Annotated in this window: 60 protein-coding genes (1 of these 60 running past the window's edge); 18 read left to right on the forward strand and 42 right to left on the reverse strand. The window is 68.3% G+C overall.

The window, feature by feature from the left end; translation table 11 throughout:
• The coding region (locus EBL85_RS17575) for a calcium-binding protein (protein WP_369964113.1) at positions 1-1,425 on the forward strand (1,425 nt) is incomplete at its 5' end.
• 7 nt (positions 1,426-1,432) lie between these two features.
• Here the strand turns inward: EBL85_RS17575 and EBL85_RS02745 are convergent.
• The 4 genes from EBL85_RS02745 to pepN all read right to left on the reverse strand — a co-directional run bounded on the left by EBL85_RS02745 (position 1,433) and on the right by pepN (position 6,340).
• Positions 1,433-2,050, reverse strand: coding sequence for a LysE family transporter (locus EBL85_RS02745; protein ID WP_123140644.1), 618 nt, complete (start codon positions 2,048-2,050; stop codon positions 1,433-1,435).
• A gap of 13 nt (positions 2,051-2,063) precedes the next feature.
• Positions 2,064-3,167 (reverse strand): LPS export ABC transporter permease LptF, encoded by a 1,104-nt coding sequence (lptF, locus tag EBL85_RS02750; RefSeq protein WP_123140643.1) that lies wholly within the window; start codon positions 3,165-3,167, stop codon positions 2,064-2,066.
• A gap of 88 nt (positions 3,168-3,255) precedes the next feature.
• Positions 3,256-3,594: a zinc ribbon domain-containing protein YjdM gene (locus EBL85_RS02755; RefSeq protein WP_005223319.1), complete on the reverse strand. Its 339-nt coding sequence runs from the start codon at positions 3,592-3,594 to the stop codon at positions 3,256-3,258.
• A 106-nt stretch (positions 3,595-3,700) separates the two neighbouring features.
• Positions 3,701-6,340: an aminopeptidase N gene (pepN, locus tag EBL85_RS02760; protein WP_123142116.1), complete on the reverse strand. Its 2,640-nt coding sequence runs from the start codon at positions 6,338-6,340 to the stop codon at positions 3,701-3,703.
• Between the two features lie 147 nt (positions 6,341-6,487).
• On the opposite strand from pepN, the gene grxC reads away from it, so the two are divergent.
• The 3 genes from grxC to EBL85_RS02775 are packed head-to-tail and all read left to right on the forward strand — an operon-like array spanning position 6,488 to position 7,597.
• A complete protein-coding gene (gene grxC / locus EBL85_RS02765; protein WP_123140641.1) occupies positions 6,488-6,742 on the forward strand; it encodes a glutaredoxin 3 in 255 nt (84 codons plus the stop codon).
• Entirely contained in the window at positions 6,739-7,152 is a 414-nt protein-coding gene (locus EBL85_RS02770) for an RNA-binding S4 domain-containing protein (protein WP_123140640.1), read from the forward strand. Before grxC ends, EBL85_RS02770 begins: the two co-directional genes overlap by 4 nt.
• 7 nt (positions 7,153-7,159) lie before the next feature.
• Complete coding sequence (locus tag EBL85_RS02775) at positions 7,160-7,597, forward strand: hypothetical protein (RefSeq protein ID WP_123142117.1); 438 nt, start codon at positions 7,160-7,162, stop codon at positions 7,595-7,597.
• A gap of 12 nt (positions 7,598-7,609) precedes the next feature.
• Here EBL85_RS02775 and EBL85_RS02780 read toward each other — a convergent pair whose 3' ends face one another.
• The 14 genes from EBL85_RS02780 to dsrA all read right to left on the reverse strand — a co-directional run bounded on the left by EBL85_RS02780 (position 7,610) and on the right by dsrA (position 20,418).
• Positions 7,610-7,924, reverse strand: a complete 315-nt coding sequence (locus tag EBL85_RS02780) for an iron-sulfur cluster assembly accessory protein (protein ID WP_123140638.1) — start codon at positions 7,922-7,924, stop codon at positions 7,610-7,612.
• A 57-nt stretch (positions 7,925-7,981) separates the two neighbouring features.
• Positions 7,982-9,358, reverse strand: a complete 1,377-nt coding sequence (locus EBL85_RS02785) for a cobyrinate a,c-diamide synthase (RefSeq protein ID WP_123140637.1) — start codon at positions 9,356-9,358, stop codon at positions 7,982-7,984.
• 59 nt (positions 9,359-9,417) lie between these two features.
• Positions 9,418-10,665: an NrfD/PsrC family molybdoenzyme membrane anchor subunit gene (gene nrfD, locus EBL85_RS02790; RefSeq protein WP_123142118.1), complete on the reverse strand. Its 1,248-nt coding sequence runs from the start codon at positions 10,663-10,665 to the stop codon at positions 9,418-9,420.
• 21 nt (positions 10,666-10,686) lie between these two features.
• On the reverse strand, positions 10,687-11,460 hold the full coding sequence (gene dsrO, locus EBL85_RS02795) for a sulfate reduction electron transfer complex DsrMKJOP subunit DsrO (RefSeq protein WP_005223303.1): 774 nt from the start codon (positions 11,458-11,460) through the stop codon (positions 10,687-10,689).
• Positions 11,457-11,924, reverse strand: coding sequence for a hypothetical protein (locus EBL85_RS02800; protein WP_005223301.1), 468 nt, complete (start codon positions 11,922-11,924; stop codon positions 11,457-11,459). Before EBL85_RS02800 ends, dsrO begins: the two co-directional genes overlap by 4 nt.
• A gap of 19 nt (positions 11,925-11,943) precedes the next feature.
• The gene (locus EBL85_RS02805; protein WP_123142119.1) at positions 11,944-13,908 is read right to left on the reverse strand and encodes an NAD(P)-binding protein; all 1,965 of its coding nucleotides are present in this window, start codon (positions 13,906-13,908) and stop codon (positions 11,944-11,946) included.
• Positions 13,909-13,991: 83 nt separating this feature from the next.
• Positions 13,992-15,521, reverse strand: a complete 1,530-nt coding sequence (gene dsrK / locus EBL85_RS02810) for a sulfate reduction electron transfer complex DsrMKJOP subunit DsrK (protein ID WP_123140635.1) — start codon at positions 15,519-15,521, stop codon at positions 13,992-13,994.
• A 3-nt stretch (positions 15,522-15,524) separates the two neighbouring features.
• Positions 15,525-16,286: a respiratory nitrate reductase subunit gamma gene (locus EBL85_RS02815; RefSeq protein WP_123140634.1), complete on the reverse strand. Its 762-nt coding sequence runs from the start codon at positions 16,284-16,286 to the stop codon at positions 15,525-15,527.
• 110 nt (positions 16,287-16,396) lie between these two features.
• Positions 16,397-16,735: a TusE/DsrC/DsvC family sulfur relay protein gene (locus EBL85_RS02820; RefSeq protein WP_005223295.1), complete on the reverse strand. Its 339-nt coding sequence runs from the start codon at positions 16,733-16,735 to the stop codon at positions 16,397-16,399.
• Between the two features lie 33 nt (positions 16,736-16,768).
• Positions 16,769-17,077 (reverse strand): sulfurtransferase complex subunit TusB, encoded by a 309-nt coding sequence (gene tusB, locus EBL85_RS02825; RefSeq protein WP_005223294.1) that lies wholly within the window; start codon positions 17,075-17,077, stop codon positions 16,769-16,771.
• Positions 17,078-17,170: 93 nt separating this feature from the next.
• Complete coding sequence (gene tusC, locus EBL85_RS02830; protein WP_123140633.1) at positions 17,171-17,581, reverse strand: sulfurtransferase complex subunit TusC; 411 nt, start codon at positions 17,579-17,581, stop codon at positions 17,171-17,173.
• A 12-nt stretch (positions 17,582-17,593) separates the two neighbouring features.
• Positions 17,594-17,986, reverse strand: coding sequence for a sulfurtransferase complex subunit TusD (tusD, locus tag EBL85_RS02835; RefSeq protein WP_062277694.1), 393 nt, complete (start codon positions 17,984-17,986; stop codon positions 17,594-17,596).
• A 36-nt stretch (positions 17,987-18,022) separates the two neighbouring features.
• The gene (dsrB, locus tag EBL85_RS02840; protein ID WP_005223288.1) at positions 18,023-19,093 is read right to left on the reverse strand and encodes a dissimilatory-type sulfite reductase subunit beta; all 1,071 of its coding nucleotides are present in this window, start codon (positions 19,091-19,093) and stop codon (positions 18,023-18,025) included.
• A 71-nt stretch (positions 19,094-19,164) separates the two neighbouring features.
• Positions 19,165-20,418 (reverse strand): dissimilatory-type sulfite reductase subunit alpha, encoded by a 1,254-nt coding sequence (gene dsrA / locus EBL85_RS02845; protein WP_123140632.1) that lies wholly within the window; start codon positions 20,416-20,418, stop codon positions 19,165-19,167.
• Positions 20,419-20,783: 365 nt separating this feature from the next.
• On the opposite strand from dsrA, the gene EBL85_RS02850 reads away from it, so the two are divergent.
• From EBL85_RS02850 to EBL85_RS02870, 5 genes are all read left to right on the forward strand, one after another.
• Positions 20,784-21,677 carry a TauD/TfdA family dioxygenase gene (locus EBL85_RS02850; RefSeq protein WP_123142120.1) on the forward strand — a complete coding sequence of 298 codons (894 nt, stop codon included), beginning with the start codon at positions 20,784-20,786 and terminating at the stop codon, positions 21,675-21,677.
• A 157-nt stretch (positions 21,678-21,834) separates the two neighbouring features.
• Positions 21,835-22,026 (forward strand): hypothetical protein, encoded by a 192-nt coding sequence (locus EBL85_RS02855; protein WP_062277686.1) that lies wholly within the window; start codon positions 21,835-21,837, stop codon positions 22,024-22,026.
• A gap of 15 nt (positions 22,027-22,041) precedes the next feature.
• Positions 22,042-22,764: a hypothetical protein gene (locus EBL85_RS02860; RefSeq protein WP_062277683.1), complete on the forward strand. Its 723-nt coding sequence runs from the start codon at positions 22,042-22,044 to the stop codon at positions 22,762-22,764.
• Positions 22,765-22,768: 4 nt separating this feature from the next.
• On the forward strand, positions 22,769-23,452 hold the full coding sequence (cas6, locus tag EBL85_RS02865; protein ID WP_123140630.1) for a type I-MYXAN CRISPR-associated protein Cas6/Cmx6: 684 nt from the start codon (positions 22,769-22,771) through the stop codon (positions 23,450-23,452).
• A gap of 87 nt (positions 23,453-23,539) precedes the next feature.
• Positions 23,540-23,878, forward strand: coding sequence for a TusE/DsrC/DsvC family sulfur relay protein (locus EBL85_RS02870; protein WP_005223277.1), 339 nt, complete (start codon positions 23,540-23,542; stop codon positions 23,876-23,878).
• Positions 23,879-23,899: 21 nt separating this feature from the next.
• Here the strand turns inward: EBL85_RS02870 and EBL85_RS02875 are convergent, their stop codons facing one another.
• The 14 genes from EBL85_RS02875 to bfr (EBL85_RS02940) form a co-directional block, all read right to left on the reverse strand.
• Positions 23,900-24,442 carry a carboxypeptidase-like regulatory domain-containing protein gene (locus EBL85_RS02875; RefSeq protein WP_123142121.1) on the reverse strand — a complete coding sequence of 181 codons (543 nt, stop codon included), beginning with the start codon at positions 24,440-24,442 and terminating at the stop codon, positions 23,900-23,902.
• Positions 24,429-25,217, reverse strand: a complete 789-nt coding sequence (locus EBL85_RS02880; RefSeq protein ID WP_369957844.1) for a DUF4198 domain-containing protein — start codon at positions 25,215-25,217, stop codon at positions 24,429-24,431. Before EBL85_RS02880 ends, EBL85_RS02875 begins: the two co-directional genes overlap by 14 nt.
• 128 nt (positions 25,218-25,345) lie before the next feature.
• The gene (locus EBL85_RS02885) at positions 25,346-26,776 is read right to left on the reverse strand and encodes a BCD family MFS transporter (RefSeq protein ID WP_123142122.1); all 1,431 of its coding nucleotides are present in this window, start codon (positions 26,774-26,776) and stop codon (positions 25,346-25,348) included.
• A gap of 512 nt (positions 26,777-27,288) precedes the next feature.
• The gene (gene pufA, locus EBL85_RS02890; RefSeq protein WP_082806268.1) at positions 27,289-27,444 is read right to left on the reverse strand and encodes a light-harvesting antenna LH1, alpha subunit; all 156 of its coding nucleotides are present in this window, start codon (positions 27,442-27,444) and stop codon (positions 27,289-27,291) included.
• Between the two features lie 52 nt (positions 27,445-27,496).
• On the reverse strand, positions 27,497-27,622 hold the full coding sequence (gene pufB / locus EBL85_RS02895; protein WP_062277669.1) for a light-harvesting antenna LH1, beta subunit: 126 nt from the start codon (positions 27,620-27,622) through the stop codon (positions 27,497-27,499).
• 100 nt (positions 27,623-27,722) lie between these two features.
• Positions 27,723-27,938, reverse strand: coding sequence for a light-harvesting antenna LH1, alpha subunit (gene pufA, locus EBL85_RS02900; RefSeq protein WP_062277663.1), 216 nt, complete (start codon positions 27,936-27,938; stop codon positions 27,723-27,725).
• 24 nt (positions 27,939-27,962) lie between these two features.
• A complete protein-coding gene (gene pufB, locus EBL85_RS02905; protein ID WP_062277660.1) occupies positions 27,963-28,106 on the reverse strand; it encodes a light-harvesting antenna LH1, beta subunit in 144 nt (47 codons plus the stop codon).
• A gap of 544 nt (positions 28,107-28,650) precedes the next feature.
• A complete protein-coding gene (gene pufA / locus EBL85_RS02910; RefSeq protein ID WP_082806268.1) occupies positions 28,651-28,806 on the reverse strand; it encodes a light-harvesting antenna LH1, alpha subunit in 156 nt (51 codons plus the stop codon).
• Positions 28,807-28,855: 49 nt separating this feature from the next.
• Positions 28,856-28,981, reverse strand: a complete 126-nt coding sequence (pufB, locus tag EBL85_RS02915; protein WP_062277666.1) for a light-harvesting antenna LH1, beta subunit — start codon at positions 28,979-28,981, stop codon at positions 28,856-28,858.
• A 103-nt stretch (positions 28,982-29,084) separates the two neighbouring features.
• A complete protein-coding gene (gene pufA, locus EBL85_RS02920) occupies positions 29,085-29,300 on the reverse strand; it encodes a light-harvesting antenna LH1, alpha subunit (RefSeq protein WP_062277663.1) in 216 nt (71 codons plus the stop codon).
• A 24-nt stretch (positions 29,301-29,324) separates the two neighbouring features.
• A complete protein-coding gene (gene pufB / locus EBL85_RS02925) occupies positions 29,325-29,468 on the reverse strand; it encodes a light-harvesting antenna LH1, beta subunit (RefSeq protein ID WP_062277660.1) in 144 nt (47 codons plus the stop codon).
• Positions 29,469-29,768: 300 nt separating this feature from the next.
• Positions 29,769-30,182: a hypothetical protein gene (locus tag EBL85_RS02930; protein ID WP_123140625.1), complete on the reverse strand. Its 414-nt coding sequence runs from the start codon at positions 30,180-30,182 to the stop codon at positions 29,769-29,771.
• 357 nt (positions 30,183-30,539) lie between these two features.
• Positions 30,540-31,031, reverse strand: a complete 492-nt coding sequence (bfr, locus tag EBL85_RS02935) for a bacterioferritin (RefSeq protein ID WP_062277655.1) — start codon at positions 31,029-31,031, stop codon at positions 30,540-30,542.
• A 27-nt stretch (positions 31,032-31,058) separates the two neighbouring features.
• Positions 31,059-31,523: a bacterioferritin gene (gene bfr, locus EBL85_RS02940; protein WP_123140624.1), complete on the reverse strand. Its 465-nt coding sequence runs from the start codon at positions 31,521-31,523 to the stop codon at positions 31,059-31,061.
• Positions 31,524-31,677: 154 nt separating this feature from the next.
• Here bfr (EBL85_RS02940) and EBL85_RS02945 point away from each other — a divergent pair, with 154 nt between their 5' ends.
• The 6 genes from EBL85_RS02945 to EBL85_RS02970 all read left to right on the forward strand — a co-directional run bounded on the left by EBL85_RS02945 (position 31,678) and on the right by EBL85_RS02970 (position 39,473).
• Positions 31,678-31,884, forward strand: coding sequence for a (2Fe-2S)-binding protein (locus EBL85_RS02945; protein WP_123140623.1), 207 nt, complete (start codon positions 31,678-31,680; stop codon positions 31,882-31,884).
• A 241-nt stretch (positions 31,885-32,125) separates the two neighbouring features.
• Positions 32,126-33,583: an ATP-binding protein gene (locus EBL85_RS02950; protein WP_123140622.1), complete on the forward strand. Its 1,458-nt coding sequence runs from the start codon at positions 32,126-32,128 to the stop codon at positions 33,581-33,583.
• Positions 33,580-34,290, forward strand: a complete 711-nt coding sequence (locus EBL85_RS02955; protein ID WP_123142123.1) for a response regulator — start codon at positions 33,580-33,582, stop codon at positions 34,288-34,290. Before EBL85_RS02950 ends, EBL85_RS02955 begins: the two co-directional genes overlap by 4 nt.
• Before the next feature lie 404 nt (positions 34,291-34,694).
• Positions 34,695-36,266, forward strand: coding sequence for a glycosyltransferase family 39 protein (locus tag EBL85_RS02960; RefSeq protein ID WP_132229802.1), 1,572 nt, complete (start codon positions 34,695-34,697; stop codon positions 36,264-36,266).
• Positions 36,263-38,893 carry a glycosyltransferase gene (locus tag EBL85_RS02965; RefSeq protein ID WP_123140619.1) on the forward strand — a complete coding sequence of 877 codons (2,631 nt, stop codon included), beginning with the start codon at positions 36,263-36,265 and terminating at the stop codon, positions 38,891-38,893. The genes EBL85_RS02960 and EBL85_RS02965 overlap by 4 nt, the downstream gene beginning before the upstream one ends.
• 175 nt (positions 38,894-39,068) lie before the next feature.
• Positions 39,069-39,473, forward strand: coding sequence for a septal ring lytic transglycosylase RlpA family protein (locus EBL85_RS02970; protein ID WP_123140618.1), 405 nt, complete (start codon positions 39,069-39,071; stop codon positions 39,471-39,473).
• A 271-nt stretch (positions 39,474-39,744) separates the two neighbouring features.
• Here EBL85_RS02970 and EBL85_RS02975 read toward each other — a convergent pair whose 3' ends face one another.
• The 5 genes from EBL85_RS02975 to efp all read right to left on the reverse strand — a co-directional run bounded on the left by EBL85_RS02975 (position 39,745) and on the right by efp (position 47,292).
• Positions 39,745-40,776: an ABC transporter permease gene (locus tag EBL85_RS02975; protein ID WP_123142155.1), complete on the reverse strand. Its 1,032-nt coding sequence runs from the start codon at positions 40,774-40,776 to the stop codon at positions 39,745-39,747.
• A gap of 5 nt (positions 40,777-40,781) precedes the next feature.
• Positions 40,782-41,669 (reverse strand): ABC transporter ATP-binding protein, encoded by an 888-nt coding sequence (locus tag EBL85_RS02980; protein WP_123142125.1) that lies wholly within the window; start codon positions 41,667-41,669, stop codon positions 40,782-40,784.
• Between the two features lie 37 nt (positions 41,670-41,706).
• Positions 41,707-45,645, reverse strand: coding sequence for an ATP-dependent RNA helicase HrpA (gene hrpA, locus EBL85_RS02985; protein WP_123142126.1), 3,939 nt, complete (start codon positions 45,643-45,645; stop codon positions 41,707-41,709).
• 82 nt (positions 45,646-45,727) lie between these two features.
• A complete protein-coding gene (gene epmA / locus EBL85_RS02990) occupies positions 45,728-46,723 on the reverse strand; it encodes an EF-P lysine aminoacylase EpmA (protein WP_123142127.1) in 996 nt (331 codons plus the stop codon).
• Entirely contained in the window at positions 46,720-47,292 is a 573-nt protein-coding gene (efp, locus tag EBL85_RS02995; RefSeq protein ID WP_025275289.1) for an elongation factor P, read from the reverse strand. Before efp ends, epmA begins: the two co-directional genes overlap by 4 nt.
• Between efp and epmB the strand changes: the two genes are divergently transcribed.
• Both epmB and EBL85_RS03005 read left to right on the forward strand, forming a co-directional pair.
• Complete coding sequence (gene epmB, locus EBL85_RS03000; RefSeq protein ID WP_190288029.1) at positions 47,291-48,349, forward strand: EF-P beta-lysylation protein EpmB; 1,059 nt, start codon at positions 47,291-47,293, stop codon at positions 48,347-48,349. The two genes, efp and epmB, sit on opposite strands and share 2 nt — an antisense overlap.
• 104 nt (positions 48,350-48,453) lie before the next feature.
• On the forward strand, positions 48,454-50,547 hold the full coding sequence (locus EBL85_RS03005; protein WP_123140613.1) for an EAL domain-containing protein: 2,094 nt from the start codon (positions 48,454-48,456) through the stop codon (positions 50,545-50,547).
• Here the strand turns inward: EBL85_RS03005 and EBL85_RS03010 are convergent.
• A complete protein-coding gene (locus EBL85_RS03010; RefSeq protein WP_123142128.1) occupies positions 50,515-51,258 on the reverse strand; it encodes a lytic transglycosylase domain-containing protein in 744 nt (247 codons plus the stop codon). The genes EBL85_RS03005 and EBL85_RS03010 overlap by 33 nt on opposite strands.
• 284 nt (positions 51,259-51,542) lie before the next feature.
• On the opposite strand from EBL85_RS03010, the gene EBL85_RS03015 reads away from it, so the two are divergent.
• Entirely contained in the window at positions 51,543-52,298 is a 756-nt protein-coding gene (locus EBL85_RS03015; protein WP_132229792.1) for a hypothetical protein, read from the forward strand.
• 5 nt (positions 52,299-52,303) lie between these two features.
• On the opposite strand, the gene EBL85_RS03020 is transcribed toward EBL85_RS03015, so the two are convergent.
• The 4 genes from EBL85_RS03020 to EBL85_RS03035 form a co-directional block, all read right to left on the reverse strand.
• Entirely contained in the window at positions 52,304-53,200 is an 897-nt protein-coding gene (locus EBL85_RS03020) for a 5'-nucleotidase (protein ID WP_123140610.1), read from the reverse strand.
• A 24-nt stretch (positions 53,201-53,224) separates the two neighbouring features.
• A complete protein-coding gene (locus EBL85_RS03025; RefSeq protein ID WP_123140609.1) occupies positions 53,225-53,755 on the reverse strand; it encodes a hypothetical protein in 531 nt (176 codons plus the stop codon).
• 154 nt (positions 53,756-53,909) lie between these two features.
• Complete coding sequence (locus tag EBL85_RS03030; RefSeq protein WP_123140608.1) at positions 53,910-54,539, reverse strand: ParA family protein; 630 nt, start codon at positions 54,537-54,539, stop codon at positions 53,910-53,912.
• Positions 54,540-54,625: 86 nt separating this feature from the next.
• On the reverse strand, positions 54,626-55,139 hold the 3' portion of the coding sequence (locus tag EBL85_RS03035; RefSeq protein WP_123142130.1) for a hypothetical protein. It continues 251 nt past the right edge of the window; 514 of the gene's 765 nt are visible here — the last part of the coding sequence; its start codon lies beyond the right edge, outside the window; its stop codon occupies positions 54,626-54,628.

The following is a 55,139-nucleotide window of genomic DNA, read 5'->3' on the forward strand; positions in this document are numbered from 1 at the left end:
ATCTTCAACCCCACCACGGACTTCACCGACACCACCCTCGACGGCGCCCCGGTGACCACCGGCACCACCACCGACAGTCGCACCGGCGAGTCTGTCGCGGTGGTGGTCAGCGACCCGAGCGCCCCGGGCGAGCGCACCGACGTCGACCCGAGCAGCCCGGAGGTCGACATCCCGGTCGGGGGCGTGAAGGTGAGCAAGCCCGAGTCGCTCGGGCTGATCGCCACCAGCCGGGTGAGCACCGAGCGCAGCGCGCTCGAGACCCTCACCGGCGGCGACGACGCCGCAGCCGACCCCGAGGAGGCGGCCGGACGTGCGGCGCTGATCGATTCGCTGGAGGCCCGCGCCGCCGGCGGCGGCGTCGAGGTGGTGCAGGTCACCCCGGTGTGGCCGAGCGAGGGGGGCACGGGGGATGCCCCGCTGCGCCTGACCATCGACCTCGGCGACGGCAGTGGCAGCGACGCCCGCCCGACCCTGGTGGTGGTCGACACCAGCGCGCTCTACGATGCCGCGGGCGCCCCCCTGGGGCCGGTCGAGATCGTCGTCGCCGGCGCCGGCACCCTGGTGGTGCGCGGGCCCGGCAGCTTCCGCGGCGACGACGGCGACGCGGGCCCGGACGTCGACATCGTCCAGGGCGACGGCAGCGCCCAGGTGCTCTTCTTCGGCCCCGACGACGACATCATCCGCGGCGGTGGCGGCGACGACACCCTCGGCTCGGCCGGCGGGCGCGACCGCCTCTTCGGCGATGGCGGCGACGACCGGCTCGACGGCGGACTCGGCGCCGATATCCTCGTCGGCGGCAGCGGCAACGACCAGCTTGCTGGCGGCTTTGGCGCCGACACCGCCGAGGTCGCCGCCACCATGGCCGAGCTGACGCTGACGCGCGCGGCCGACGGCTCGGCCACCCTGCTCGGCCCCACCGGCACCGATACCCTCGGCGCCGATGTCGAGCTGCTGGTCAGCACCGCCGATGGCGCCATCACCCTGGTGCAGACCTTCTCGGCGGCGCGCCAGTTCACCGACGGCAACGCCTTCGACGCGAGCTTCTATCTCGCCGAGAACCCGGACGTCGCCGCCGCCGTCGCCGCCGGCACCTTCGCCACCGCCCTGGACCACTTCCAGCAATGGGGCATCGCCGAGGGGCGCGCACCGCACGCGCTCTGGGACGGCGAGGACTACCTCGCCGACAACCCCGACGTCGCCGCCGCCGTCGCCGCCGGCACCTTCGCCTCGGCCGTCGAGCACTACTGGTCCTACGGCGCCGACGAGAACCGCGCCCCCGGCCCCTGGTTCGACACCGCCGCCTATCTCGCGGACAACCCCGACGTCGCCGCCGCCGGGCTCGACGCCACCTCGCACTTCGTCCTCTGGGGCGCGGCCGAGGGACGACTCGGCACCGTTGCCGACACCGCGCTGCTGCTCGCCTGAGCCTGGTTCAACCGAGCAGGACCGCGCCGCCCAGCGCCATCAGCGCCAGCGCCGAGAGCAGGCGGATACGGCGCTGGGCAGACGCCGACAGCAGACGCCCGAGCCACACCACCAGCGCGACCAGCAGGCACCACCACAGCATCGAGCCAAGCAACACCCCGACGACCAGGGCCCAGGCCCCACTACTGGCAATGGTCGCCCCCGACTGACCGAAGGCGGCCAGGGCGACGACGAAGGCGAAGAGGGTCATCGGGTTGGTGAGGGTCAGGGCCAGGGCCGAGAGCAACGCCGAGCCGTGCCGCGGGGGCGCTGGAACCGCCGACGGCACGACTGCGACATCGACCAGCTGACGCATGCCCAGCAGTATCAACAGGAGGCCACCGGTCAGGCGCAGCCCGGCGGCATGAGCGGTGAGCAGCTCGGCAAGGGCGGTGGCGCCGAGGGCCACCAGCGCACCGTAGCAGGCATCGGCCAGGGCCGCACCCAGACCGGTCGCCAAGCCATTGCGCGCGCCGTGGGCCAGGGTACGGCTCATGCACAGCAGCCCCACCGGACCAGGGGGAGCAGCGATCGCCACGCCCAGCATCAGACCCGCGATCAACGGCTGCCAGGGCAGGAGCTCCATCGCCCTGGGCGGACTAATCCGCGCGCCGCCAGCGTCCGAGCACCCGGCGCGCCCACAGGCTGTCGGGGAGCAGTGCGAGATAGACGACGACTAGGATCAACAGCTGATACCACTGGCTGCTCAGCCATAGCGGAGTGATGCCCTCCTCGAGCCAACCCTCGGCGAGACGCTGCAGGTTGAAGAAGCAGAAATAGGCGAGGAAGGCGAGCGCCAGACGTCCGGTCGAACTCTGACGCGGCGAGACCGCCACCAGCGGGATCGCCAGCACCGCCAGGGTGAAGATCGCCAGCGGCGCGGCCAGACGGTGTTCGAACTCGACCCGATCGGCCAGGTCGGCGGCGACGCGCAGCTCCGAGGTCGGGACCGTCGAGCGCTTGCCGCGCGCGCGCGCGGCGCGCTCCTTGGCGCGGATACGGATCTCGTAGGCATCGAAGTCGCCGATCATGAAGGCGGCCTCTCCGGGGTTGCCGTCGAAGCGATGACCGCTGGTGAGGGTGACCAGATGGTCGCCGCTGCCCTCCTCGAGCCGGTGCACCCCGCCTTCGCTGACCACCATGCGGTTGGTGCCACCGCGCCGATCGAGCAGGAAGACGTCGCCGAGCGAGCGATGGCGGTCGATCGCGCCGATATAGACCACCACATCGCCCTCTTCCTCGACATAGAAGCGTCCCGGCTGCAGCCCGGCGATCTGCGCCGCCTGCTCCTTCTGCTGCATGCGGATGTCCTGGATGCCGGTGGCCGCCCAGGGTTGGAGCACCAGGGCGAACCAGGCGGTGAGCGCGGCGACCGGGACGGCGAGCAGCAGCAGCGCGCGATAGGTGCGCGAGGGACCGAGCCCGCAGGCGTGCATGGCGATCAGCTCGCTGTCGCGCGCCAGGCGGCTGAGGGTGACCAGCGCGGCGAGGAAGAAGGCCGGCGGCAACAGGCTGGAGGCATCGCGCACCAGCTGATAACCAAGGAAGCGGAACACCAGGGTCACGCTCAGCGCGCCGACGTTGACCTCCTCGAAGGTGCGCAGCAACAACATGCTGGCGACGATCAGCGCGAGCGTCAGCACGATGGCCAGGAAGACCTTGGTCACCTCCCGCAGCACATAGCGATCGACGATTCCGAGCATGGCGTTTCCGTTACCCGAGCGGTGTCATTCTGACACGCGCGGGCCGATCGCCGCCATCGGCGACCGACCCCGGTGATCGAGGAGGCGCTCAGGCCTTGCGCAGATAGCAGGCCTTGAGCATCAGGTTGCCGAGATCGGTCTTGCAGTCGACCTCGTGGTCGCCGTCGACCAGACGGATGTTCTTGATCTTGGTACCGACCTTCAACGGCGAGGAGCTGCCCTTGACCTTGAGGTCCTTGATCACCACCACGGTATCGCCGTCGGCGAGCAGGTTGCCGTTGGCGTCGCGCACCCCGGCCTCGGCCTGCTCCTCCGTCTCCTCCTCATGCATCGACCACTCGTGGGCGCAATCGGGGCAGATGTAGAGCATGCCGTCGGAATAGGTGTTCTCGCTCTCACACCGAGGGCAACGCGGGTAATCGGACATGGTGAATTCCTGAGTGGATCGATGGGAAGCCGAGCACGGTAGTGGGTCGGCGCGGCTTTGACAAGGGGATGACAGGACCCGCCGCGGGTGGCGGGCCCTGGCGCGCTCAGTCCTCGAGCGCCTTGGCCGCGACCTCGTAGACGTCGCGCGAGAGCGCCTCGGCGGCGAGCACGCGCTCGATCTCGGCGCGCATCAGCGCCTGGCGAGCGGCATCGAAGCGCCGCCAGCGCACCAGCGCGCGCATCAGCCGCGAGGCGACCTGGGGGTTGAGCGGATCAAGCTCGAGCACGCGATCGGCGAGGAAGCGATAACCGCTGCCGTCGGCGGCGTGGAAGCACACCGGGTTGGCGTTGCAGAAGGCGCCGATCAGGCTGCGCACACGATTGGGATTGCGCAGCGAGAAGTCGGGGTCGCGCATCAGCCGCTCGACCCGCGCCAGGGTATCGGGCCGTGGGCTGGTGGCCTGGACGCTGAACCACTTGTCGAGCACCAGCGGCTCGCCCGACCAGCGGGTGTGGAAACTGCTCAGCGCCTCCAGCCCGGCCTCGCCGCCATGGTCGACCAGCAGGCGCAGCGCGCTGATGCAGTCGGTCATGTTGCGTGCGGCCTCGAACTGGGCGATGCAGCGCGCCAGCCCCTCGGCGTCGCCGGCGGCGAGCAGATAGCCCAGGGCGCGGTTCTTCAGCGCCCGCGCACCGATCGCCTCGGGGGTGAGGCGATAGGGGCCGGTGTCGTCATGGGCGGCGTGGACCGCCAGCAACCGATCGCGCAACCGCGCGCCGATGGCCCGCTCCAGGGTACAACGGGCGCGATGGATACCGTCGACGTCGACCACCGCCAGCTGATCGCCGAGATAGGACTCGGCGGGCAGGGTCAGCACCTCGGCGAGCAGCGCCGGATCGCCGGTGCGATCGTCGAGCGCCTGGGCGAAAGCGGCGAAGAAGGACTCGGGGATCACCGCGGCGGCATCCTCCACCAGTCGCAGCAACAGACGCTGCATCAGCGTCTGGGCCGCATCCCAGCGGTTGAAGCCGTCGCCGTCATGGGCCATCAGGAACATCAACTCGGCATCGCTGTAGTCGAAGCGCAGCCGCACCGGGGCGCTGAATCCACGCAGCAGCGAGGGCACCGGCGGCTCGGGGACATCGACGAAGGTGAAGCACTGCTCGGCCTCGCGCAGCTCCAGCACCCGGGTGCCGGCGGGCGCCGCCCCGTCCTCGCCGTCGAGGCGCAGCGCCAGCTCGCGCCCCTCGGCATCGAGCAGCGCCAGGGCCAGCGGCAGGTGCAGCGGCGCCTTCTCCGGCTGCCCCGGGGTCGACGGGGTGTGTTGACGCACCCGCAGCCGATAGGTCGCCGATCCGGCGTCGTGATGACCCTCGACCTCGAGCTCCGGGGTGCCGGCCTGGCTGTACCAGCGACGGAACTGACCGAGATCGCAGCCACTGGCGTCCTCCATGCAGCGCACGAAGTCGTCGGTGGTCACCGCCTGACCGTCATGGCGCTCGAAATAGAGGTCGGTGGCGCGACGGAAACGCTCGGGACCGAGCAGTGCGGCCTGCATCCGCACCAGCTCGGCGCCCTTCTCGTAGACGGTGACGGTGTAGAAGTTGTTGATCTCGATATAGGACTCGGGGCGCACCGGATGAGCCATGGGGCTGGCGTCCTCGGCGAACTGGTGAGCGCGCAGCAGACGCACGTCGGCGATGCGCTTGACCCCGCGCGAGCCCATGTCGGCGGAGAACTCCTGGTCGCGATAGACGGTGAAGCCCTCCTTGAGACTGAGCTGGAACCAGTCGCGACAGGTGATGCGGTTGCCGGTCCAGTTGTGGAAGTACTCGTGGGCGATCACCCCCTCGATACCCTGGAAGTCCTGATCGGTGGCGGTGTCGGGGCGGGCGAGCACGTACTTGTCGTTGAAGACGTTGAGCCCCTTGTTCTCCATCGCGCCCATGTTGAAGTGGCTGACGGCGACGATCATGAAGATGTCGAGGTCGTACTCGCGCCCGTAGCGCTCCTCGTCCCAGCGCATCGACTGCTTGAGCGAGCGCATTGCGTGGTCGCACTTGTCGAGGTTGTGCGGCTCGACATAGATGCGCAGCGCCACCTCGCGCCCGGAGGCGGTGGTGAAGCGGTCCTCGACCGCGCGCAGGTCGCCGGCGATGAGCGCGAACAGATAGCAGGGCTTGGGGAAGGGATCGACCCAGCGCGCCAGCTGGCGACCGTCGTCGAGGGTGCGTTGTTCGGCGGGGTTGCCGTTGGCGAGCAGCACCGGATAGCGCTCGGTGTCGGCGATCAGCGTGGTGGTGAAGCGCGCCATCACGTCCGGGCGATCGAGAAAATAGGTGATGCGGCGGAAGCCCTCGGCCTCGCACTGGGTGCAGAGCATGTCGCCGGACTGGTAGAGCCCCTCGAGCGCGGTGTTCTGGCTCGGGCTGATCGTCACCCGGGTGGTGAGGGTGAAGCGGTCGGGGACGCGGTGGATGGTCAGCGACTCGGGCTCGATCCGATACTCGGCCGGGGTCAGCGGCTGATCGTCGAGGGCCACCGACTCGAGTTCGAGCTGTTCGCCGTCGAGCCGCAGATCACCGTCGCCGCGGGTGGCGGCGGGATTGCGACGCAGCGCCAGACGCGCCTCGACCAGGGTCCGGTCGGCATCGAGTTCGAAACGCAGATCGACGGTATCGATCAGGAACTCGGGTGGACGGTAATCCTTGAGATGGACAGGGTGCGGGTTGTTACGATACATGATGATCCTGATGACGAGTCGACGAGACGACGGCGGGAGACCGCGCGCCTTGCTTCTGCTTGAAGCTTTCCGGCGGACCGGCGCGATTTCAACCGCCCGCGGCCTTCATCGACATGTTACTACCCGAGCCATCGACAGAGCGAAACCATGCCCCGAGTCACCCTCTACACCACCCAGACCTGTCCCTACTGCATCCGTGCCCGCCGGCTGCTCGAGCGCAAGGGCGTCGTCTACGAGGAGATCGACATCAACGACGACCCGGCACAGCGCGCGGTGATGATCGAGCGCAGCGGTCGCCACACGGTGCCGCAGATCTTCATCGGCGAGCGTCATATCGGCGGCTATGACGACATGGCCGAACTCGACGTCTGCGGCGACCTCGACCCGCTGCTCGCGGCATGAGCGCCGGCGACGCCCGGGCGCTCGACAGCCTGCGACTCGACAAGTGGCTGTGGGCGGCGCGCTTTTTCAAGACCCGCCAGCTTGCCGTCGAGGCGATCAACGGCGGCAAGGTCCATGTCGAGGGCCAGCGCGCCAAGCCCGGACGCACCATCCGTCCCGGCAACCGGCTGGAAATCCACAAGGGCGCCCTGACCTGGGAGATCGAGGTCGTGGCGATCGATCGTCAACGTCGTGGCGCGACCGAGGCCGCCACCCTCTATGTCGAGGACGAGGCCAGCCGGCTGCGCCGTCAGGCGCTGGTGCACGAACGGCGCGAGCGCGGCGAGATTCACGACCGGCGCGGACGCCCCACCAAGCGCGACCGACGGCAGATCCACCGCTTCACCGACCCGTCCCACGGGCAGGAGTGAACAACGCTTGGACGAGGAGCCCGGCGAGGTGCGAGAGGCGGCGCGCGAGTGCGCCTTCGCGCTGGCGCTGCTGAACGCGCACGACTGCAGTCATGCCGAGCGCTACTGCATCGGCGAGCGCAGCGGCGTGCGCTGTGGTGCCGAGTCGCCCTGGCGGCGCTGTCGCGCGTTGCGGCTGCTGCTGCGCGAGCGCGCGCGCTTCGCGCTCGCCACCCCGGGCACCCGCGAGCGGCTGTCACACGCCCAGAGCCTGCGGCTGCAGCTCGGCGGGCTGCGCGGCATCGCCACCGCGCTGGCACCCGACGCCTCGACCCGGGCGATCGGTGACGTCCATGCCCTGCTGGTCGAGGCACGCGCACGCTACGGCAGCCTCGAGGCACTGCCCTTCGAGCACATCGTCCGCCGGATCAGCGCCTATCGCGGTCGTCGCCGCGAGCAGCGCTGAGGCGGCGCGCGCTCAACCCTCGGCGGGTGGCTGATAGTGCGGATCCCTGGGGTTGAGGAAGATGAAGTGGAACTGGCCCGGTTCCAGCTCGACATAGTCCATGGTCGCCTCATCGAGCAACGGCACGTGCTCGGGCGCCATGCAGACCTCGATCCCCTCGGTCTGGAAGCGGATATCCTCCTCGCCGACCTCGTCGAAACCCATGCGGTAGTCGATCCCGCCATCGGGCCCTTGGTGCGCGGCGAGCCGCAGCGCCAGCCCCTCGGTCCCGCCCTGTCTGGCCGCCTCGAGCACCTGTCGGGCGGCCGCCGTGGTGAGTCTGAACATCTCATCCCCTTGGTCTTCAGTCGTGTTCCCTGACACCGCGCCGCAGCACCTCACGGGCTAGGGCCCGCCGAGACTGCGGGCGACCTGTCGCAGGAAGCGCCCGGTCCAGCCGCTGCCGCCGACGTCGCGCAGATGACTGTAGCAGGCGAGCAGCCGTTGCTGTACCACGCCGTCGTGCCGACCGTCGATGCCGCTGCCGCGCACCACCTCGAAGCCATAGCGCCACCCCGGGTCGGGCGCGATCAACGCCGAGTGATGGAACTCGTGCGCGGCCAGCTCGCGACCCGCCCCGCCACCGGGCCAGGGATGATCCCCGGTCTCGCGCAGCCGCACCAGCCCCCGCCCCTGCGGGCGCGGGTGCATCATCACCTCGGCGGCGAGCGCGCCGACCATGGCGCGGCGCTCGCCGCGCCAATGCAGCCCGGCGCAGAGATACATCAGCCCGCCGCACTCGGCATAGACGGGTCGGCCTGCGGCGACGAACTCGGCGATCTGGGCGCGCAGCGTACGATTGGCCTCCAGCTCGGCCATCCGCAGCTCGGGGAAGCCGCCGCCGATGAACAGCGCATCGACCGCCGGCAGCTCGGCATCGACCAGTGGACTGAAAGGGACCAGCTCGGCACCGGCGCGGGCGAGCGCGCGCAGGTCGTCGGGGTAGTAGAACCCGAACACCGCATCGCGGGCGATGCCGATACGCAGCCCGGCGCCGTGCGGCGCCACCGCCGGCTCGGGCGGCGGCGCGGGCGGCACCGGGGCCGACTCGGCGAGCGCCAGCAACTGATCGAGATCGAGCTGCTCGGCGACCCGGCGCGCCAGAGTGTCGATGGTCGACTCGGCGCTCGCCGTCTCGATGCTCGGCATCAGCCCGAGATGGCGCTCGTCGATGGCGAGCGCGGCGTCGCGCTCGATCACCCCGAGCACCGGCAGGTCGGTGTAGTGCTCGACGGCGCGCACCAGCCCGGCGGCGTGACGCGCCGAGCCGACCCGGTTGAGCACCACCCCGGCGAGCCGCAGCCCGGGGTCGAAGGTCTGGTAGCCGAGCAGCAGGGGCGCGATGCCGCGCCCCATGCCCTGACAGTTGACCACCAGCACCACCGGCGCGGCGAGCGCCCGGGCGAGCGCGGCGTTGCTGTTGGCACCGTCGAGCGCGGTGTCGTCGAACAGCCCCATGTTGCCCTCGATCAGCGCCACATCGGCCCCGGCGCACTCGCGCCCGAAGGCCGCGAGGATCTCGGCGCGATCCATGGTGTTGAAGTCGAGGTTGAGACAGAGGCGCCCGGCGGCTTGGCTCAGCCACAGCGGGTCGATGTAGTCGGGTCCCTTCTTGAACGGCTGTACCGCCAGGCCACGCCCGCGCAAGGCGCGACACAGACCGATGGCGAGCGTGGTCTTGCCCGAGGACTTCTGCGGCGCGGAGAGATAGAGGTGGGCCATTCGGGATCGCGGATCAAGGTCCGCGTCGCCGACTCGGCAGCGACGCGGACGCGGGTGGGTCAGGCGGCCTTGGCGACCGGCTGCTCGATGGTCTCCTCGTCGATCGGCAACACCTCGTCGGCGAGCGACTCGGGGAGGAACTGCAGCACCCGCACCCCGACGGCGGTGATCAGCAGCGCCAGCCCCACCCCGCCGAACCCGAGCAGCAGCTCCGGCAGGGTCGGGTGATAGGGCGCCGGCTGGCCACCGACACCGTCGAGAAAACCGGACTCGAGGATGGTCTTGCCGGGGAAGAGCTGCAACGGATAGGCCTGGCTGGCGATGATCACCACCGCGAGCGCGGCCAGACCGCCGAGGATCACCAGCACGCAGGCGGCGGCGACCCAGGGTGCCTCGGCGCCGCGTACCGGGTGGTAGAGGATGCCGAGCGGCACCAAGGAGCCGAGCAGGATCCAGCCGACCCAGAAGAGGAAGGTGTAGACCCCGCCGCCGAACAGCAGCCAGCCCTCGAACCCCTGGTCCTTGGACCCATAGGCGCTGGTGAGGTGATAGACCAGGGTGAAATAGAGCACGGCGAGCACGAACACCGCCAGCAGGTTCTTCAGTCGGCGCAGCATCCGCGCGCCGATCGGACGCCGGTCCTCGGCGAAGCCGAACATCAGCACGAGCACGAACAGCGCCAGCCCGTAGGCGAAGGACATGGCCACGAACATCGGCCCGAGGATCGCCGCGTCATAGGCCTGACGCGCCACCAGAAAACCGAAGATGGAGCCGGTGCCGGTGGTCAGCGCCAGACGCCAGACCAGCGCGAAGATCCCGACCGGACGGATGAAGGGGTCGCCCTTGCGGTCGGCCATGCTCCACAGATAGGCGATCACGATCGCCATGAAGCCGGTGTAGAGGAAGATGTTCCAGGCGAAGATCGACTTGAAGTTGTAGGTGGTGAGCGCGACCACCAGGCGTTCCGGGCGTCCCAGGTCGAGCACCAGCACCATCAGTCCGCCGGCGAGCAGGGCCATCGCCAGCAGCCCCGAGAGCCGTCCCAGGGGTTTGTAGATCGGCTTGCGGAAGACGCTGCCGATCGAGGCGATGTTGAGCGCCCCGGACGAGGCGATGATGAGGAACACCGCGAACACGTGCGGCGTGCCCCAGACCACCGCGTTGTTCATCCCGGTGACCCAGTGTCCCTCGTGCTCCATGTAGGCGAAGGCGAGCAGCCCGGCCCCCACCATCAGGGCGAGCACGCCGAGGATACCCCAGTAGCGCGCCGGGGCGAGACGCCATTCGCGATAGACGATTCGCTTCATGCTCAGACTCTCCCGCCGGGATCAGACGCCGGCATAGCGCACCCCGGTATTGAGCGCCAGGTCCTCGCGGATCTGGCGGGTCGGCTCGCTGGCGAGGAACCGACTGATGGCGCTGTCCGGGTCGGCCAGGTCGCCGAACAGGATGGCGCCGTGTCCGGTCTCGGCGCAGGCCTCGGCACAGGCCGTCGAGGGGATGCCGAAGTCGCGCCGGTGGACGCAGAGATTGCAGCTCTCGACACAGCCCTTGCCACGCGGCACGTGACTGAGCTGATCGCTCAGCGCCTCGTGGATGAAGCTGCGCGCCTTGTAGGGGCAGGCCATCATGCAGTAGCGACAACCGATGCAGGTGTGACGGTCGACCATGACGATGCCATCGGCGCGCTTGAAGGAGGCGCCGGTGGGACAGACGTCGACACAGGGCGGATGCTCGCAGTGCTGGCACATCAGCGGCAGATTGGTCTCGCGCCCGGTCTGGTCGTCGCGCAGCCGGACCTTGCGGACCCACACCGCGCGCTGCGCCGCCCAATCGGCGGGCGTCGCCCCCTCGGGCGGGCGCTGCAGGTCGAGCCCGTTCTCATGGGCGCAGGCATCGACACAGGCCGTACAGCCCGCGGCACACTTGGCCGTGTCGATCGCCAGCCCCCAGCGCACCCGGCCGTCGGCCGGGTTGTCACGCGGGGTGGTCTCGAGCGCGCGCACCACCACCGCCGGCGCGGCCAGCGCCGCCCCGGCGCCGGCCGCCGCCCCGAGCAGCCGACGCCGCTCCCGATCGATCTCCGCTCGTTGTTCGCTCATGGTTGTCCCGCTCCCTGACCGTGGTGCGCCTCGCCCACGGCGCGCCGCGCGGCCTCGGCCATGGGCCCGGCCATGGGGCCACGCGGTACCGCCGCATGGCAATCGAAGCAGTTGAGATCGACCGCGGCATAGGCATGACAGGCGCCGCAGAACTGGTCGGCGCGGTTGATCGGCACGGCCTGTCCCCGGACATCGTGACCGATGTGGCACTCGACACAGCCGGCGAGGCTGTACTTGCTGGTGCGGATACCGCTGTGCACGGTGCGATCGCGCTGGTGCTTGATGAACTCCATGTGCTGGCGACGCATCAGCTCGGTGGGCTCGACACAGGCACCGAGCCCGGCGGCCTCGGAGCCGGGCACCACATAGTTGCGGGCGCTGGCCGAGGGCGCCACCGCGAGGACGGCGAGCATCCACAGCAGGGCCACGGCGAGCGTCCGGGTGGTTGATACAGCATTGACCATCGGCGCCTCTCCCTCGGGACTATTCGCCCAGTCCCATCTTGATGTAGCCGGTCGGACAGACGTCGGCGCAGATGTGACAGCCGATACAGCGACTGTAATCGGTGTCGACATAGCGTCCGGTGGTGCGCGCGGCCTTGTCGACCCGGAACACCGCGTCCTGCGGACAGAAGATGACGCAGTTGTCGCACTCGAAGCACATCCCGCAGCTCATGCAGCGCTTGGCCTCGTCGATCGCCTGCGCCTCGCTCAACCCGGCAACCCGCTCGGCGAAGTGAGCGAGCACCTGCTCGGCGCTCGGCACCTGCTCCTGACGGAGGTTGCGGGCATGGTGGTTGAAGTGACCGAGATAGAGCTCCTCATGGGGGATGACCTCGGCCCCGGAGCGGTCCTCGTAGTTGTGCACCGCATAGTCCGCCGCCGAGGTGCCGCGCAGGTCGCCGGCCTCGCCGACGACGAAGGGCTGCGGCGCGCGCTCAACCTCGGCGAGCTTGTCGAGCAGGTTGAAGTGATGGACGTCGACCTTGGGGCGGCGCCGCTGCTCGACCTGACCGAGATAGGCGTCGATCGACTCGACCGCGACCCAGGCCTGACCGATGGCGGTGGTGAGCAGGTGGGGACGGATGATGTCGCCGGCGACGAAGTGTCCCGGACGGCCCGGCACCTGATGGAACTTGTCGGCGTCGATCAGCCCGCGACCGTTGTCGAGGGTCTCGAGGCCGGAGAGATCACCGCCCTGGCCGATCGCCGAGACGATCAGATCGGCCTCGAGCACCCGCTCGGTGCCCTCGACCGCCACCGGCCGCCCCTCCTCCATGCGGCAGTCGGCGACCCGCAGCCCGGTGGCGCGCCCTTCGGCGTTCTTGAGCACCTCGAGCGGCATCACCCCATCGAGGATGGTCACGCCCTCGCGGGTGGCATCGGTGACCTCATGCTCGGCGGCGGTCATCTGCTCGCGCGAGAACAGCGAGGTCAGGGTCACCTCGGCGCCCTCGGCGGCGGCCGCGCCGGCGGTGTCGTGGGCGAGATAGCCGTCGTGGATCACCGTCTCGGGGAGGTCGCGCTTGGCGTGATCGGGCAGGTGGCCGAGACGACGCGCCACCGAGACCACGTCGATCGAGGTGTCGCCGCCACCGACGCAGACCACCTTGGCGGCGGTGACCTTCATCCGCCCCTCGTTGAAGGCCTTGAGGAAGGCGACGCCGGAGACACAGTTGGGCGTGCCCTCCCACCCCGGTACCGGCAGCCCCCGCCCGCTCTGACAGCCGAGCGCCCAGAGCACGGCGTCGTAGTCGCGCTCGAGTTCGGCGACGGCGAGATCGCGCCCGACCCGGGTATTGAGCCGCACCTCGACCTGGCCGAGGTCGAGGATGCGCTGGATCTCGGCATCGAGCCGGTCGCGCGGCACCCGATAGCCGGGGATGCCGAAGCGGAACATGCCGCCGAGCGCGCTGTTGGCCTCGAAGATGGTGCAGGCGTGCCCCCGGCGCCGCAGCTGATAGGCGGCGGCCAGCCCCGCCGGACCACCGCCGACGATCGCCACCCGCTTGCCGGTGTCCGGCGGCGGCGGGGCGAAGCGGTAGCCGTTGTCGATGGCCGAGTCGCCGATGAACTGCTCGACGGCGTTGATGCCGACGAAGTCTTCCAGCGCGTTGCGGTTGCAACCGTCCTGACAGGGTGCGGGACAGACCCGGCCCATCATCGCCGGGAAGGGGTTGGCATCGGTCGAGCGGCGAAAGGCGTACTCGCGCCAGTCCATGTCCGCCGGCGGTTGCTCGAGCCCGCGCACGATCTGCAGCCAGCCGCGGATGTCCTCGCCCGAGGGGCAACTGCCCTGACAGGGCGGGGTCTTGTGGACATAGGTCGGACACTTGTGGGAGCTGTCCTCCATGAAGATCTTGTCGGTCAGATCCTCCCAGACGTTGGCCCCGTCCTCGAAGCGGCGCCAGGAAGGCTTGGTCTTCATCTCGTCGCTGGAAGTCGCCATAGGGTTCTCTCTCTAGTGACCGAATTGCCCCCGGATGACCGACCCGGGTGTCTTGTCGCGCGCGTCCCGTCGCCGGCCCGGGATCAGGCCGCCGCGGGCGCGTCCTCCTCGTCGTCGTCCTCGCCGCCCTCCAGCACGATCGCGTTGGAGACCAACTGGTGGAGACTGACGATCTGATCCATCTCCATGCCGTAGTAGGGCAGCACCTTGGTGAACTGGCTCTTGCAGATGGCGCAGATCGCCGCCATGTGCGTCACCCCCTTCTCCTGCATCACGTTGTTGAGCGCATCGAGCCGGGGCTTGGCCCCCTTCACCCGCAGCTCGATGAGGTCGTCGGTGAGCAGCCCGCCGCCACCGCCGCAACAGAAGGTGCGGTCGCGGATGGTGTCCTCGTCCATGTCGTAGAAGTGATTGCAGGTGGCGCGGATGATCGCGCGCGGGATCTCGAACTGGCCGCCGGGGACCTCGCCCATGCGCGAGGCGCGGGCGACGTTGCAGCTGTCGTGGAAGGTGATGACCTTGTCGTCGTTCTCGGACTTGTCGAAGGTCAGCCGCCCCTGCTCGATCAGGTCGTGGGTGAACTCGCAGATGTGCTGCGGCACCGGATAGCGCGGGTCGAGGAAGTCCCAGGGCCCGGCGAGGGTGTTGAGGAAGCTGTAGGCCACCCGCCAGGCGTGGCCACACTCGCCGAAGACGATGCGCTTGACCTTGAGCGCGATGGCCGCCTCGCGAATGCGCTGGGCGACCCGGCGCATGTTGTCGTAGGAGCCGATGAACATGCCGAAGTTGGCCGCTTCGGAGGCGTGCGAACTCAGCGTCCAGGACACCCCGGCGGCATGGAAGACCTTGCCGTAGCCGATCAGCCCGTCGACGTGCGGCTCGGCGAAGAAGTCGGCCGAGGGGGTGACCAGCAGGATCTCGGCGCCCTCCTCGTCGATCGGGTAGCGCACCTTGACGCCGGTCTCGTCGAAGACGTCCTCCTCGAGACCCTCGAGGGTATCGACCAGCGCCGGGCCGGGCAGGCCGAGGTTGTTGCCGATCTTGTAGACCTTGCCGATGATCTCGTTGCAGTACTTCTGCCCCACCCCGATGCTGTCCATGATCTCGCGCGCGGCCATCGAGATCTCGGCGGTATCGATGCCATAGGGACAGAACACCGAGCAGCGCCGACACTGCGAGCACTGGTGGAAATAGCTGTACCAGTCGTCGAGCACCTCCTTGGTGAAGTCCTCGGCGCCGACGAGCTTGGGGAAGAACCGACCGCCGAGGGTGAAGTAGCGCCGATAGACCTTGCGCATCAGGTCCTGGCGGCCCACCGGCATGTTCTTCGGGTCCTGGGTGCCGAGGAAGTAGTGACACTTGTCGGTACAGGCCCCGCACTTGACGCAGGAGTCGAGATAGACGCGCAGCGAGCGATACTTGCCGAGCAGCTCGCCCATCTTGTCGATCGCCCGCGTCTGCCAGTCCTCGACCAGCTCGCCGGGGAAGCCGAGCGGCGCCTGGAACTCGGCCTTGGAGACGAAGGGGGCGCTGTGAGCCATGGCCTCCGGGGTAACCGCGGGCACCTCGGTGTAGGGGGTCAGCTCGGGGACGTCGAATGTTGCCTTGGCCATGGCTCAACCTCGCGGATCGGACGACGCGGCGGGCGCCTGCTGCTCGAGTTCTCGCGCCCAGGGCGCGAGGTGGCGACGCTCGCGCGGATCGTCGACCTGGTTGCGCGTCGGGCTGAAGAACAGACCCGGGGCATGGAGCAGCTTGCTGTAGGGGAAGACGATCATCAGCAGCGCCACCAGCAGCAGATGCAGCAGCAGCAGCGGATCGGCCGGCAGCGGCTGGGGATCGAGGGCGTAGAGACCGAGGAAGAAGCTCTTGATGGCCACCACGTCGGTGTGGAAGACGAACTTCATCAGCAGCCCGCTCGCGCCGATCAGCACCAGCAGGGCGAGCATCAGATGATCGGAGGTCGAGGAGATATAGCGCACCCGATCGACCAGGAAGCGACGCGCCCACAACCCGATCAGCCCGATGACCATGGCGATCCCGCCATAGATGCCGAAGGGCTGGACCAGGGCGATCGGCGCCCACACCGGCTCGATGAAATAACGCAGGTGACGCAGGGTGACCAGGAACAGTCCGAAGTGGAAGATCCAGCCGAAGATCCAGGTCCATTTGTTGCCGCGAAACAGGCTCTCGAACAGCACCACCTCGCGGGTCATGCGTAGCGCCACGCCGCTGCGGCTGGTCGGCGCCGGGGTGGTGGGGATCTTCAGCGGGGCCGGGGTGCGGGCATAGCGCACCACCTTGACGACCAGGCCGGAGACCAGCACGAAGGCGGCGACATAGAACAGGACGGCGTAGAAATGGGTCAGGAACGCCATACTTCCGCTCCCTTTAGGGTGATCTCTCTGCGGTTGCCGGAGAGACGTCGCCGGTCGCCCGACGCCGTCCGTCGACGCCGGGGCGGGCGCACCCGCCCCGGACATCGGACTCAGACGCAGCCGGTCGGCTTGGGCAGCCCGGCGAAGCGGCAGGCCTGCTTGGCCGGCCCGTAGGGGAAGAGGCTGTAGAGATACTTGCTGTTGCCCTTCTCCTTGCCGAGCTTCTTACCCACGGCCTTGGTCAGCACGCGCACCGCGGGAGCGATCTGGTACTCCTCGTAGTACTCGCGCAGGAAGTTGATGATGTCCCAGTGTTCCTCGCTCAACTCCAGGTTGTCCTGCTTGGCCATCACGTCGGCCACCGCGGGCACCCAGTCGTTGAGGTCGGCCAGGTAGCCCTCCTCGTCCACGGCCAGTTGTTTGCCGTCAACTTCGATGGTGTCGGACATGGTGATGTCTCCTTCTTCGGTGCGTGAATTGAGTTACAACCAGGCCTGGACCTTGTCGTGCTCCGCGGCGAGATCCACGAAGCCGGCGTAGTCCACGACGCCGATTCCCTCGATGATGCGATCCTCGGACAATCCGCGCGCCTTGAGGTCGGGCCCGAGCACGTAGAGCCTGAGTCTGCCGAGTGCCTCGCGAACCCGTGACTCCGCGCCGGTCCCGGCGAGGGCCGCGTAGACGCCGTCCTCGAACAGCAGGACGGCCGCGCCATCGCTGGCGAATTGCACACAGGATTCTAGCGAATTGCGCTCGAACGGTGACTTGTTGACGGTATGCAGGATGCTCATGCGTCCCCCTTGCCGGAGACGCCCGCAACGGCCGCCCCCGCGATACATGGATACGACGACGGGGCCGGTCTCCCCCCGGCGACCGGTGCCGACTCAGAAGCTGAAGACCACATCGGCCTCGTCCATCAGCGCCCGCGCCCGGGTGCGGTCGACCACCTCGACGATGTTGTCGACCTCCTCCTCGGTCTCCGGATCCTCCCAGGCGATCTCGACCAGATCCTCGCGGGTGAGACCGCGCGCGGCGAGCGACTCACCGTCGACATAGATCCGCCCGACCTCGTAGTCGCCGAGGGTGCGGAAGGTGGGCGAGAAGTTCTTCATGCCGATCTCGCGGGGATCCTGGCCCTTGACCAGTTGATAGACCCCGTCGTCGAGGAACATCACCCCGACGTCCTGATCGAAGGCGGCGCCGATCAGCACCACCTCGAGCGCCTCCCAGGCGTAGATGGTGCCGTAGGGGGCCTTGCGGTTGAGATAGAGGAATTGTTTCACGGTTTCAGACATCGTCTCCTCCCCCTAGTCGCCGAAGACCACCAGCCGGTCGGCGGCGATCGCCGCCTCGACCAGCTGCCCGAGACCCGAGATGCGGAACCTGGGGTGGATGTTGGTGGCATCCTTGCCGTTGCGCTTGGCCTCGCCCTCGTCGACGATGCCGCGACGCTGCGCCGCGGCCACGCACACCACCAGATCGAGGTCGTGCTGCTCGGCGAGCTCGGCCCAGCGGTTGACGATATGGCGGTCGTCCTGCGGCGGGGTGGTCAAGCGCGTCGCGTTGTTGACACCGTCGTGATAGAAGAACACGCGGAAGATCTCGTGCCCCTTCTCCAATGCCGCCCGGGCGAAGTGATAGGCCGAGTCGGCGGCCTGGTGCTGATAGGGTCCTTCGTTGATCTGTAGAGCGAACTTCATGACGTCCTCGCTCGGAGTGGATGGGGCCGCACGGCCTCAGAAACGGATGTAGGAGGAGCTGTTGAAGCTCGCCCGCGAGCCGCGCCAGGTATCGATGTGATACTTGGTGAAGGGTAGCTCGACCTCCTCGAAGAAGCGCGGCCAGCCGATGCGCTCGATCCACTCGTTGATCCGCTCCCAGTCGCGCGCGCCCTCCTTGTAGGCCTTGAGGATACGCTTGACGATGGCCGTGGCCTCGGGCCAGCGCGGCGGGTTGTTGGGGATGCCGGCGGCGACCAGTTTCTGGAAGCTCGGCTTGCTGCGCGCGTTGGAGTGGCTGCCGCCGACCCAGATGGCGAGCTTGGTGTGCTCGGCGTCGTTGATCTGCATCGGCGGACAGGGCGGATAGCAGGCGCCGCAGCAGATGCACTTGCGCTCGTCGACCTCCAGCGAGGGCTTGCCGTTGACCATCGCCGGGCGGATCGCCGCCACCGGACAGCGGGCCACCACCGAGGGGCGCTCGCAGACGTTGGCCACCAGGTCGTGATTGATCTTCGGCGGCTTGGTGTGCTGGACGTTGATCGCGATATCGCCCTGACCGCCGCAGTTGATCTGGCAGCAGGAGGTGGTGATGTGCACCCGGTTGGGCATGTTGGTGTTGCGGAACTCCTCGACCAGCTCGTCCATCATCGCCTTGACCACGCCCGAGGCGTCGGTGCCGGGGATGTCGCAGTGCAGCCAGCCCTGGGTGTGGGAGATCATGGTCACCGAGTTCTGGGTGCCGCCGACGATGAAGCCGGCGTCCTCCAGGGCCTCGATCAGCGGCGTGACCTTGGACTCGTCGGTGACCAGGTACTCGATGTTCGAGCGCAGGGTGAAGTGCACGTGCCCCTCGGCGAAGGTGTCGCCGATGTCGCACAGCTTGCGCAGGGTGAAGACGTCGAGGATGCGCTGGGTGCCGGCCTTGACCGTCCACACCCGATCACCGTTGTAGGCCACGTGCAGCAGCACGCCGGGACGCGGGTGCTCGTGGTACTTCCACTGCCCGAAGTTCTTGCGCATCACCGGATGCATGTACTGCCAGGGATCCGGGCATCCGGATTCGATCGGCTCGCGCATGTCGGCCATTGCCTTGTCCTCCAGTTGTCTCAGTCAGCCATCGCTCGTGCGCGACCCGGCACGGGCCGCGACCTCGCCGCTCAGCCCGCCGCCTCGGCCTGACGCTCGAACCAGGCCTCGGCGGCCTGATCCCAGCCGTCCATGCGCACATAGGAGCTCTGACGCGGATGGTTGAGCATGTTGGGATCGGGCTCGATACCGATGCCCTCGAGGAAGTTGGCCAGACCGATGCGCTCGATCATCTCGCCGCAGCGCTCGTGCTCGAGCCCGTTCTCGGCCCAGAAGTCGATGATGGTCTCGGCCAGCTCGACCAGCGACGCGTAGTCCTCCTCGGTGTCGAGCTTCTTGAAGGGCACGATCACGGTGCCCATCAGGTCACCGATCTTGAGGGTACGCTTGCCGCCGACGAGGATGGTCACGCCGCGATCGTCGCCGGGGTGCAGCGCCTTGGGCATGACGTTGAGACAGTGCATGCAGCGCACGCAGTCGCGGTTGTCGACGGCGAGGGTATCGTCGTCGTTGAGCGAGAGCGCCTGGGTCGGACAGCGGGTGATGACGTTGTCGATGTAGTACTGCCGGCCCTTCTCTGCGACATAACGGCGGACCTCGTCCTGGTCGACCTTCATGTCGTCGCGCCAGGTACCGATCACCGCGAAGTCGGAGCGCTCGATGGCGTTCTGACAGTCGTTGGCGCAGCCCGAGATCTTGAACTTGAACTTGTAGGGCAAGGCCGGACGATGCACGTCGTCGGTGAAGTTGTTGACCAGCAGCCGGTGCGCCTTGAGCTCGTTGGTGCAGGACATCTCGCAGCGCGCCGCGCCGATGCAGGACATCGCGGTGCGCACGCAGGGACCGGCGCCGCCGAGGTCCCAGCCGTAGTCGTTGATCTCGTCGAAGAAGTGCTGGGTGTTCTCGGTGCTCGAGCCGATGAACATGATGTTGCCGGTCTGACCGTGGAAGGTGACCAGCCCCGAGCCCCACTTCTCCCAGCTGTCGGCGAGCTGGCGCAGCATCGCGGTGGAGTAATGGTTGCCCGCCGGCGGCTGTACCCGCAGGGTATGGAATTCCTTGGAGCTGGGGAACGCCTTGCCGACCTCGGAGAAGCGCGGAATGATGCCGCCGCCATAGCCGTAGACCGAGACGGTGCCGCCCTTCCAGTACCCCTTGCGGGTCTCGTAGGAGTGCTCGAGCTGACCGAGCAGGTCATTGGCCATGGCGTTGATGCGGTTTTCCGGGTGCTGATCGCGCAACCGCTTGATCCCGGAGATGAAGCTCGGCCAGGGCCCGCTCTCGAGCTGATCGAGCATCGGGGTGGAGTGCTTATCGATGGACATTGCGCTGTCTCTCCTACGCTGTGAACCAGGAAAGTGGCGTGCGTGCGAGATCGAACCGGTCCCCCTCAAGGCCGCTGCGAGCGGCGGCTCGATGCATCGCGTCGCGTCTGTGGCGAGGATGGGCCCTCGGAACCGAGACCCTGTCGATCTCGGGAACTCCATCGTCTGAGCATCACTGTACCGGGCGCTCGCGTGGCCGCACACTCCACGATCGGGGTGGATGCGGGGCCTCCGTCTATCCCTTTCGGGATAGGTCCCCACCGTTCGTCCCAACGCACTCGACACGACGGCTGCATGCAATCCCCACAGCTGTTAGGCTCGGATAAAGATTGAATAATATAAGAACTTACTGATAAAAAACCCTCATGTCCAATCCCTTCTCGCTGACGGATGAGTCGACCTACCAGCGCTGGCGCGCGGTGAGGCTCGCGCGCCCGGCGCCGAGCGCGGCACGCCTGCGGGTACGGGTACAGCAGCCGGCGGCGCCCAGCCGCGCCGAACTCGCGGCCATCGGCGCACGGATCGCCAGCGACGGCATGGCGCTGGTCAGCTGCGCACCCGAGCAGCTCGGGGCCGAATCGCTGCTGGCGCTCGGGCGCGCGCTCGGGCTGCGCCGCACCGAGGCCAACCACTTCGCCGACGCCAGGGCGGTGAGCCGGATCACCCCGACCGACGGCCCGGGGGATGGACGCGGCGACTACATTCCTTATACCGAGCGGGCACTGAACTGGCACACCGACGGTTATTACAACCCGCCCGGGCAGCAGGTACGGGCCTGGATGCTGTTCTGCCTCCACCCCGCACGGGAGGGTGGCGAGAACCAGCTGCTCGATCCCGAGATCGCCTATATCCGGCTGCGCGACGCCTCGCCAGACCATATCGCCGCGCTGATGCACCCCGAGGCGCTCGCCATCCCCGCCCACGTGATCGACGGGCGGGTACAGCGCGCCGAGAGCCGGGGACCGGTGTTCTCGATCCAGCAAGGTCGGCTGCACATGCGTTACTCGGCACGTCGCCGCAACGTGTGCTGGCGCGACACCCCGGAGACCGCCGCCGCCCGCGCCGCGCTCGACGAGTTGTTTTCGCGCGAGACTGTCTTCACATTCACCCACAGACTGGCCGCTGGCGAGGGACTGATCAGCAACAATGTGCTGCACAACAGAATGGCCTTCGCACCCGCCGCTCAAGAAGGGCGGGCACGTGAATTGTTGCGGATCCGTTACACCGACCGGGTCAACCCCGATTTGTGGACGGTATAATCGTATCGCCCTCGCCTGTCGTCGCGGGTACGAGACACGGTCACGCCCCGGTCGATCCCGCAAGCGGGGTCCGCCGCCCCCGCAACGACCGGTACGCCAGGCACAGTCTCCAGCAGACGCCCCACACCACGATTAGAAGGAACGGTTGCGTCAACCCATGCTCAAGCTCAGTGACATCCTCATCGCCAACCAGGACCTAGAATCGTTCGACGAACTCCTGCCCCTGGTCCAGACCGTCGCACGCACCGGAGAACGCTTCTTCCGCATGGACGTCCGCCCCCCCTACCCCGACACCCCGGATGATTGGGAAGACCGCCTCGAAGCCGCCTTCAACGGCCTCATCCGTTAGCCGCAGGCCAGCCCCATGAAGCATCTCGATCTATTCGCCGAGCACCTGATCGACACCGCCGCCGACTCAGTGATCGGTCATGGCGCCGAACAAACGGCGTTGCAGGCGCATCTGCAGGCGCTCACCGAACGGCTTGCCGAGCTCGAACAGAGCAACGCGCCATGCGACGTGCTGGCCGACGCGCAACTCCAGATGGCCCGCGCCCTGGTCGGTCTGGGTCGCAGCGACGAGGCCTGGTCGCTCGCCCGCACAGTCTTCGACACCTTCATCGAGCACGACCAGTTCGAACTCGCCGCCGATGCCTGCGACATCCTCTTCCAGTGCAACCGTCCCGAATCACTCACCGCCCTCGGCCAGGGCATCTGGCTGGCGGTCACCTGCCCGATCGACCCCGAACTCACCACCGAACTGCTCACCCATGTCATCGAGGAGACCCCGGATGACGCCGATGGCGCCGCGGTCGCCGCAACCACCGCGCTGTTCCTCGCCGACGTACGCGCCGCCGGACACCAGCGCGAGGACCTGATGTTCTTCGCCACCCAGATGCTCGGCACCGTGGCCCGACGCCACAGCGGCGTCGACAGCCCGGAGCAGCTCGATCAGTGGATGGAGCGGCTGGAACTCAAGGAACCGGAGAAGTTCCTGGTGCGACTGCGCAACGTCGTCGACGTGCTGGTCCAGGACGACTGGTGGTTCGACCGCCAGGCGCTGCAGGACCGCCTACCCTTCGGACGCTGACACCATGTACTGGCAAGAACCCGAGCAGGAAGACGACTTCAGGGTCCCGGCAGACGTTGTCGAACTGGTCTTCGCGATCGACTGCCGGGCGCTCCCGGTCGATCATGCCGATGCCCTGCATCGCGCACTGATCGTCGCCCAGCCCTGGCTGGCGGAGACCGCCGGACTCGGCATCCACAGCATCCACGGCGCCGGCTCGCAGAACGGCTGGGAGCGCCCGCCGCACGGCACCGACACCTGCCTGCAGCTCTCGCGCCGCACCAAGCTGCGGCTGCGCGTCCCGCAACACCTGTCCGACTCGCTGCTGGCGACACTGCCGGGCAGCCGCATCGAGGTCGCCGGTCATCCGCTCACCATCGGGCAGGGACGCATCCGATCGCTCGACCCCAACCCCACGCAGCTCGCCCGCCATGTCGTCTGCAGCGCCGAGGAGGACGAGAACGCCTTCCTCGAACGCGCCGCCGAGACGCTCGCCCGGATCGAGGTCGGGATGCGCAAGGCGCTGTGCGGTCGCGCCCTCACGCTCGCCACCGCCGACGGCCCCCTTCACACCCGCAGCCTGCTGCTGGCAAATCTGCCGGCCGACGAGTCGATCCGGCTCCAGCAGCACGGGCTCGGATCGCACCGCCATCTCGGTTGCGGGCTGTTCATCGCACACAAGGGCATCGACCCGGTCCGTCCGGGCTGAACACTCGACCGCGCAGAAACACCAGATATCCGAACCGGCGCACCCGGCGCCGGTGATCATCGAGCCAGCAGTAGGGAGGAGTATGCAATGGCCATCGAGGTCAACGGCAAGACCATCGCCACCACCGCCAATGGCTATCTGGAGAACGCGGCCGACTGGAGCGAGGCCGTCGCCGAGGCGCTCGCCGCCGAGGAGTCGGTCGAGCTGAGCGAACGCCACTGGGACGTGATCCGCTACCTGCGCGAGGAATACTTCGACAACGGCCAGAACCAGCCGATGGAGCGCGCGGTGCTCAAGGCGATGGCACAACGCTGGGGCAGCAAGCCGACGAGCAAGGACCTCTATCAGCTCTTCCCGCTCGCCCCGACCAAGCAGGGCACCCGCATCGCCGGGCTCCCCGAGGTCAGGCGCAAGGGGGGTTATTGAACCCGCAGCGACAGGCCGACGTCAGCCGCGCCGCGCGCGCCACCACAACGCCAACCCGGTGAGCCCGAGGATGTAACCGAGCCCGCCGAGCAGATCGCGCAGCCGGACGCGCGCCTGCTCGGCGGCCAGCTCCTCGCGCAGCGGACGCAGCTGACGCGCCACCGCCTGCTCGATCGCGGCGAGCAACACCGGGTCGGCCACCGGCGTCGGCGCGACCGTCTGGATCGCGGCTTGAAGGGGCTGAGCGGGCACGAACTCGGCAGCATCGATCCGCCACTCGGCGCGATGACCGTCGGCGGTCCGGGCCACCAGCCGATAATCGGCCGCTCGCGCCACCGTCTGCGCAAAGCGCCCTTCGGCATCACTCACCAACGCCAGCGACACCTCTCCCCCCGACAGCTCGATCGGCACGCCGACGGCGGGAGCCCCGCCGGAGAAGTAGACCGAGCCACTGATCCGCATCCCCTCGACGCCTGCGAACAGATTGAGCCGATGCGCCCAGGCCGGCTGCCAGCACAGCATCAGCAGTGCCAGCAGCAGCACCCGCGGCTCACTCGGGCGCACGCGCCCGCACCCAGATCAGGGCACCGAGCTCGACCGGCACCGCCTCGCCCTCGGGGTTGGTCATCGGCTGCTCGCCGGGGAGCAGCGCGGCGAAGCCCCACCACCCCGGGAAGGGCATGACATAGCTGAACACCCCGTCGCCGTCGGCCCGCACCACCTGGGTGAGGAAGGCCGGCGCCGGGGCCTCGATGCTGCCGTCGTTGCGCCACTCCACCTCGACCTCGGCGAAGGGCACCGGCTCGCCGGCGCGGCGCACCACGCCCTGGAACAGGTTACCGGTCCAGAGCCCGTAGGGACGGGTCAAGGGCTCGATCTCGACCGGCAAACCGAGCAGCCGCTCCCAGCCGTCCTGGGCGTCGAAGGCATCGACCACCACCTTGGTGTAGTGGACGATCATCACCCCCTCGGCCGGTTCCCAATAAGGGGCGGGCTCGACCATGAAGAGATGATCGCCCGGCCCCTTCACCCGATAGTCGGCGCGATAGCCACGCACCCCATCGGGGTGCTCGACCACCTCGAGCCGATCGCCGAGATCCTCGCGCCCCTGCGGACCGAGCACCTCGAAACGCACCGGTGGCGCCATGTCCATCCGCGGCCCGCCGGCCATCGGGTGGGTGAACTCGAGTTCGAGCGAGAGTTCGGGGCCGGTCGCGGCATCGAGGATCTCGTGCGAGGGGATCAGGGTCTGGAAATGGGCCTGTGCCACCAGCCAGGGACAGAGCAACAGCGAGGCGCCGAGCAGACGCGTCTGGGTCTTGAGCATGCATCCATTCATGTGCGATCTCCGGTTCTCGGACAAGGAAGGGGCGCAACCGTACAGCGTCACCCCCTTTCAGAAAACGCGACGCGGAGCGTCGAGGTGGACGACCGCGCCGGGGCAGCGACCGTCCACCCCGCACCCGGTCAGGGCATGTGCTCGAAACCGATCTTGCCATCGGCGGCGCGCTTGGCGTCGGTGGGCTTGAGCAGCAGCGGCACCAGTACGACCAGGGTCACCACCAGGAGGACGATCTCCAGCGCATAGACCATGTCATAGCCGACCGCCGGCCCCATCAACTCGGCCCCGAAGACACCGTGTGCGGCCATCGCGGCGAAGATGTCCTGCAGGCTGCCGCCGAGCGCGACGGCGATACCGGTGGCCGTGGCCTGCACCGCGCCCCAGGCGCCCAGCGCCAGACCACTGTGTCCGCCTTCGGACATCGCCATCGCGGCCACCAGGGTCCCGATCAGGAACAGCCCCGAGCCGAAACCGATCATCCCGGCGCCGGTCCGATAGAGCCAGGGCAGGTCGAGCGCCGAGGAGGTGATCACCGCGGCGAAGGCAAACACCCCGAACAACGCGCCGATGGTCGCGATCCGATAGGGCACGGTACCACGCCCGAGCAGCCGCGCCGCGAGACCAAAGGCCAGCAGGGTGCCGGCGGAGAGGATCGCGGTCAGCATGGTGGTCTGCGATACGCTCAGCCCCAGCACCTTGCCGCCATAGGGCTCGAGGAGGATGTCCTGCATGGTGAAGGCGGCGGTGCCGAGACCGACGGCCACCAGCAGGCGACTGGCCCGACCGCCGGAGACGAATTGCTTCCACGAGTCGGCAAAGGGCGGGCGTTCGATCTTCGCCGCGGCGCGCTCCGGATCAACCGCCTCCTGCTTCCACAGTGCGATCACGTTGAGCACCAGGGTCGCAACCGCCGCCCCCTGGATCAACTGGATCAGCAACTGCTGCGAGAAGTTGGTCAGCAACTGACCGAACAGCAGCGCGCTACCGCCCATCCCCAGCAGCAGGGTCACATAAAGCAGCGCCACCACGCGCGGGCGCTTGTCCTCGGGCGCGAGGTCGGTGGCCAGCGCGAGCCCGGCGGTCTGCACCGTGTGCAGGCCCGCACCCACCAACAGGAAGGCCAGGGCACCGCCGATCTGACCCATGACATTGAGACTGTTCTCGGCGTCGGCGAGTAGCAGCAGTGCGAACGGCATGATCGCGAAACCACCGAACTGCAGCATGGTCCCCATCCACATATAGGGGATACGGCGTAGCCCGAAGGCGGAGTGATGATAGTCCGAGCGGTATCCGATCAGCGCGCGCAGCGGTGCGAACACCAGCGGGAGGGCCACCATGGTCGCCACCAGCCAGGTCGAGACGCCGAGTTCGACGACCATCACCCGGTTGAGGGTACCGGTGAGCAGGACCATCGCCATGCCCACGGACACCTGGAACAACGACAGGCGCAGCAGGCGGCGCAGCGGAAGATCCGCCGTCGCCACATCGGCGAAGGGCAGGATCTTGGGCAGCAACTCGCGGAACGCGGCTGCCAAAGGATCATCAGGGCGACTCATGCCAGAATCAGCTCCAAACAGGGGTTGATACAGAGAAACGCGCGGCTCGGCGCAGAAGCGTCATCGCCTCTCCCCCGCTCACCACGCGAAGATGCGACCCGTGCGCGAGACGTGGCATCGCGCCGCTGGGGTCGACACGGTGGAGGCGATGGTACGCTCCTGGCAAGCACGAAGGAAGCCGACGATTGCGTCGGCCAGCATGCACCGATGCCTCTTCCGACCGGCCATGAACGCTTGCCAGGCATACGATCGAACCAAGAGGCAGGGGCAAATTCGACGCGCGAGGAAGCCATGCCTGCGTGCGACCGGGACGCGGTGGCGACGACAACATAGCGGCGGTCAAGGAAACGGACGGGAAGGAACACCGATGTGGCGTGGCTCAGTGCGCACCGGGATGGACATCGGTTATCGCTGCGACAGGTATGGGACCACCTGCGCAAACGCCCGGACATGCGGAGCACATCCGGGCGTCATGGCAACCACCGTGGGCGGTCGCCATCAGGAACTGGTGCTTACCAGCCCAGGCCGATCGAGAACACGACCGCGTGCACGGCCAGTGCGACGACCAGCACGGAGAACAGGATCGGCATCAGCCAAGTGGCAGGATTGACGACCATCCAGATCTTCCAATCGTCTTCCGGGTTCTTCGGCTTTGCGATGTCGCTCATTGTTTTGACCTCGTTGGACTAGGTTAAAGTGCGTTGAACCGGGGCGGTTCGATTACCACCAGGGGTTCGCGGCGATGACGAACAGGTGCGCAAGTGCCGCCAGACCGACGAATGCGGTGTAGGTCACCTTGAACTGCTCGTGAAACTCTTTTGCCTGCTGCTCAGTCAATCCAGACATTGGAATACCCTCTAGCTTAAGGGGTTATAAACATTGCCGCACTCATCGATGTGCGCGACAAACCAGACGGACGCGACCGGATCGGTCGCGACGCCATAAATCACTCTGCCGGAGCAGCCTCTTCGGCCGCGACCGCCTCGACGGCCTCAGGAGCCGGAGCGGACCAGCCCTGATCGGGGAGCGAGAAGGCGTAGACGTGAACAGCCAGTGCCACCACCAGGACGGCAACCAGCGTCGGGATCAGCCAGGTAGCCGGATTCACCACCAGCCAAAAGCGGTAGTCCTGCTCCAGCGGTTTGTAGCCCATGATCTGCATATTCTTATCCTCGACGACGACCGATTACCACCAGGGGTTGGCAGCGATGACGAACAGGTGCGCAAGTGCCGCCAGACCGACGAATGCGGTGTAGGTCACCTTGAACTGCTCGTGGAATTCCTTCGCCTGCTGCTCGGTCAGACCCGACAGACTTTTCTGATCAGCCATGTTGGCCTCCTAATGAAATCGCGCCGTTACAAACGACTTGAATCTTTTCGCGACCCTCTGGCCGCGAAACCAGTGGTTCATGCGCTGCGCGGGACTCCGGTGGATCCAGGGGTCAGCGCAGATCTTGGGTGTCATCTTAGCTTTACATAGGTGAATGTCAAGACTAATAGACAACAGATCGCCGCAGGTTCCTGACAGCCTTTCCGAACAGGCCGCTTCTGAGGCGAAAAGCCGATAAAAAACGGCAAATTGCAGCGAAAGGAGAAAATGCCGGATCGCAGAAGGCCGCGGCCAGAACGCGCGCGCAGCGGCGATCGGCTGAAGAGCGACCGGTCAGCGATGGAGGAAAGGTTGGGAGGGCAAGGTGTCGAGAGACGTCTCTTCGTCCGAGCCAGGACTCCGCGTGGCTCGGACTCAGTGCTCTACAGTGGCGTTGCACCACTGGGCGACGGCAGACGAGGACAACCTCGTCTGCCGTGTACCGTGCTGTACGAGACAGCCGGTGAGACAGTCGGTTGCGCCGGGCGCAACCGCCGTCAGGCTGTTACCAGCCCAGACCGATCGAGAACACGACCGCGTGCACGGCCAGTGCGACGACCAGCACGGAGAACAGGATGGGCATCAGCCAGGTGGCAGGATTGACAACCATCCAGATCTTCCAATCGTCTTCCGGGTTCTTCGGCTTTGCGATGTCGCTCATTGTTTTGACCTCGTTGAATTAGGTTAGGGTGCGTTGAACCGAGGTTCGATTAGAACCAGGGGTTCGCAGCGATGATGAACAGGTGAACGACCGCCGCCAGGCCGACGAAAGCGGTGTAGGTCACCTTGAACTGCTCGTGGAATTCTTTTGCCTGCTGTTCAGTCAGTCCAGTCATGGAACTACCCTCTCTATGGGGTTTAAAACATTACCGCACTCAACTCATGAGATGCGCGCGGCAAACCAGACGGACGCGATCGACATGATCGCGACGCCATCAATCACTCAGCCGGAGCAGCCTCTTCAGCTGCGACCGCCTCGACGGCCTCAGGAGCCGGAGCGGACCAGCCCTGATCGGGGAGCGAGAAGGCGTAGACGTGAACAGCCAGTGCCACCACCAGGACGGCAACCAGCGTCGGGATCAGCCAGGTAGCCGGATTCACCACCAGCCAAAAGCGGTAGTCCTGCTCCAGCGGCTTGTAGCCCATGATCTGCATGTTCTTATCCTCGACGACGACCGATTACCACCAGGGGTTGGCAGCGATGACGAACAGGTGCGCCAGCGCAGCCAGACCGACGAATGCGGTGTAGGTCACCTTGAACTGCTCGTGGAATTCCTTCGCCTGCTGCTCGGTCAGACCCGACAGACTCTTCTGATCAGCCATTATTAGCCTCCTGTAGAAATCAACGAATACCGTATGCGGCACTCGCAACCTTAGGGATCGGACGAGATCGACCTCGACGATGCATCGCGAGCGATGCGGGGCCGGTCATGTCCTCGTCCTGGACTCTAGGACCCTGCGTGGATCCCGTGTGTCATCTTAGCTTGACATGACCGGATGTCAAGAAGGTTTTACATGACGAGAACAGACTTTTTGCTGCCCCAAAAAAACCAATAAAAACAGACTTCTGACAAAAAACCACTGCGATCGCAAAAGGGCATCGTCGAGGACCGAAACACGACTTTATGCAAGTAAATCCTTGATGTAGCCGATTCCGAAGGCCGCGATGGTGATCACCGCAACGGCGATCACCGCAACCTTGCCCATGTAGACGAGCATCGAGATGGCCGGACGCAGCGCGGAGCTGTAATCCTGCTCCGCGGCCGGCTGCGCGCCCTCGCTCTGACCAGCCTCCGGCGCCGGGGCGCTGCTGCGCGGCTCGGTCTCCTCGACCTGATAGGGGGCGATGGTGACGACGCGGAAGAAGCGCGACTCGGCCTCATCGCTCGACTTATCGATGACGACGAACTCTCCGTCCGCACCCAGCCGCTCGACGGCCGCAAACTCGGTCGCGAACGCCTTGAAACTCTCCGCCTCACCCTCGTGCTCCCAGGACGGGGAGCGCAGGGGCCAGGTTCTCTTTGCCGCATACTTCACGCGCGTTTCCTCTCGACAAGATGGATTGACAACGACGCCCCCGCACCCTGGTGTTCTGGATCCGTCCACTGTGGCGCGGGGCCGGGCGCATCCACTGCACCGACCGGCACGAGCGGACACGCATCGCAGGGCAAGACCGCCTGACGGCGGCCGGCGTCGATCCGGACCGACCAATTGCCCACAAGATTCGAGGGATTGTATTGACGCGACCCGCGCTTGTCATTGACGCGGCACGCCCCTGGCCGACCCGGGAGCGCGAGAAGTCGAGAGCAGAGCAGAAAGGATCGGGTGCGCCCTGAGGCGCACTCCTGAAGCAAGACCGGCACACCCGCTCCCGCGCGGGAGCGGGAGAAGGACTCAGGCGCCCGGAGCCGAGTCGGCGTGGACCTGGGTCTGGAGATAGTTCTCCAGACCCAGGGTATCGATCAGCCCGAGCTGCTGCTCGAGCCAGTAGGCGTGATCCTCCTCGGTATCAGCAAGGATCGAGAGCAGCACCTGGCGCGTCTGGTAATCGCGCTCTTGCTCGCAACAGGCGATGGCCTCCTTGAGCGCGGCGACCACCGCGTACTCGAGCTGCAGATCGTTGGCGAGCATCTCGGGCACGTCGCGCCCCACCCGCAGACCATCACGCTGACTCATGTCCGGGATGGCATCGAGGAACAGCATCCGCTGGATCAGCAACGCCGCGTGACCACGTTCGTCCTCGCTCTCGTGAAGGATGCGCGCCTGCAGCCGCGCATACCCCCAGTCCTCGTACATGTGGCCGTGGATGAAGTACTGATCGATCGCCGCCAGCTCGTTGGCGAGCAGCCGCTGCAGGTGCTCGATCACCTTGGGATTGCCTTGCATGGGAAATACCTCGCCTGGATCCGTGGTTCAGACCTGGGTCTCGAGATAACGCTCGAGTCCGAGTTCATCGATCAGGGCGTGCTGGGTCTCGAGCCAGTCGATCTGCTCCTCCACCTCGCCGTTGAGGGACTCACACAGCGCCCGACTGACATAGTCGCCGAGCTGCTCGGCACGGGCCGCGCACTCCCCCAGCGCGGTGCGATAGCGCTGGCCGAGTTCCAGCTCTGCGGCGAGCTGCTCGGGCACGTCCTCGCCGACATGCAGCTTGCCGAGATCCTGCAGGTTGGGCAGCCCCTCGAGAAAGAGCACCCGTTCGATCAGACGGTCGGCCTGACGCATCGCCAGGATCGAGTAGTCATAGAGTCGCTTCTCGATCCCGGGGAATCCCCAGTGACCGAGCATGCGGGCGTGGAGGAAGGACTGGTTGATCGCGGTCAACGCCTCCTTGATGACCGCATTGAGCTGACGGTTCATCGCTGGATCGATCTTCATGCCTGGACAGCCTCCTTGGATTAAGACACGGCGGTGCCGGGACACCCGCCTCGCCCTGAATTGAGCCTACGAACAGAGGGGTTGCAGGAATCGCGAATAATTCCTATTTTTCTTCTCAACCACAATTCTCCTCGATCACGGGTCCGATTCCACCATGTACGTCTGCGTCTGCAATGCCGTCACCGACCGCCAGATCCGCGATGCCGCCACCAACGGCATCTCCTCGCTCTCGGAACTGCGCCGAGCCCTGGCCGTCCCGGGCCCGTGCGGACGTTGCGCGCGCTGCGCCCACGAGTTGCTGCGCGCCACGCGTCTCGACGCACCCGACGGCGCAGCCGCGTCACCCTGTGCCTGCGAATGAGCCTGAGGAGAGAGGTATGACCAAACAGCGCCGATTTCACCCCGCTCACCCCTCCCGGCTACTGAGCCTGGTGCTCGCGCTGGTCCGCTCCCGTCCCCGCAGCCGCCTGCAACAACGCCGCTGGCTGCTGCGACGCCACCTCAAAGAGCACCATCTCCTCCAGCCCGTCGCCCCGACGGAGTCCTCGCCACACTGAACCTGCGTCCATATTTCTTGCACCCTGGGGCGCGATCATGACGGCATGAGGCTCTCGATCCGCGCCAAACTCTTCCTCACCCTGCTGCTCGCCTGCGTGCTGGTACTGGTCGGCACCCAGGCGTTCATGCACTGGTCGCTCGAGCGCGGTCTGGTCGAGCTGGTCGACGCGCGCGAGCAGGCGCGGCTCGAGCAGGTCGGCGAACGTCTGATCGACAGCTATCGTGAGCACGGCGACTGGCAGGTACTGCGCGACGAGCCCTGGCTGTGGTTCAACGCCATCAGCGGCCGCGGCACGGCACCTGCCGGGCGCCGTCCTCCCATGCACGGCGGCCTCGGCAGCGGTGCCTGGCCGCCACCGCACGCGCTCGAGCGGCTGCGTCATCACGACCGCCCGACCCCACTGGAGCTGCGCCTGATGCTGCTCGACGCCGAGGGCAGCATCGTCTATGGCCGCAGCGAACTGCTCGCCGAGGCCCGCCGCCAGCCACTGCGCCTCGATGGCGAGATCATCGGGACGCTCGCCATCCTCCCCGGGCGCCCGGTGACCGAGGTCGCCGAGCTGCGCTTTCGCGCCCGTCAGGGCGATCGGCTGTGGCTGATCGCGGTGGCGATGCTCGCCCTCTCGGCCGCCCTCGCCTATCCGCTCTCGCGACGTCTGGTGCGCCCGGTGCGCGAGCTGCAGGAGACGGCCCGCCGACTCGCCGCGGGGGATTTCGCCGCACGCGCCGAGCCCCGAGGTGACGACGAACTCGCCCGGCTCGGGCGCGACGTCAACGCCCTGGCCGCCGCGCTCGAGAGCAACGAACAGGCGCGTCGGCGCTGGGTGGCCGACATCTCGCACGAACTGCGCACCCCGATCGCGCTGCTGCGCGCCCAGCTCGAGGCGGTCCAGGACGGGGTCAGACCAATCGATGCCGACACCGTCGATCAACTCCACGCCGACGCGCTGCGACTCGGCCGATTGGTCGACGATCTCTACGAACTCACCACCACCGATCTCGGCGCGCTCGGCTACCGCTTCGAGCCGACCGATCCGGTTGCGCTGCTGCGCGCCGACTGCGAGGCCTTCGCCGAGCGCTACGAACATGCCGGGCTGAGCCTCGCGCTCGTCGCCACGCCGCCGGGCGAGACCATCCTGATGGCCGATGCCCAGCGTCTCTCTCAGCTCTTTCGCAACCTGCTCGCCAACAGCCTGCAGTACACTGACCCCGGTGGACGGCTGGAGATCCGGATCGCACGCACCGCCGCCGGGCTGACCCTCGACCTCCAGGACACCGCCCCCGGCGTCCCCGAGGCGCAGTGCGCACGTCTGTTCGAACGACTCTACCGGGTCGAGGACTCGCGCAACCGCCACACCGGCGGCGCCGGGCTGGGATTGGCGATCGCCGACAACGTGGCGCGCGCGCACGGCGGCACCATCAGCGCCCGCCCCTCGCCGCTCGGCGGGTTGTGGATCCGTCTCGAACTCCCATCCGCCCCCGGACAACGCAGCGACCGATGACCGACAACACCAACGCCCCGCTGATCCTGATCGTCGAGGACGAGCAGCGTCTCGCCGCACTGCTCGCGGACTACCTGCACGCCGGCGGCTATCGCAGCGCCCATCTCGCCGAAGGCTCCGAGGTGCTCGAATGGATCCGTGACCACCGGCCCGCACTGGTCCTGCTCGACCTGATGCTGCCGGGACGCGACGGGCTGACCCTGTGCCGCGAGATCCGCGCCGAGAGCCAGATACCGATCATCATCACCACCGCGCGCGTCGAGGAGATCGACCGCCTGCTCGGACTCGAACTCGGCGCCGACGACTATGTCTGCAAGCCCTACAGCCCGCGCGAGCTGGTCGCCCGGGTCAAGGCCGTGCTCAGGCGCCAGCAGGTGAGCGCGGAGCCGGTCCGCGCGCTGCCCGGCGCCATCGACCTCGATTCGGCACGTCTGCGGGTCAGCGACGGCGAGCGCACCGTCGAACTCACCGCGGTCGAGTTCGCGCTGCTCGAGACCCTGCACCGCGCGCCAGGACGGATCTACTCGCGCGAACAGCTGATGGAGCGCATCTATCGCGACCGCCGGGTGGTCTCCGACCGCACCATCGACAGTCATGTCAAGAAGCTCCGGCGCAAGCTCGCCGAACTCCTCCCCGACCGAGAACTCATCCACGCCGTCTACGGCGTCGGCTACCGCTACGAGGACCAGCCCGACACGCCTGCCTGACAGGCAGCGGCCGGGGGGATTGAAACGCCAAGAGAAGAAAAGCCTCCAGCCGTCAGCCTCCAGTGAGGGAGGCGCGGTTGGTCTCGCCGCAGTTGAGTGCAAGCCAACACTGGAGGCTGGTTGCTGAAGGCTGGTCGCTTTCTTCGCGCCCTTCGCGCCTTGGCGGTTCAGTCTTTCCCGCTGGCGGCTGGCGGCTGGCGGCTGGCGGCTGGCGGCTGGCGGCTGGCGGCTGGCGGCTGGCGGCTGGCGGCTGGCGGCTGGCGGCTGGCGGCTGGGCACAGCCTGACCCGAATCATCGGCGCCGGCGCGCGAACGCGTTATCATTCACCGGCGCACCCGGTGGCAGCCTCGTGCCACGCGCGCCGACCCCTGGCCCGACGAGGCGTCATCAGGACGATCAAGCCTTGCCCCTGCCATCCGCTTCCAGCCCGATGTCCCGCGCCACCCTGCTACGCCTGACCCTGTTGGTCGTGATCCTGCTCGGCAGCGGCGCGCGTGCGCTCGATCTCGCCGGGCTGCCGGTCTGGCACGACGAGACCTTCTCCCTGCTGCGGATCTTCGGTCATCCGTTCGAGGCGCTGCAGGCGGCACTCGAGGCCGCCGAACCGATCAGCGCCGCCGAGCTGCTGCGCTTCCAGCGCCCCGACCCCGCGCTCGGCTGGGCGGCGACACTGCGGGCACTGGCCTCGCACCCCGAACACGCCCCGCTTTACTACCTGCTCGGACGCGTCGCCGGCGGCCTCGCCTCCGACCCGGTGGTGGGCCTGCGCGGGCTCGCCGCACTCTTCGGCGTGCTGCTGGTCCCGGCGGTGTTCTGGTTGACACGCGAACTCGGCGGTCGCGGGCTCACGCCCTGGGTCGCCGCGGCCCTGGTCGCCGTCTCCCCGGTGCAACTGCTCTATGCCCAGGAGGCGCGCCAGTACGCGCTCTGGCTGCTGCTCGTCGTCGCCGCCAGCGCGGCCCTGCTGCATGCCTGCCGACACGACCGGCGCGGCGACTGGTGGGGCTACGGTGCGCTGCTCACCCTCGGGCTCTATACCCATCTGCTTTTCGTACTGATGCTGCCGGTACACGCCCTGGTGGTTCTGGCGCGACGCGAGCGGTGGCGACGCTGGTTCATCGCAGTGGTGACGGCAGGCGTGCTGTTCCTGCCCTGGGTGGCGGTGATGGCCTTCGCCCCGGAGCGCATCGATGAGTTCACCGCCTGGATGCAGCGTCCGATCGACGGCGCACGCATCCTCGCCGCCTGGCGCGATCACCTGATGCACACCTTCGTCGATCTCGGCCCGACGCGGCTGCCGGGCTGGGCGGTGGGGCTGTTGCTCATGACCCTCGTCTGGGCGCTGTGGCGCTTCGTCGTCACCGCCCCCGGCGCGGCGGTGAGGCTCCTGCTCGCGACCATCCTGGTCCATCTGGGCATCGTGCTCGGGCCTGACCTGGTCCTCGGCGGCAGCCGCTCGCTGCACCTGCGCTACGCGCTGCCGGCGCTGCTCGCGCTCAGCCTGATCCTCGCCTGGTCGCTGGGACGGGCGCTCGAGGCCGCGGGACCGACAGCTCACGTCGCCGCCCTGGCGCTGCTCCTGCTGCTCGCGCTCGGGCTCGGCTCGCAGCACGCCATCCTCGAGGCCGAGACCTGGCGGACCAAGCAGTTCAGCGCCGACAACGCCGCCATCGCCGAGCGGATCAACCGCCAGGCGACAGGCGTCGAGGTGCTGGCCAGTCCCAGCGGGGTGAGCGCCGGCGAGCTGCTCTCGCTCGCCCACCAGCTCGCCCCCGAGACCCGACTGCGACAGCTCGCCGACCCGGCCGCGATCACGCCCGCGCCGGAGCGCACCTACTACCTGCTCACCCCCTCCGAGTCGCTGCGCGCGCAGCTCGCACCGACCCACCGGATCACCCCGATCGCGCCGACCTGGCAGTGGTTCGTTGCCACGCCCGAGGCCGGCCCAACCCCAGACAGCGGAGCCAGCCGATGAGACGCGCCGGCAACTTCCTCATCCCGATCCTGATCGCCCTGCTCACCATCGCCGCCTGGGCGCTGCTCAACCAGCCCGACGACGAGCCACCCTGGCCCTCTCGCATCCAGGGCTTCTCGTTCGCGCCGATGCACGCCGACGACGACCCCAGCGAGCACATCTACCCCTCGGTCGAGGAGATCGACGCCGATCTGGCGCTGCTCCAGGGCGATGCCTATGCGGTGCGCACCTATACCGTCGAGGACACCCTGGCGGCAGTGCCCCGGCTGGCCGCCGCGCACGATCTCAACGTCACCCTCGGCGCCTGGGTCGGCCCGGACACCGAGGTCAACGAGCGCGAACTCGAACGCCTGCACCAGGTGCTCGCCGAGGGCTATCGCAACGTGGTGCGGGTGATCGTCGGCAACGAGGCAATCCTGCGCCGCGACGTCTCGGTGGCGACGCTGATGGACTATCTCGACCAGGTGCGCAAGACCACCTGGCTGCCGGTGAGCACCGCCGAGCCCTGGCACGTCTGGTTGAAATATCCCAAGCTCGCCGAACACGTCGACTTCATCACCATTCACCTGCTGCCCTACTGGGAGGGCGTGCCCTACGACGAGGCGGTGGATTACGCCATCTCGCGCTACGAACAGGTCAAGGCCGCCTTCCCCGACAAGCAGGTGATCATCGGCGAGGTCGGTTGGCCGAGCAACGGCCGGCGCAACCGCGGCGCCGAGCCCTCGCCGGCCAACCAGACCCGCTTCCTGCGACGTTTCCTCGCCCACGCCGAGGCCGAGGGCTACGTCTATTACGTGATGGAGGCCTTCGATCAGCCCTGGAAGATGAAGATCGAGGGCTCGATCGGCACCTACTGGGGCGTCTACGACGTCGAGCGCCAGCCCAAGTTCACCCTCACCCAGCCGGTGGTGCGCATCCCCGACTGGCAGGAGCTGGCCGCGCTCTCGGTGCTGATGGCGGTGCTGTTGCTCGCCTTCCTCTATCGCGACAGCGCCACCCTGTCGAGCAAGGGCAAGGGGTTCCTGGCGATCGTCACCTACGCCATCTCCACCGCCGCGGTGTGGATCGTCTACGACTACACCCGTCAGTACATGACCCCGGCGACTGCGGTCGTCGGCATCCTGCTGCTGCTCGGCGGCGTCGGGGTGATCGTGCTGGTCTCGGCCGAGGCGCACGAGTGGGCCGAATCGCTGTGGCTGCGCCGCTGGCGCCGCGCCTTCCCGCGCCACCAACTGCCCGATGACGCACTGCCGCTGGTCTCGGTCCAGGTCCCGGCCTACAACGAGCCCCCGGAGCTGCTGATCGAGACCCTCGATGCCCTGGCCGCGCTCGACTATCCGCGCTTCGAGGTCCTGGTGATCGACAACAACACCAAGGACGAGGCGGTGTGGCGCCCGGTCGAGGCACACTGCGCACGGCTCGGCGCGCGCTTCCGCTTCTTCCACGTCGCGCCACTCGAGGGCTACAAGGCCGGCGCGCTCAACTTTGCGCTGCGCCACACCCATCCCGACGCCGAGGTGGTGGCGGTGATCGACGCCGACTACATCGTCTCGCCGAACTGGCTGCGCGACCTGGTGCCGGCCTTCGCCGATCCCGAGGTCGGCATCGTCCAGGCCCCGCAGGACTATCGCGACGCCGACCAGAACGCCTTCAAGGCGATGTGCATGGCCGAGTATCGCGGCTTCTTCCACATCGGCATGGTCACCCGCAACGAGCGCAACGCCATCATCCAGCACGGCACCATGACGATGATCCGGCGCGGACCGCTCGAGGACGGCGGCTGGTCGGAGTGGTGCATCACCGAGGACGCCGAGCTCGGGCTGCGGGTGTTCGAGGCCGGCCACAAGGCCCTCTACATCCCCTGCACCTATGGCCGCGGGCTGATGCCCGACACCTTCTCCGACTTCAAGAAACAGCGCTATCGCTGGGCCTACGGCGCGGTGCGCATCCTCATCCACCACTGGCGCGAGCTGTTCGGGCTGCGCAAGACCGCGCTCACCGCCGGGCAGCGCTATCACTTCCTCGCCGGCTGGCTGCCGTGGTTCGCCGACGGCATCAACCTGCTGTTCAACCTCGCCGCGCTCGGCTGGACGGTGGCGATGGTGATGTTCCCGAGCGAGGTCACCCCGCCCTATATCACCGTCGCCCTGGTCCCATTGGTGATGTTCGGCTTCAAGATGTCGAAGAGCTTCTTCCTCTATCGCCGCCGCGTCACCGCCACCCTGCGCCAGAGCCTCGCCGCGGGCCTCGCCGGTCTGGCGCTCTCGCACACCATCTCGCGGGCGATGTTCGGCGCCCTGGCCAGCGGCAGGCTCGGTTTCTTCCGTACCCCCAAGCTCGCCAGCGCGCCGGCCGCGGTGCGCGCCCTGCTCGACGCCCGCGAGGAGGCGCTGTTCGTGGTCGCGCTATGGCTCGGCGCGGTGCTGGTGCTGCTGCGTGACGATGGCTACATGCTCGACGTGCGCATCTGGGCGGCGGTGCTGCTGGTGCAGTCGATCCCCTATCTCGCCTCGGTGGTGGTCTCGCTGATCAGCGCCGCACCGCGACTGCCGGCACGCCTGGTCGGCCCGATGGGGACGATGGAGTGCGAACGACTGCAGCCCTCCGACGACACCTCGGCGACCTGATGGACGGCCCCAGGGACACGGCGGAAGCATCCGCCCGAGCGGATTAAGGGTTTACCCCTAGGTGGTTTCCCTATAGACTCGCGCCAACCTCTGAATCACGGCGCTCACCCGTCCCGCACACCAGCGCGGGACGGGGTATCCATGCGCCGCAATACAACAGAATCAGGTTGGCCTCATGCACAGAATCCCCGGCATCCTCCGTAGCGGCGCGCTCGCCGCGCTGCTCGTCCTCCCCGCGGCCCAGGTCTCGGCCAAGGTCACCCCCGGCGACGTCCAGAAAGGCATCGCCTCCTACTATCACGACAGCCTCCACGGGCTACCGACGGCCAGCGGCACCCCGTACGACAAGAACCGACTGAGCGCCGCGCACAAGACCCTGCCGCTCGGCACCAAGGTGCGCGTCACCGACACCGCCACCGGCAAGAGCATCGTGGTGCGGATCAACGATCGCGGCCCCTTCATCAAGGGCCGCATCATCGACCTCTCGCGCGCCGCCGCCGCCAAGCTCGACATGCTCCACAAGGGACTGGCGCGGGTCCGCGTCGAGATCCTCAGCGTGCCCGGCCGACGCGGGTCGTAAGAGCGACCAGCGATCAAGGGATTGAACCGCCAAGCCGCGAAGAGCGCGAAGGGGAAAATAGCCTCCAGCGACCAGCCTTCAGCCGCCAGCGGCGCTGCGCTCAACGACCGCTGTCTGGATCATGCGCCACGGCTGACAGCGGGCGGTGCCGTGGTCGAAGGCGCACACCCGCTGGCGACTGAAGGCCGATCGCCCGAAACTTGAATCTTCGCGCTCTTTGCGGCTTTGCGGTTCAAACTTCCTGGCGGCTGGCAGCTGGTGGCTGGCGGCTCTACTCCCAGCGAAACAGCCGGGCGGCGATCGCCAGCAGCGCGGCGGCGAAGGCGAGCAGGATGCCCAGCTCGGGCAGCACCGTGACGACCCCGGCGCCGTCGATCATCACCGCACGGGCGGCGTCGACCACGTGGGTCAGCGGCAGCAGTGGCGCCACCGCCTGGGCGAGCGCGCTGGTGCCCTCCAGCGAGAACCATACCCCCGAGAGCAGCATCATCGGCCACACCAGCAGGTTGAGCACGCCGTCGGCCAGCTCCTCGGTGCGCAGCCGCGCGGCGACGATCAGCCCCAGGCTGATCATCGCCAACGCGCCACAGGCGAACACCAGCGCCAGGGCGAGATAGGAGCCGTGCATCGGCACGTCGATCAACGCCGACGCGCCGAGATAGACCACCAGGGTCGAGCCGAGCACCACCAGCAGCCGCGACAGCACCTGGGCGACGAGGAACTCGGCGGCGCGCAGCGGGGTCGCGCTGAGCCGGCGCAGCACCCCGTTCTTGCGATAGCGCACGATCACCCAGCCGACACCCCACAGGCTGGAGAACATCAGGTTGAGCGCCAGCACCCCGGGCAGCACCCAGTCGATATAGCGCACCGCCGCGCCGCTGACCGCGCGGCGCTCGACCTCGAGCGCCGGGCCCGTCTCGGCGGGCGCGTCGCCCTGCCCGCCGAGCAGCAGTCGTTCGGCGAGATAGCCGTTCGGCGAGTCGTCGTTGACCCAGTAGCCGGGCGGCTCGCTGGTGAGATCGACCACCAGGTCGAGCTGATGGCGCTCGACCTTGGCGCGCGCCGCCGCCGGGTCGCTCACCGCCACCTGCTCGACGTGTTCGAGGGTGAGCAGCGGCAGCGACGCGGCGCCCCCCTCGCCCAGCACCCCGACCTTGAACACCGGCTCGGGGCCGGCGCGGAAGATCGCCGCCAGCGCCACCACGATCACCAGCGGCATCACCACGTTCCACCCCAGGCCGGCGCGATCGCGGTAGAACTCGCGATTGCGCGCCACCAGCACGGCAAGGATCCGGTGCCACATCGTCATCACCCCCGCAGTGCGTGACCGGTCAGTTTCAGAAACAGGTCCTCGAGCGTCGGCGCCTTGACCCGCAGCGCATCGAGGTCGGCGCCGCTGGCAGCCAGCTCGGCGAGCACCGGGGCCAGTTGCGCGGTGGCGATCTCCAGGGTCTCGTCGACCCGGCGCGCGCCCTCGGGCAGCGCCAGCCCCGCCGGCCAGTCCGCCGCCGGCAGCCGCACCACCGCCGCCGGCAGGTGCGCGCGCAGCAGCGCCGCCGGCGTACCCTCGGCGATCACCCGACCGTGGTCGACGATGGCGATGCGATCACACAGCCGCTCGGCCTCTTCCATGTAGTGGGTGGTCAGCACGATGGTGGTGCCGCGCGCGCGCACTCGCTCGATCAGCCGCCAGAAGTTGCGGCGCGCCTGCGGATCGAGTCCGGTGGTGGGCTCGTCGAGGAAGATCAGCTCGGGGTCGTTGACCAGGGCGATGGCGAGCAGCAGGCGCTGACGCTGACCGCCGGAGAGGCGTCGGGTGTCGCGCCCGAGGATGGGCTCGAGGTCGCAGAGCGCGATCAGCTCGTCGCGATCGGCGCTGCGCCGATAGAGCCGCGCGAACATCTCCAGCGCCTCGCCGACGCGCTGGAAGTCCTGCAGCGCGGTGGCCTGGAACTGGATGCCGACCACCTCGCGATAACCGGCGTCGAGCGCCCGGCCACGATAGCGCACCTCGCCACCACTCGGTGCCAGCACCCCCTCGAGCATCTCCAGAGTGGTGGTCTTGCCGGCGCCGTTGGGGCCGAGCAGGCCGAAGCACTCACCGGCGCCGACAGCGAAGCCGATGCCCGCGACGGCGCGCACGCCACCGGGATAGACCTTGACCAGCTCGCACGCCTCGAGTAGTGGCGTCGTCATTGCTCACGCTCCTTCATCGCATCCACGCCCGTCTGTTTCACAACCCGAGTTCGCGCCAGCGCGCGCGGATGCGCTTGACCGAGACCGGGCCGTCGGTGCCGAGCTGCTGGGCGAACAGCGACACCCGCAACTCCTCGAGCAGCCAGCGGATCTCGTCGAGGCGCGGGTCGTCGCGACCGGCGGCGCGCGCCGCCTCCATCCGCTCGCGCCACTGGGACTGCAGCGGGGCCATTTCGTTCATCCACTGGCGATCGCGCGCAGCGCCCAGCGGCAGCTTGTCGAGACGCTGCTCGATCGCCTTGAGATAGCGCGGGTAGTGGCGCAGCCGCTCCGGCGCCACGGCATCGAGGAAACCGCGGAAGACCAGGGCGTCGAGCTGGGCGCGGATGTCGAGCACCGCATGCATCCAGTTGATCTGATTGATCCCGGCGAGCGTCTTGCGCACCCGCTGGTAGACGTCGAGGATCTCGCCGGCGAGCGCGCACACCGCGCGCGTCTCGGCGGCGAGCGCACCGCGGCGCTCGGCCAGGCGCGCCTCGAAGGCGGCGCGGGTGCGGATCGGCGCGTCGTCCTCGGCGAGGAAGGTACGATCGAGCGCGCGCGCGATCAGCGCCTCGGCGAGATCGGCCTCGCGCAGTCGTCGCGCGCCCTCCTCGCCGTCGGCCGACTCGGGCTGCGGCGCCTTGGCGTACTGCAGCCGCATCCGATCGAGCTGCGGCAACTGACGACGCAACTGGCGCAGCTCCTGGCCGAGATGCAGCGCGAACAACCGTCGCACCCCGTGACGATGCGCCGCGGCGGCGCGCGCCTCGGCGTCGAGCACCCGCACCGCCACCGTCTCGCCCTGATCGACCAGCGCCGGGAAACCGCTCAGACGGATCCCGCCGCGCTCCAGCTCGACGCGCTCGGGCAGCGCCTCGAAATCCCAGCGGGTGAGGCCGTCGCGCTCCAGCCCGGGGTCGGGGAGATCGGCGAAGCCCTGCTCGGCGTGCGCGGCGAAACGTCGGCGCAACCGCGCCAGGTCGCTGTCGACGGCCAGGGTCGCGCCCTCGTCGCCGAGCACCCGGATCTTCATCCGCAGGTGCTCGGGGACCGCCGTCGGGTCCCAGGCGTCCTCGGCGACGTGCACCCCCTTGACCGCGCGGATCGCCTCGCCGAGCGCCTGGAGCAGCGGCCGGTCGCCGGGCTGGAGCCGCGCGACCAGTTGCGCGGCGGTGTCCGGGATCGGCACCAGCGAGCGGCGGATGGACTTCGGCAACGCGCGCAGCAGCGCCTCGATGCGCTCACCGAGCAGCCCCGGCACCAGCCACTCCAGGCGCTCGGCCGAGACCTGGTTGAGCAGCGCCACCGGTACCGACAGGGTCAGCCCGTCGTCATCGCTGCCGGGCTCGAAGTGATAGGCCAGCGGCAGCCGCGCGGCGCCGACGGCGAGCGCGTCGGGGAAGCGCGCCGCATCGACCCCGGCGGCATCGTGACACATCAGATCGGCGCGCCCCATGTGCAGCAGCTTGGGGTTGTCGCGGCTGGCCTCGCGCAGCCAGCGCTCGAACTGCGGGCGCGAGTAGATGCCCGAGGGCACGCGCTCGGCATAGAAGGCGTAGATCGCCTCCTCGTCGACGAGGATGTCGCGGCGGCGCGACTTGGCCTCGAGCGCGCGGATCTCCTCGATCAGCGCCTGATTGTGCCGCCAGAAGGGCGCGCGGGTGCTGAAGTCGCCCTCGACCAGCGCAAAGCGCAGGAAGATCTCGCGCGCCTCGCCGGGGTTGATCGGGCCGTAGTTGACGCGCCGGCGCGCCACCAGGGTGACGCCGAACAGGGTGACGCGCTCGAAGGCCGCCACCTGACCGGCGCGCGACTGCCAGTGCGGCTCGCTGTAGCTGCGCTGCAGCAGATGCTGCCCGGCCTCCTCGATCCAGGCCGGCTGCACCTGCGCCACGGTGCGCCCGTACTGGCGCGTGGTCTCGACCCGCTCGGCGACGACGACCCACTTCGGCGGCTGGGCGAAGAGCCCCGAGCTGGGGTGGAGGTGGAAACGGCTGTTGCGCGCGCCGAGATACTCGCGCTGACCATCGCGAAAGCCGATGTTGCCGAGCAGCCCGCTGAGCAGGGCGCGATGGATCTGCTCCTCGCCGCCCTCGGTGCTGTCCTCCTTGTCGCCCATCTCCAGCATCTGCTCGCGCAGCTGGGCGTGAACATCGCGCCACTCCTGCACCCGGGTCGGCGAGAGGAAGTGACGCTGGCAGAGCTTGGTGAACTTGTTGCACGAGAGCGCATGGCGCTCGCGCTCGAGGAAGGTCCAGAGATTGACGAAGCCGAGGAAGTCGGAATGCTCGTGGGCGAAGGTGGCGTGGATCTCGTCGGCGGCCTGCTGCTGATCGTGGGGGCGCTCGCGCGGGTCCTGCACGCTCAGCGCCGCGGCGATGATCAGCACCTCGCGCAGACAGCGCCGCTCGGCCCCGGCAAGCAGCATCCGGCCGATGCGCGGATCGACCGGCAGCCGCGCCAGCCGTCGTCCCAGCTCGGTGAGTTCGCCCGCGGCGTCGATCGCCGCCAGCTCCTCGAGGGTGCGGTAGCCGTCGCGCACCAGTCGCCCGTCGGGCGGATCGATGAAGGGGAAGCGCTCGATCGCGCCGAAACCGAGCAGCTTCATCTGCAGGATGACCGCAGCGAGGTTGGTGCGCACGATCTCCGGCTCGGTGAAGGCGGCGCGCTCGGCGAAGCTCTCCTCCTCGTAGAGCCGGATACAGATGCCCTCGGCGACACGCCCGCAGCGCCCCTTGCGCTGGTCGGCCGAGGCGCGCGAGATGCGCTCGACCGGCAGCCGCTGCACCTTGGTGCGGTGGCTGTAGCGGCTGATACGGGCGAAGCCGGGGTCGATCACATAGCGGATGCCCGGTACCGTCAGCGAGGTCTCGGCGACATTGGTGGCGAGCACCACCCGACGGGTGCTGTGGGGCTGGAACACCCGTGCCTGCTCGCGCGGCCCCTGACGGGCGAACAGCGGCAGGATCTCGGTCGAGGGCGGGTGATGCTTGCGCAGGGTCTCGGCGGTCTCGCGGATCTCGCGCTCGCCAGAGAGGAACACCAGCACGTCGCCCGGACCCTGGGCGGCAAGCTCGCCGACGGCGTCCGAGATCGCCCGTTGCATCGACTCGTCGCGCTCGCCGGCATGCGGCGACTCGGGCGGACGGTAGCGCACCTCGACCGGGTAGGTGCGCCCGGAGATCTCGATCACCGGCGCCGGATTTCCAGCGGCGTCGGCGAAGTGATCGGCAAAGCGCTGCGGGTCGATGGTCGCCGAGGTGACGATCAGCTTGAACTCAGGGCGCCGCGCCAGCACCCCGCGCAGATAGCCGAGCAGGAAGTCGATGTTGAGGCTGCGCTCGTGGGCCTCGTCGATGATCAGGGTGTCGTACTCGCGCAGATCGCGATCCTGCTGCACCTCGGCGAGCAACATGCCGTCGGTCATCAGCTTGATCGCGGTCTCGGGGCGCACGCGGTCGTGGAAACGCACCTTGTAGCCGACCAGGGCGCCGACCTCGCCGCCGAGCTCCTGCGCCACCCGCGCGGCCAGACTGCGCGCGGCGATGCGCCGCGGCTGGGTATGACCGATGCGCCCGAACCGGCCGCGACCGAGATCGAGACAGAGCTTGGGGAGCTGGGTCGACTTGCCCGAACCGGTCTCGCCACAGACCACCACCACCTGATGCTCGCGGATCAGCGCGGCGAGTTCCTCGCGCCGCTCGCTGACCGGCAGGGCCGGCGGATAGTCGATCGCGGGGACCAGCGCGCCACGGCGCTCGCACAGTGCCTGCGAGGCGCGCAGGCGCTGCCACAGCGCGTGCAGACCGCGCTCGAAGGGCTGACCGGCGCGGGCACGGCGGCGCAGCCCCTTGAGACGGCGCCCGAGGGTCGGGCGGTCCTGGAGCAGACAGCGCTCCAGTTCGGAATCGGCGGGGAACGATTGCTCGGTCAAGGCGTTGATGTCGACGGACTTGGCAAGGAAGATGAGGATAACAGCACCGGACAGGTCGCCGGCTGGCGACCGCCCGGGCGGTTCAGGCGCGCTCGACCGGGAAGGCGAGCACGGCGTCGATGTCGGGCGCGCCGGTGGCGATCATCAGCAACCGATCGAGCCCGAGGGCGACCCCGGCGCTCTCCGGCAGCCCGGCCTCGAGCGCGGCGAGGAAATGCACATCGGCCGGCACCTCGGCCTGCCCGTTGGCACGGCGCCAGTCGAGGTCGGCGTCGAAGCGGGCGCGCTGCTCGGCGGCGTCGGTCAACTCCTGGAAGCCGTTGGCCAGCTCCACGCCCTCGACATAGAGCTCGAAGCGCTCGGCCACCGGGGCCGCGCCCGGGCGCACCCGCGCCAGCGCCGCCTGGCTCGGCGGATAATCGTGGACGAAGCTCAACCGACCGCGCCCCAGCCCCGACTCCAGCCGATGACTGAGCAGCAGGTCGAGCCAGCCGTCGCGGTCGAGTTCCAGCCCCTCGACCCCGCCGATCCCGACGCGGCGCGCACAGTCGCGCAGCGCCGCCACCGAGGTGTCCCAAGGGTCGATGCCGAGCCCGTCGCGAAACAGCGCGCGATAGCTCACCCGCTCGACGGCGAGCGCCGGGCGGTCGAGCGCGGCGCGCACCAGCGCGGCGACCTCGTCGATCAGGCGCTGATAGTCCCAGCCCGGGCGATACCATTCGAGCAGGCTGAACTCGGGGTGGTGCCAGCGCCCGCGCTCGTCGTCGCGGAACACCTTGCAGATCTGGTAGATCGGCCCCGAGCCCGCGGCCAGCAGGCGCTTCATCGCGAACTCGGGCGAGGTGTGCAGATAGCCCCCGGCGACCCCGGTACCGGGGCGCACCGCCAGGCTGGTCAGCGCCGGATCGGTGACCGCCGCGCGCGAGAGCAGCGGGGTCTCGACCTCGAGCACCCCGGCGGCGGCGAAGAAGGCGCGGATGCGCGCGAGCATCGCCGCGCGCGCCTCGAGCATCTCGCGGGTCGCGCACGGGCGCCACGGCAGCCCTGTCGCGGCCGTGTCCCGGGCGGCGGGGCTCATGCCTCCTTGGCGCGCGAGACGTACTCGCCGGTGCGGGTGTCGACCTTGATCAGCTCGCCGGTCTGCACGAACAGCGGCACGCGCACCACGGCGCCGGTCTCAAGGGTCGCCGGCTTGCCGCCGCCGCCCGAGGTGTCGCCCTTGAGGCCGGGATCGGTCTCGGTGATCTCGAGCACCACGAAGTTCGGCGGCTCGATCGACAGCGGCACGCCGTTCCACAGCGTGACCTTGCAGAGGTCCTGCTCCTTGATCCACTTCGCCGCCTCGCCGACCGCCTGCTCGCTGGCGATCAGCTGCTCGAAGGTGTCGGGGTCCATGAAGTTCCACTCGATGCCATCGTTGTAGAGATACTGCATCTCCGTATCATGGACATCGGCCGCCTCGACCGACTCACCGGACTTGAAGGTCTTCTCCACCACGCGACCGGTCTTGAGATTGCGCACCCGGACGCGGTTGAAGGCCTGCCCCTTGCCGGGCTTGACGAACTCGTTCTCGACGATGGTGTATGGATCACCGTCGAGCATGATCTTGAGCCCGCCCTTGAATTCATTCGTGCTGTAAGTCGCCATGTCATCCTCAATTAATCGAGAGTTAAACTTTACGATCTTACCGCGAAGCGATAGCGGTTGTCAGACCCGCGACTGGAAGCAGGCGCTGCGTCAAGCGATCACCGAGACCGACGTCCTGCTCGACGCGCTCGGCCTCGAGCGCGACCGACTGCCGCCGCTCGATCCCGACCCGCGCCCCTTCGGCCTGCGGGTGCCGCGTGCGTTCGTCGCGCTGATGCGCCCCGGCGACCCCGACGACCCGCTGCTGCGTCAGGTACTGCCGCTCGCCCGCGAGCGCGTGGTGGTGCCCGGCTTCAGCGCCGACCCGGTCGATGACGCCGCCGCCGACCAGGGCGACGGGCTGTTGATGAAGTATCACGGTCGCGCCCTGCTGATCGCCACCGGCGCCTGCGCCCTGCACTGCCGCCACTGCTTCCGCCGTCACTACCCGCACGCCGCCCCGGAGACCGGCCAAACCCGCCTGCGCGCCGCGCTCGCGCGATTGGCGGCCGACGGGTCGATCAACGAGGTGATCCTCAGCGGCGGCGACCCGCTGATGCTCGACGATGATCGTCTCGACGCCCTGCTCGACGGGCTCGAGGCGATCGGCCAGCTACGGCGGGTACGGTTGCACACCCGGATGCCGGTGGTGCTGCCGGCACGGATCACCGAGGCGCTCTGCGCCCGCCTGGCAAGGAGCCGGCTGGAGACGGTGGTGGTGATCCATGCCAACCACGCCAACGAGCTCGGCGAGGCGGCCGCCGCCGCGCTCGCGCGACTGCGCGAGACCGGGACGATGCTGCTCAACCAGGCGGTGTTGCTGCGCGGGGTCAACGACGGCGTCGCGGCACAGTGCGCGCTCAGCGAGCGGCTGCTCGGCTGTGGTGTCCTGCCCTACTATCTGCACCAGCTCGACCGGGTCCAGGGCGGCGCCCATTTCCAGGTCGACGACACCGAGGCGCGCGCCCTGGTCGCGACGCTGCGCGCCCGGCTGCCGGGTTATCTGGTGCCGCGTCTGGTACGCGAGCGCCCCGGCGCCGTCGCCAAGCTGCCGCTGGCCGTCGGCGACGAGATCTGAGGCCGCCGAAGCCATCACTGGGTCGACGGTCGTTTTCATCGGCGGCGCAAACCCCGATAATCGATGCAAGCCTTTTCTTGCGTTCCTGAAACCGGTCGCCCAGCATGCCTGCCCCGAATCCAGCCGTCACACTGCTCATCCTGACCGCCGAGTCCAGCGAGGCCGAGCGCCTCGTCGCCACCCTGCGCGAGGCGGGCATCGCGGCGCGCGGCATGGTCAGCGCCCAGGTGGAGCGACTCGGCGAGTTGCTCGCACGCACCCCCTGCGATCTGGTGCTGTGCTGCGCCCACGACCGCGACATCGATCTCGAAGCGGCCCTCGCCGCCCACCGCAGGCTCGACAGCGACACCCCGCTGATCGTCATCACCGGCCCCGAGAGCGACGCGACCGAATCGCTTCGCGCCCGTCGCGGCGGCGCCCGCGATCTGGTCCGGCGCGACGACCCCGAGCACCTCCAGCTGGTGGCCAAGCGCGAGCTGGCCGATCTCTACCAGCGCCGCGAGGCACGCGCGCTCGCCACCCGGCTGCGCCAGTGCGAGCGCCGCGCGCGCGAGTTCATCGAGGGCAGCCTGGACGCCATCGCCTTCGTCCAGGAGGGGCTGCACCTGCACGCCAATGCCGCCTATCTGTCGCTGTTCGGCTATGCCGACGCCGACGCGCTGGCCGGCGCCACCTTCCTCGACCTGATCCCCGCCGAGCAACGCCCCCGGGTGCGCGAATTCCTGCGCGCGGTCGAGTACTCCGATCGCGAGGACGGCGCCGAGCTCGACACCCAGTGCCAGGGCGCCGACCGTCGGCCCTTCGCCGCGCGGCTGCGCGCGGCCAGCTCGGAGATCGACGAAGAGCCCTGTCTGCGCATCCTGGTGCGACCGGCGGCGGGCGCGGCGGCGCCGCTCATCGAGAGCGACAACCACAGCGCCGAGGCGATGCCGGGGCGCGCGCAGATGATCGCCGCCATCGCCGCGCGACTCGATGCCGAGCACCGCCCCAGGCATCCCTTCGCGCTCTTCTTCATCCAGATCAAGGGCCGCGCCGAACTGCTGCGCGACCTCGGCCTGACCACCGCACTGACGCTGATCGAGGGCCTGCGCGAACCACTCCAGGGCATCCTCGCCGATCATGCCGGAGGCATGCTGGCGCAGGTCAGCGACGACGGTTTCATGCTGCTGATCGACGGACTCGACACCACCACGGTCGAGCAGATCACCGCCCGGATCGAGCACGAGGCCCGTCTCCAGCGCGGGCGCAATGGCGAGCGTGAGGACGAGGCCGCCGACTGTGTCGTCGCCCACGTGCTGGTGGAGCTACGCGCACGCGAACCCAGCGACATCGTCAACCTCGCTCATCAGCGCTGTCTGCGCCTGCTCGCCGGCGGCCCGGGTCAGGGCGGGATGGGCAAGCCGACCTCGCTCGCCTCGCGCACCAAGCAGAGCGCCGAGGAGGGTGATGAGCAGATCGCCGAACGCATCGAGTACGCCCTCGAGCACGACCAGTTCCGTCTGGTCTATCAGCCGATCATCAGTCTGATGGGCGACAACCAGGAGCACTACAGTGTCCTGGTGCGGCTGTTCGACGAGGACGAGGACATGCTCGAGGCCAAGGACTTCATCGGTCCGGCGATCCGTCGCGGGCTGATCGAGCGCATCGACAAGTGGGCCATCCGCGCCGCCATCCAGTCACTCAGCGAACAGCGTCGCGCCGGTCACAACATCAGCTTCTTCATCAACCTCTCCGAGGATACCTTCCGCGACCCCAGCATTGTGCTGTGGATCTGCGACTGCATGCGCGAGTTCGACGTGCGCGGCAACTGGCTGACCTTCCAGTTCCAGGAGGCGCTGGTCGCGGCCAACCTCGCCGGCCTGAGCAAGCTGGTCGAGGCGCTGCGCAAGATCAAGTGCCGGGTGGCGATCAATCGCTTCGGCATGGCCGAACGCCCGGAGATGCTGCTGCAGGGGCTGGCACTCGACTTCGTGCTGCTGATGCCCGACTTCTCCCAGCGTCTGGCCGACGATCAGCAGAAGCAGAAACGGGTGATGGAGCTGGCCAACCTCGCGCGCGAGTTCAACATCAAGAGCGTGGTCACCGGGGTGGAGGATGCGCGCACCCTGACGGTGCTGTGGACCGCCGGGGTCGATTATGTGCAGGGCAACTTCCTGCAGCGCCCCTCACCGACGCTGGAGGTCTCCAGCGGCGGCTAGCGCGCCGTCGGCGGCGCCCGCAGATAGCCCGGCGGCGCGCGTCTCAGGCGCGGCGCGGAGAGCCGTTGCGCACCGTCCCGACGAGCGGCGAGCGTGGCGCTCGCGGCCGCATGCCGCGCCGCCATCTCGGGACGCAACGCGGTACGCGCGAGCACCGGGCGCAGCGCGCCGCTCGCCCCCGGCCCGGGCCATCGCCGGGGACAGCTCGATCCCGAGCAGCGCGCGCGCTGCCTCCGAGTAGGGTGCAACGCCCTTGCGTCCGAGATAGTCGGTGAGCACCCGATGGGTGTAGCGCTGGGTCTCGGGGTAGTCGACCCGCCCGCCGCCTCGCGCCAGGGCCCCCTCGCCGGCGTTGTAGGCCATCACCGCCTGGCCGATGTTGTCGTACTTCTCGAGCAGCCGCTTGAGATGGCGCATCCCGGTCGCCAGGTTGGTCGCAGGCTCAGCGAGACGGGCCTGACCCTCGACGCCATAGTCCCGCGCCGTCTCCGGCATCACCTGCATCAAGCCGACCGCACCGACCGGCGAGACCGCGTCCGGGTCATAGGCCGACTCGGCGGCGATCACCGCCTGCACCAGATCCCGGTCGAGTCCGATGCCATCGGCGATGCGCCCGGCCAGCTCGGCATAGCGCGCCGTCTCGTCGGCCACCACGGGCAGCGGCGCCTGGAGCAGCAGGATCAGCAGCACGGCATGGGGGCAGCGGCACATGACACGGGACCTCGTTCGCTAGCGCAGGACGGGGTTCTCGAGCATAGACAGGGCGACAGTGGGGTGTCCAGACAAACGCGGACAAAACTGACAAGAAACGTCAGGATTCTTGTCAAGCGATCATGCTGCCCCGATCATCAAACAATGAAAACAACGACATAAAAACTGGTCCAGTTCATGCTTTGTTGTTTCCGGAGACGCACCGACCAACACCGCATCGCGCCACCGACGACGACATGGCGCGGGCACCCAACGGGCAGGTTGACCTGTCGGAGAGGGCCGAGATGATGCACAACACCACCCTGCTGCTCGCGCTGACCCTGCTGTTCGGCGGAATCGCTCCGGCCACCGCCGGGAGCATCACCACCAGGATCGAGGACTTCACCAACGGCGGCGGCTTCTTCGCCGAGGTACGGGTCAGCGATCTCGGCCCCGACCGCATCCGCATCACCCTCGATGTCTCCGATCCGGTCAATCCGGGGCTGACCCAGGCCGACCTGCTCGCCCTCTGGTTCGATCTCGCCGATCCCGCGCTGGTGCCCACGTTCACCCGTCTCGACACCAGCGGTGCGACCGCGAGCCTCGCCGACGATGCCAGCCAGGTGTTCCCGAGCGGAGGCGTACTCGATGCCTGGTTCGACGCCGACGCGATCGGCAGCCTCGGCGGCGGCAACAACCTCAATGGCGGTGGCGGCGTGGCGACGGGCTTCGATATCGGCCTGCTGCTCGGGCTCAACGGCGGTCGCGACGGCTTCCAGCAGCAGCGTACCTTCGACCTGGTGCTGCCCGGACTGAGCAGCGCGGCGCTGACCGATCAACGCATCGGGCTGCGGGTCCAGAGCATCGCCGGCGGGGTCTTCGACGGTATCGGCTCGTCGAAGCTGCTCGGCGAGCTGACCGGCACCACGCCGCCGCTGATCGCTACCGGTTTCGCGACCTTTGCAGCGCCATCGGGCAGCATCCCGACCCCTGCCCCCTGGGTGCTGATCGGGCTCGGTCTCGCCGCACTGACCCCCTGGTCACGGCGGCGCACCGGCTGAGCAGCTCAACCGTTGGCCACGCCGTGCGGGACGTGCCCGGTGGCCACCCGCAACCGCGCCGCCTCGCAGTGCTCGGCCTGATCGTCGAAGAAGATGTCGGCGTCGAAGGCCTCGAGGAAGGGTGACTTGCCGAGCCCACCGAGGAACAGCGACTCGTCGAGCCGAATCCCCCAGGCGCGCAGGGTGCGGATCACCCGCTCGTGCGAGGGCGCGCCGCGCGAGGTCACCAGGGCGGTACGCAGCGGCGCGGCAGCGGCCGGGAAAAGCCGCTGCAGCCGATGCAGCGCGACCAGAAACCCCTTGAAGGGCCCGCCCGGCAGCGGATCGTGGGCGGCGGCCGACTCGCTGGCGTTGAACACCGCCAGCCCCTGCTGGCGATAGAGTCGCTCGGCCTCGTCGGAGAACAGTACGGCGTCGCCGTCGAAGGCGATGCGCAACTGGGCGTCGTCGTCGCCGTGCGCGGGTGCGCTGCTCGGCAGCACGGTCGCGGCGGCGCAACCGGCATCGAGCGCCAGACGCACATCGGTGGGATCGGCCGAGAGGAACAGATGGGCGCCGAAGGCGGCGACATAGCGATAGGGGCTCTCGCCCCCGGTGAAGGCGGCGCGCTCGATATCGAGCCCATGCTGGTGAGCGGAGGTGAGCACCCGCAGCCCGGTATCGGAGCTGTTGCGCGAGAGCAGGATCACCTCCACCCGGCCACGATCACCGAGCAGGTCGTTGAGGCTCATCAGCTTGCGCACCAGGGTGAAGGCCACGCCGGGCTCGAGGATCTCCTGCTCGTGGGCAATCTGGTAGGCATGGTAGGCGTCAACGCCCTCCTCCTCGAAGACCCGGTGCGAGGCGCTGAGATCGAACAGCGCGCGCGAGGAGATCGCCACCACCAGCCGCACCTCATCCATCTCCGTCATCATCCCGACAGCCCGCTACCAGGGCATGAACCAGTTCATGAACTGCATCGGCCGGCTGATGCTCTGGTTCATCACCGCCATGTCGTTGCGCATCGACGAGGTCGAGTAGGTCATGTGCTGCATCGCGCGGTCCATCGACTGCAGGCTGTCGAGCATCGGCTCGAGGGTGTTGACGTCATGGGCGAGCGAGTCGACGCCGATGCCCATGTTGCGCATGGTGGCGGTCATCTGGCCCATGTTGTCGGAGATCGACTGCATGTTGCTGGCCAGTACCGTCATGTTGGTGTCGACGCTGATCGCCAGATAGTGCACGTCCTTGGCAAGGCTGAACACCAGATAGAAGCCGTAGGCGGCGAGGATGATGAAGGCGAAGAGGGTCGGGTAGACGATCAGCTCCCAGCGCTTGGCGCTGGTCTCGAAGGCCTGGGAGAGGCGCTCGATCGCGTAGGCGTTGAGGTGCGACTCGGCGGCGACCTCGTCGATGGTCTCGTTGCCGGCGCGTCCCCGCGCCTCCTCCTCGCCCGCTGGGTTCTGATGATCGGCCATGATGAGACAGACTGCTCGTTGTGATTGTCCACCGGCCAGGGCCGGACGACCGGCTCGGAACGCTGATCTTCGAGATTAACAGAATTGCCGCGACGGGCAACACGGACGATCCCAGTGGAAACGGCCAAGTACCGTACGAAGCCGGTCGGCTGGCTCAGACGAGCTCGGGGTAGAGCGCCGCGGCCAGCGCCAGGAACTCGCGCGCGCCCTTGCCCCGGGGCTCGAGCTCGAACACCGCCAGCCCCTCGCTGAAGGAGCGCCGAAACAGGGTGCGCTGCGACAGGCGCGGGCGGATGAAACGGAGACCGGGGAGCGCGACCAGCGCGGCGGCGGCCTCGGCGGTCTCGCGCACCGCGTGGTGGGTATCACCGCGGTTGATGAAACCGAGGATCTCGGGCGTGCGCGCGAGCCCCTCCTCGGCGATCAGCCGAATGTAGCGCTGTGCCGACCAGATGTCGGCCTGCGACGGCTGCACCGGCACCAGCACCCGGTCGCACACCGCCAGCGCCCGGCGCATCGCCGCCATGTCGGCGGTGCCGACATCGATCAGCACCTCATCGGCCTCGCCCAGCGCGGGATCATCGAGCGCGGCCAGCGGCTCGACCGCCAGCGCCGGATCGAACCCCTCCTCCCGGCGCACCTCGAGCACGTCGCTGAGGGTGGCCTGGGGGTCGGCATCGATCAGCCGCACCCGGCGCTCGGCCATGGCCAGCCACACCGCAAGATTGAAGGTGACGGTGCTCTTGCCCGAGCCACCCTTGAGACTGCCGACGATGGTGATCATGCTGCACAACTCCTCAACGACTGCTCCCCGGGCGGACCGGGCGGACCGGGCGGGGCTGCGCCGCCACGCCCGGCGGCGCCTCCTCCCTAGCGCTGCTGCTGTGGCTCGGCGCGGCTATAGCCCTCGGGGACGCTGAACAGGTGATCGGGCTGCGGACCGACGCGGATGGCGTCGAGTTCGCGTACGTAACCCCCGGGGAACTCCTCGCGCACCGCCAGCCCCAGCTCGGGATCGAACCACTGGAAGGTCCGGGTCGGCTGCTGGTTCGGTGCGCTGGCGGTCACCTCCCATTTCTCGACCTGCCGCCCGTCGAGCCGCTCCTCGCCGACCAGATGCAGCTCCATGCGCCGACCATCGGGCATCTCGTACTTCAGCGGCAGTCCGCGCTCGACATCGAGCCACTGGGCGCCGGTGAGGGTCTGGCCGTCGCGGCTGATCGTCATCTCCCACTTGACCGCGGCACGACCGCCGACGGTCTCCTCGCCGGCGCGCCGGCAGTTCATCTCCGGCAGCCCGGCACAGGGATTGCGCTCGGCCGAGGGCGCGGGCAGCGGATCATTGCCCGCCTGGGGCGGGAGGCTGCGCTCCATGTAGACGCGC

The sequence above is a fragment of the Marichromatium sp. AB32 genome (assembly GCF_003718675.1).
In the GTDB taxonomy this organism is placed as follows: domain Bacteria; phylum Pseudomonadota; class Gammaproteobacteria; order Chromatiales; family Chromatiaceae; genus Marichromatium; species Marichromatium gracile.

Coding starts and splice junctions, on each gene's coding strand:
- EBL85_RS02745 (WP_123140644.1), bottom strand. CDS start 2,050: ATGGAGCTCCTGCCCTGGCAGCCGTTGATCGCGGGTCTGATGCTGGGC.
- lptF (WP_123140643.1), bottom strand. CDS start 3,167: ATGCTCGGAATCGTCGATCGCTATGTGCTGCGGGAGGTGACCAAGGTC.
- EBL85_RS02755 (WP_005223319.1), bottom strand. CDS start 3,594: ATGTCCGATTACCCGCGTTGCCCTCGGTGTGAGAGCGAGAACACCTAT.
- pepN (WP_123142116.1), bottom strand. CDS start 6,340: ATGTATCGTAACAACCCGCACCCTGTCCATCTCAAGGATTACCGTCCA.
- grxC (WP_123140641.1), top strand. CDS start 6,488: ATGCCCCGAGTCACCCTCTACACCACCCAGACCTGTCCCTACTGCATC.
- EBL85_RS02770 (WP_123140640.1), top strand. CDS start 6,739: ATGAGCGCCGGCGACGCCCGGGCGCTCGACAGCCTGCGACTCGACAAG.
- EBL85_RS02780 (WP_123140638.1), bottom strand. CDS start 7,924: ATGTTCAGACTCACCACGGCGGCCGCCCGACAGGTGCTCGAGGCGGCC.
- EBL85_RS02785 (WP_123140637.1), bottom strand. CDS start 9,358: ATGGCCCACCTCTATCTCTCCGCGCCGCAGAAGTCCTCGGGCAAGACC.
- nrfD (WP_123142118.1), bottom strand. CDS start 10,665: ATGAAGCGAATCGTCTATCGCGAATGGCGTCTCGCCCCGGCGCGCTAC.
- dsrO (WP_005223303.1), bottom strand. CDS start 11,460: ATGAGCGAACAACGAGCGGAGATCGATCGGGAGCGGCGTCGGCTGCTC.
- EBL85_RS02800 (WP_005223301.1), bottom strand. CDS start 11,924: ATGGTCAATGCTGTATCAACCACCCGGACGCTCGCCGTGGCCCTGCTG.
- EBL85_RS02805 (WP_123142119.1), bottom strand. CDS start 13,908: ATGGCGACTTCCAGCGACGAGATGAAGACCAAGCCTTCCTGGCGCCGC.
- dsrK (WP_123140635.1), bottom strand. CDS start 15,521: ATGGCCAAGGCAACATTCGACGTCCCCGAGCTGACCCCCTACACCGAG.
- EBL85_RS02815 (WP_123140634.1), bottom strand. CDS start 16,286: ATGGCGTTCCTGACCCATTTCTACGCCGTCCTGTTCTATGTCGCCGCC.
- EBL85_RS02820 (WP_005223295.1), bottom strand. CDS start 16,735: ATGTCCGACACCATCGAAGTTGACGGCAAACAACTGGCCGTGGACGAG.
- tusB (WP_005223294.1), bottom strand. CDS start 17,077: ATGAGCATCCTGCATACCGTCAACAAGTCACCGTTCGAGCGCAATTCG.
- tusC (WP_123140633.1), bottom strand. CDS start 17,581: ATGTCTGAAACCGTGAAACAATTCCTCTATCTCAACCGCAAGGCCCCC.
- tusD (WP_062277694.1), bottom strand. CDS start 17,986: ATGAAGTTCGCTCTACAGATCAACGAAGGACCCTATCAGCACCAGGCC.
- dsrB (WP_005223288.1), bottom strand. CDS start 19,093: ATGGCCGACATGCGCGAGCCGATCGAATCCGGATGCCCGGATCCCTGG.
- dsrA (WP_123140632.1), bottom strand. CDS start 20,418: ATGTCCATCGATAAGCACTCCACCCCGATGCTCGATCAGCTCGAGAGC.
- EBL85_RS02850 (WP_123142120.1), top strand. CDS start 20,784: ATGTCCAATCCCTTCTCGCTGACGGATGAGTCGACCTACCAGCGCTGG.
- EBL85_RS02855 (WP_062277686.1), top strand. CDS start 21,835: ATGCTCAAGCTCAGTGACATCCTCATCGCCAACCAGGACCTAGAATCG.
- EBL85_RS02860 (WP_062277683.1), top strand. CDS start 22,042: ATGAAGCATCTCGATCTATTCGCCGAGCACCTGATCGACACCGCCGCC.
- cas6 (WP_123140630.1), top strand. CDS start 22,769: ATGTACTGGCAAGAACCCGAGCAGGAAGACGACTTCAGGGTCCCGGCA.
- EBL85_RS02870 (WP_005223277.1), top strand. CDS start 23,540: ATGGCCATCGAGGTCAACGGCAAGACCATCGCCACCACCGCCAATGGC.
- EBL85_RS02880 (WP_369957844.1), bottom strand. CDS start 25,217: ATGAATGGATGCATGCTCAAGACCCAGACGCGTCTGCTCGGCGCCTCG.
- EBL85_RS02885 (WP_123142122.1), bottom strand. CDS start 26,776: ATGAGTCGCCCTGATGATCCTTTGGCAGCCGCGTTCCGCGAGTTGCTG.
- pufA (WP_082806268.1), bottom strand. CDS start 27,444: ATGAGCGACATCGCAAAGCCGAAGAACCCGGAAGACGATTGGAAGATC.
- pufB (WP_062277669.1), bottom strand. CDS start 27,622: ATGTCTGGATTGACTGAGCAGCAGGCAAAAGAGTTTCACGAGCAGTTC.
- pufA (WP_062277663.1), bottom strand. CDS start 27,938: ATGCAGATCATGGGCTACAAACCGCTGGAGCAGGACTACCGCTTTTGG.
- pufB (WP_062277660.1), bottom strand. CDS start 28,106: ATGGCTGATCAGAAAAGTCTGTCGGGTCTGACCGAGCAGCAGGCGAAG.
- pufA (WP_082806268.1), bottom strand. CDS start 28,806: ATGAGCGACATCGCAAAGCCGAAGAACCCGGAAGACGATTGGAAGATC.
- pufB (WP_062277666.1), bottom strand. CDS start 28,981: ATGACTGGACTGACTGAACAGCAGGCAAAAGAATTCCACGAGCAGTTC.
- pufA (WP_062277663.1), bottom strand. CDS start 29,300: ATGCAGATCATGGGCTACAAGCCGCTGGAGCAGGACTACCGCTTTTGG.
- pufB (WP_062277660.1), bottom strand. CDS start 29,468: ATGGCTGATCAGAAGAGTCTGTCGGGTCTGACCGAGCAGCAGGCGAAG.
- bfr (WP_062277655.1), bottom strand. CDS start 31,031: ATGCAAGGCAATCCCAAGGTGATCGAGCACCTGCAGCGGCTGCTCGCC.
- bfr (WP_123140624.1), bottom strand. CDS start 31,523: ATGAAGATCGATCCAGCGATGAACCGTCAGCTCAATGCGGTCATCAAG.
- EBL85_RS02945 (WP_123140623.1), top strand. CDS start 31,678: ATGTACGTCTGCGTCTGCAATGCCGTCACCGACCGCCAGATCCGCGAT.
- EBL85_RS02950 (WP_123140622.1), top strand. CDS start 32,126: ATGAGGCTCTCGATCCGCGCCAAACTCTTCCTCACCCTGCTGCTCGCC.
- EBL85_RS02955 (WP_123142123.1), top strand. CDS start 33,580: ATGACCGACAACACCAACGCCCCGCTGATCCTGATCGTCGAGGACGAG.
- EBL85_RS02965 (WP_123140619.1), top strand. CDS start 36,263: ATGAGACGCGCCGGCAACTTCCTCATCCCGATCCTGATCGCCCTGCTC.
- EBL85_RS02970 (WP_123140618.1), top strand. CDS start 39,069: ATGCACAGAATCCCCGGCATCCTCCGTAGCGGCGCGCTCGCCGCGCTG.
- EBL85_RS02975 (WP_123142155.1), bottom strand. CDS start 40,776: ATGTGGCACCGGATCCTTGCCGTGCTGGTGGCGCGCAATCGCGAGTTC.
- EBL85_RS02980 (WP_123142125.1), bottom strand. CDS start 41,669: ATGACGACGCCACTACTCGAGGCGTGCGAGCTGGTCAAGGTCTATCCC.
- epmA (WP_123142127.1), bottom strand. CDS start 46,723: ATGAGCCCCGCCGCCCGGGACACGGCCGCGACAGGGCTGCCGTGGCGC.
- epmB (WP_190288029.1), top strand. CDS start 47,291: ATGTCATCCTCAATTAATCGAGAGTTAAACTTTACGATCTTACCGCGA.
- efp (WP_025275289.1), bottom strand. CDS start 47,292: ATGGCGACTTACAGCACGAATGAATTCAAGGGCGGGCTCAAGATCATG.
- EBL85_RS03005 (WP_123140613.1), top strand. CDS start 48,454: ATGCCTGCCCCGAATCCAGCCGTCACACTGCTCATCCTGACCGCCGAG.
- EBL85_RS03010 (WP_123142128.1), bottom strand. CDS start 51,258: ATGTGCCGCTGCCCCCATGCCGTGCTGCTGATCCTGCTGCTCCAGGCG.
- EBL85_RS03015 (WP_132229792.1), top strand. CDS start 51,543: ATGATGCACAACACCACCCTGCTGCTCGCGCTGACCCTGCTGTTCGGC.
- EBL85_RS03020 (WP_123140610.1), bottom strand. CDS start 53,200: ATGGATGAGGTGCGGCTGGTGGTGGCGATCTCCTCGCGCGCGCTGTTC.
- EBL85_RS03025 (WP_123140609.1), bottom strand. CDS start 53,755: ATGGCCGATCATCAGAACCCAGCGGGCGAGGAGGAGGCGCGGGGACGC.
- EBL85_RS03030 (WP_123140608.1), bottom strand. CDS start 54,539: ATGATCACCATCGTCGGCAGTCTCAAGGGTGGCTCGGGCAAGAGCACC.